Raw genomic sequence first — 57671 nt, forward strand, 5'->3', positions numbered from 1 at the left:
AGAAGGGATGAGGGATTGCCGTTTAAAAAGGCATTATTTGCAACAGCGCATAAACTGATAAGGACCATATTTGCTATGCTGACGAAAAGAACACATTATGTGAGCGGGGAGATGATAACTGGTTGACTACAAACAAACAGCTTCATAAACGTTGAAGAACAATTATTACCACTTAAAAGCGTCGATGCCTGCGATAGTATTATCGCTGCAATTTTTTCTCTCCATCGCCGTAATCATGTTCCTCACTCTAACTTGAACCCCTTCTCGCTGAACAGCTTCAAGCATACCTCGACCACCTTCTCATCATAGAGAATACCTTTGTTCTTCTCTATCTCCTCCAGGGCCACCTCTATACCGAGGGCAGGCCTGTAAGGACGGAATGAAGCCATTGCCTCTACTACATCAGCAACAGAAATGATTTGTGCCTCAAGGAGGATGTCATTGCCTTTGAGACCATTGGGATAGCCTGAGCCATCCAATCTCTCGTGGTGTTGAAGGACTATTTCTGCTATGGGATACGGTAACCCCACATCCTTTAGTATGTCATAGCCTGTCTGAGAGTGGACCTTGATGAGGCTCATTTCTATGTCGGTTATTTTGCCGGGTTTACTTAGTATCTCGGTAGGGACTGAGATTTTTCCGATATCATGGATAATGCCCGCCATGCGGATAGTATCAACTGTATCGCTTGAGAGTCCCATCTCCTGTGCAATGGTGCGGGCAAGGTTTGATACCTTCCTTTGGTGACCTGCGGTATAGGGGTCTCGGGTCTCTACAGTCATTGACACTACCTGGATAGTGCCGGCTAAGGATTTTCTCAGTTTCTCCATAGTTTGTTGGAGTGATTGTTCGGCAAGTTTACGTTTAGCGATATCTTCAAACGTCCCTTCGTAGTACATGAGGACACCATGTTCATCACGCACACAACGGGCATTAATCGACACCCAGATGGTAGAGCCATCTTTACGGTAATACTCTACCTCATAGCCTTCAACGATGCCATGCTCTTCAATGAGTCCCATGAATTGTGTGCAATCCTCAGGATTGACATAGAGTTGGTGGCCCAAATCTGTAATGCATTCGATCAATTCTTCCGGTGATGAGTATCCGGTCAATCTTGCAAATGATTGGTTTATACTGAGGAACCGCCCTTTTGGTGTTGTCTGGAAGATACCTTCCACGGAATTTTCGAAGATACTGCGGAATTTTTCCTCACTCTTGGTTAACGCCGCCTCCGCCCGCTTGCGATCGATGATTTCCTGCTGCAGGTTCTCCAAGGCATGCTTCAATTCCTCGGTCCTCCTGGTTACCTCGGACTCCAGTTCTTTCCGGTAATTACTCATCAATTCGTTGTAGGCCTTGACCTTGAGCAGGGACCCGACCCTGGCTAAAAGCTCCATCTTATCAACAGGATATGAAATAAATTCATCACAACCTGCTTCAATTCCCTTGACCCGATCTTCCGTTTCCCGCAATATGGTAACCAAAATTATCGGAAGTAGTCGATGTTTATCATCTTGCCTGACCCTGCGGGTAACTTCAAAACCATCCATGCCGGGCATCATTACGTCCAGCAGAATCAGATCGATTTGATTCCCGGAAAGTTTCCCCAGCGCTTCTTCACCGTTTGCCGCCTTGACAATTTCATAACCCTGCGGAACAAGATATGCTTCGAGAAGTTCAATGTTTTGGGGCTGGTCATCGACAACTAAGATTACCGGTTTGTCTTTCATCTTCTACCTCTTTTGAATTCCTTATCAATCATATTGGAAAACTTACTTTATAAATTGACTAATTTCTTTCGCAAAGGTGCGCGTATTGATCGGCTTACCGATAAATCCGGCGTTCGTTATGTCTTTTATCTCTTCTCTGCCTTCTGCCAGTACAGAAGCAGTCACAAAAACAATGGGAATATCGCATGTCTCTTTGTCTTGACGTAATATCCTGGCGGCTTCGGTACCACGCATATCTGGAAGCCGCACATCCATAATTATGATATCCGGTTTTTCTCTCCTGGCAATGACAATTCCGCTGGAAGCATCTTCAGCTTCAAATACTTCGAAGCCGGCGACCTCCAAAAGGTCTTTTTCCAGCATCAGATTGTTTCCATTATCATCGACAACCAATGCTTTCTTCCTCATCTCACACCACCCTCCCGGATATAATAGGCAAAGTAAACCAAACCGAGGTGCCTTTATTTAGCCCCTCTGATTCTACAGAAAGCTTCCCGCCGTGCAGCTCAACCATCTTTCTAGAGAGCGGTAAACCGAGTCCGGTCCCCTCAGTTACCCGAGAATATGGGGTATCGACACGGAAAAACCCTTCAAATATTTTCCCCATGTTTTCAGGCGCGATACCAATCCCCGTATCCCAGACCACTATTTCTATCTCGGAATCCGCTTTCTTCGCCCTCATGCCAATTTTACCGCCCTCGGGGGTAAATTTAACTGCGTTTGAAAGCAGGTTGTAAATGATCTCTTTTACCTTGAGCTCATCCGCCTCAATATTCGGCAGATCTTCGGCTATTTCAAGCAACATTTGAAGCTTCTTTTTACTGACCATATCCGCTACCAGCAGTGAAATCTCACTTAATAGGCTTTTCATGGGTAAGCTGGATAAAGCCAGCTTCATCTTTCCGGCTTCAACTTTTGCCATATCAAGTATCTGATTTATCAGTAAGAGAAGGTGCTTTCCGCTGGTTAAAACATTATTAACGTATTTCTTCTGCTTCTCATTCAGCGGTCCGAAAGTCTCGTCGGATAATACCTCAGAGAAACCGTTAATGGAGTTAAGCGGGGTCCTGAGTTCATGCGACATGTTAGCCAGGAATTCAGATTTTACCCGAGCGGTACGTTTTAACTCGGTGGCCAACTCCTTTAACTCTTCATGGGCTTTTTCCAACCCATTTTCTATCTCCCTGCGCTCGGTGATGTCCTCAATGGCCAGGAGAATGATCCGTTCTTTGCCCAACACTCTTTGAATCTGCCGGGCATTCAAAAGCATGATGCGCCTGCCAATGGTAGCAAAATCGTGTTCAACTTCATAGTTATCAAAGGTTGCCTTTTGGGGAAGGATGGTTTCCAGCAGTTCCCGCAGCTTGGGGATATTCCACTGTTTATTGCCCAGGTCATAAATAAGCTGCCCTACAGTCTCTTCAGGTTTTACCTTGAAGACTTCATAGAAGGAACGGCTGACCGTGACCACCCTGAGATCTTGATCCAAAGAAATTAAGGGTTCACGCACGGTGTTGATGATGCTCTCAGCGAATTCACTGGCTTCATCTGCGGTTTTTTTAATAACTTCCAGTTCTTTTCGGGTCTTTTCCAGGCCGGCTTCTATCTCCCTGCGCTCGGTGATGTCCTCAATGGCCAGGAGAATGATCCGTTCTTTGCCCAACACTCTTTGAATCTGCCGGGCATTCAGAAGCATTATGCGCCTGCCAATGGTAGCAAAATTGTGTTCAACCTCATAGTCATCAAAGGTTGTTTTTTGGGGAAGGATGGTTTCCAGCAGTTCCCGCAGCTTGGGGATATTCCATTGTTTATTGCCCAGGTCATAAATAAGCTGCCCTACAGTCTCTTCAGGTTTTACCTTAAAGACGTCATAGAAGGAACGGCTGGCGGTGACTACCCGTAAATCCTGGTTTAGAACGATTAAGGGTTCACGTATGGTGTTGATCATGCTCTCAGCAAATTCACTGGCTTCATCTGCGGATTTTTTAATAACTTCCAGTTCTTTTCGGGTCTTTTCCCAGCCCATTTTCTATCCCCTTACGCTCGGACTAAACAATGGAAGACCTTTATATATGTCACTGTCTATTTGCAGTATCTATAAGGATTATTAATCGTTTTTTTTCTTTTTGCAAGTCAAATACGTATTGCGGACGAATAATGTTTTCTGTATATCCATATTGGAGATTGCTGGATGAAATCTTGTACCCTTGGCTAACATTGGTTGTTATTTGTTACAGGAAGTTTCCCAGCATCCTTGTGAATCTTCTATTTCCTCAATAAAAAGTGAATATTTCAGCTATACATGATATAAGTGAAAATAGTTGAAGTTAATATTTCTATGTCTTGATATAACCACAGGGGGTGACTCGTGAGGTTCTATTTCCTCAATAAAAAGTGAATATTTCAGCTATACATGATATAAGTGAAAATAGTTGAAGTTAATATTTCTATGTCTTGATATAACCACAGGGGGTGACTCGTGAGGTTTATGGAATCGAAGCATATTGCATCTCATCAAACAGTTTCCTTGCTCTGCTTCACCATTATTATAGGTATGTGCATATTTTTCCCCTCCCCTGCGTCAGGAGAGATGAAAACCGTTACACACACAGTCAAACAGCCATTTGGGGGTAGCCAATCCCCTGACGATGCAAGGATAGCAGCAGTAGCACGAGCAAAAAGGGAAGCTCTGGAAATGGCAGGGGTCTACGTGGAAGGTCTCACCGTTGTCAAAAACTCACAGGTCGATAAAAATGAAACCCTTGCCCTGACAGCAGGGGTACTCAAGGCAGAGGTAGTTTCTCAGGAGAATTATGCTACAAAAGATGCCTTCGGCGTTGCGGTAGTGGTCAGAATAAATGTAGATACCTCTGTCCTTGAAGGCCGGGCAAAGAAGCTCCTTGCAGATAGGACACATCTTGAACAACTCAATCAGGCAAGGAAGAAGGAAAAGGATTTGCTCGATACAGTTGCAAAACTGCAGGAGGAAAACAAGCGTCTCACGAAAAGTAAGCAAAGCACGGAACAGTTAAAAAGCCAGTTTCAAGAAGCCTCACAGGGTCTCATGGCAGTGGACTGGTTTGATAAAGCAACAGCGCTCTGGCAAGACGGCAAATACTCTGACCCCAAAAAAGCCATTGATTATCTGAATAAAACTATTCGTCTTAAACCTGATTATGCCGATGCATACTATAACCGGGGGGTAGCATACACGAAGCTCGGTCAGTACCAACAGGCAATTAAGGATTACGATGAGGCTATCCGTCTTAAACCTGATTATGCCGATGCATACTACAACCGGGGGATAGAATACGACGATCTCGGCCAGCACCAGCAGACTATTAAGGATTATAATGAGGCTATCCACCTAAAACCTGATTATACAGATGCGTACTTAAGACGGGGGGCAGCATATTTACTTATGGGTGATAAAACACATGGGTGCAGTGATGCTCAGAAGGCGTGTAGTTTGGGGAATTGCAAGGCATACGAATTGGCAAAAAGGAAAGGTGATTGCCGTTAAGCGACAACCGACTTATTCCTGTATCCTTTTCGGTCTTAATCGGGTTTTAAGTTTTTGTAACATCTCAGATTATTACCAGATGAAATATTGTATGTTGAGGGTAAGCGCTAAATGCTTGATAACAGGAAGGCAGTGTGTATCTCAGGCAAAAACCGTGCAGCCTCTGTTTCGGTAAGAAGCATAAAGCCTTGTTTTAGGCTCATATTAGGACAAAACATAACACTTGTCAGTGCCTGACCTCTACGATTCCTTCGTGTCAGTATTCACCCTCACTTGGCTTCCAAATGCGACGATCGGCTGTTCGTTTGGGCGGACACTTTGGTTCTCGTTCCATTTTCAATTTGTAACAGAGTGCTTTTATATCATCAGCTCGTTCTGCAATAAGATTTTGGGCTGCTTGTTTCAGCTTTTGTATATTGTCATGACTTACATCATCCAAATCTCCCTTAAAACCTTTCAATTCCGGCTGAAAACGATAGTATTTATATTCGGGCTCAGGCATTATGCGATATAAGTCATTTTCTACACCAGGGTCTGAAAAAACGATGTTTACAAGAGGTTTGGCCCAGCCCAAAAGCCCCCAATTGTATGCATCTTCAAATGGTATTTTGATAGGAACAACCCCGGTGCCCAGTGAAACCAGGAGTATGTCGTTCGAGGGGGGTTCTGCCCGGGCGTGCGGAGCAGACAGTAGTGCATAGAGGGCTGGATTGTTAGCAAAAACACCTCCATCAATCAGAGTGATGTAACCCTCGTCATTAATATTTTTTGGAACCGGAAGCCTTACCGGAGGAAAGTAGGTTGGAGCAGCTGAAGCTGCGCGTGCAACATCACGCATAAAGAACACATCGTTCGGGTATCTGCTGCTATCAAAGAAATAATGCTTCTGCTCCGGTTCAATCTCGTAAGCTGTAATCTGCACATTAGTCAAAGCACTATCCAGGGGGGTATCTCCGAAGAAATCTTTCAAAACAGTCTCTATGCCTTCAGTTGCATATTTTGGTCGAAAAAACGGTCCGGTATTTTTTAGGATGCTGAAGCGAGAGGAGAAAATAATTTCACCCTTGGTCTCATAAAAATCAGCCAACTGCTGAGCTGTATACTGAGGCTTGTATTGATCCTGGAATTCTGGCTTGGAAAGCCCTAAAGCTATGATTCCGCCAGTTGAAGTACCAACCATCAGATCAAAAAGTTCGGCAATAGGTTGTTTAGTTTGATTTTCTATTTCGGCCAATAAAAGCGCAGGAATAATACCGCGGATGCCTCCACCATCGATTGAAAGAACTCTTACACAGTGCCCAGGTCTTGGCCCGGGAATCGACGAAACCGCAAATTCAGTGGCCCCTCCTGGAGTAAATTGTTTAGGGAGTGTTGGTTTCGGGGGCACAGTAGAGGCACACGTCGCCATTATAACAGTTATAGAAGCGGTTAATACTATCCTTACAGCGATATGAGCTAAAATAGCCATTAGTAGGAAATAGGATCAAGCCTTGAATTATCAGTTTTCTTTCTCAATCACACCCCTTTATTCATTCTCCTGCTATTTCAATTATTTTGCAAGCAAAAATTTATATGTGGCATTGGTGAATATCATTTGAAATCGAGCATATGAAACGCCAGGGGTAAAAACTCTCTTTCAGGAAGAAGCGCGCGGCTAACCCCTCTACGCTCTACGCTCCTTTCACTGCCTTCATCACCGATACGCCGATACACCGTCTCGCCGGTTCGGTTCTTCTCGCCTGCTCACACCTGTGGTGGCTTTTTCTTCTCCGGAGCAGGTTCCGGGGCAATCGGTATCCGCAGTTCCACTAAAGCGCAGAAAACATGCAGCTCATCAAGAAGCGTTACAAGGTCTGGCTTTGTATATTTTGCGATGCCCGTCTCAATGCTTGACTCTACGGATCGCAAGTTGGCAATCTGTTTTGTCATAGGTATGAGCTTTGTGACAACTGGGTCCGGTTTGACCTTCTTATATGCTGTGAGCAATTTCTCAAGTGCGCGATAGGTTGTGGGCGTTTTCATAATGGCCTCAAAAATCTTGTCGCGATCTGGACAATCGAGGTTCGAGGCAAAGAGATACCCCTGGGAAACGGGGAGATTTCCTGATCGGATTTCTGCCTGAATCTCAGGAGGAAGCTTTAAAAGTGAAATCGTGCGAAGCATTGTCCGTGTTGACTTTCCGGAGATTTCAGCAGTTGTTGACAATGTGTCAACAATTTCCTTGATCAGACTTTCAGGTCTCATCTCGTATTTCACCAGATCGCTCATCACCCCGTCCACATCATACCCCTTATCAGGATGCCTTGCCTGAATATATGCCAATATCCCCTTTGCCTGATCCATGGGGTTTAAGTCTTCCCGTTGGAGGTTCTCGGTGAGTTGAAGTGCTATCGTCTCACCTGATTCCTTGCCTGCTTCTATGACCCTCACCGGTACTAATTCATGTCCGAGTTGCCGGGCTGCCTCCAGACGTCTCTCCCCGCAGATGAGGCTGTATAAGTCGCCGTCTCCTTTTGTCACAAGGAGAGGCTCTAAGATACCCTTGTCTTTGATTGATTGCACAAGCGACTTAAATGAGTCTGTTTCTGTACTAATAGTAGATCGTACCTGTTCCAGCACTACGATATTACCTACTGGAACGTACAAGAACTCAGGATTTACACTTGTCTTCTTCGTCGCCATATTATTTCCTCCCCTTTTTAAATTCAGGTTTTATCAAAACCTTTATTTTGCCGCCCGCTTACGCTCGACAAATACGGACAGGAGCAGACAAGAGATTCTGTTTTTTTTGCCCCGCCGACAATGGCGGGCCAAAACTTTCAGCCCTAACGGGCGAATATATTAAATTTTACTCTGCCCGAAGGGCATGGAGTATATCGGGCGCCAGGTCGGCAGCCGATATAAAATATCGTCCAGCTTTTGTCTGCGTCCGTCTGTGGCTAAATAAAAAGGTTTTTCACGTCTTTCTTGACATTATTGTTTTGTTGAAATTCTAACCCTGCAACACGGAAAATTCAAATATTTTCTTATGTTCTGGCATTTTAAAGATAAAAGTGGACTCCGCAAAGGAACTAAAGATCGGATTGCGGTCTTTTCCACTATTCACTATTCACTCACGGTGGATTATAAAATCAGGAAAGAAGCGTAAGCTGCGGGTGATTAACGCTTGCCCGCATTCCTTGTGATTTTACAGGTCAAATCTGTCAGCTCACAGTCATACGAGCATGGTTCGATGTGGATTACAACGTCGATAGTGTCAATGTTGTTCTCCAATTCATGTTCAATTTCACTTGCCAGTTTATGAGACTCATCGATGTTTGCCTTTCTGCAGATGAGTAAATGAAAATCCACGTATTTTTTATTGCCAGCAAACCTGCTTCTGAACTTATGGTATCCGGCGTAAGGATATGGGGTTTTTTCAATAATGCTTTCAATTTCTTTTTCAACAGGTTCAGGAATCCTCGTATCCATAAGTCCGAGGAAACCTGTCTTTAATATCTTAATTGCAGAGAAAATGATGATGAAACCGGTGATAACGGCAAAAAGATAATCGAAATAGGTCATACCGGTATAATAGGTAATTATAATCGCTGCTATAGCGGCTGAGTTTGAATAAAGGTCGCTTGTATAATGGAGGGCGTCTGCCTTCAGTGGGTTTGACCCTGTCTTGTTGCCGATCCTTCTCAAGACCGTTGAGATGACTGCACTAAAGGCAAGTGAAAGTATCATTACCCCGAGATCGAAAACTGAATAGGCAATGACTTCTTTGCGGAGAAATTTCTCTACTACGCCATGAAATATTGTGATTCCTGAAAAAATTATAACAAAGGACTGGATGACTGCGGCGATATCGGCAGCCTTTCCATGACCGTACTGGTGATCGATATCAGCAGGTTTTGCAGCCTTTTTTATGGCAAAAAAATTTATGCCGGACATAAAGACGTCAAGGAGGCTATCGAGACCGGAAGCCGCAACCGCCATGGAACCGGATATTAATCCCACTGCAAATTTACTCAATGCAAGGATAGAGGCTGATATAATTGCAAATAACGAGGCTTTTTGTTGTATATCCATGTATTGGCCGTTTAGATTACTAATATAAATCTATTTTGAAAGGCAACACAAGCTTTTCTTGATCGTAACCGACTTGATGCTTATACAGGCCTTGACTATAGCTTTAAATGTGGTATAAATATCCGATGTGTATTATCTGTCCGGCGTTGAATTCCAATGCATTATTATTATATTAGGTATGGTTTTTCAGATAGAATGATAACGAACAACCAAAGTTATTATGCAAAACTCGCCTTATGGCATTAAGGAGACAATGATGAAAAAAAATACAATTATATCTATGATTGTGATATGTTATGCATTATTTTTTGAAGTCGGATACGTCCATAGCCTTGGTTTTTCCATGGAAGATTTTAAATCGGTTGTAAGGGCAAGGATAGAGGCGACCGGCGGCAGGGACACATGGCATTATCGTGTGTTCAACAAAGACCCGGTAACGGGCAAGTACGGTTCCTGTGTCGATGCGTCTCGCGATCGCGGGAAAGACATTGCTACCGCTATCAAAAGTATGCAGTATTATGGCAGGTTTGGTTTATTGGGCGCAAGAGTCGGTACAATGAGCGGATACAATGCACTTTCCATTGTTCCGGAAGCGATAAGGAAGGAATATATAGGCACCATAGGTGCAGGGAGCATGCACACATACAATGTGGTTGAAATCTATGACGCCAATGGAAAGTCATATTACATGGTTGAAGTGGACAATTACCTGAAGCCCATATTTATATCTGCCCACGAAAACAGATCGGTCAACTGGGATGCAGACAACACCTGGCTCATTGAAGACATTCCTCCAATTATAAAATCTGTTCAGGTAAGCAATCGGCCATCTGCAACGATATGTGATATGGTTGAGTTTCGGGTTTACGCCGATGCTGCGCCATGGGTAAAGAAAAACTTGAAATATAAATGGATGTACGTCGGAGGAACAAAGATATTAGGAACAGGAGATACTTTAAGATTCCGCGCTGACTACCCGTACACCTACAATCTTAAGGCAATTATTTACCAGGATACTACCGGTGAAGAAGTGGACTTTGCCGAAGCAATCGGAACGATGACAGTCCAGCAGACATCTCCCCCTCGCAGCAGTTGCGATACCGGACGGGCATATACCGGAAGGAAGTATACCTCACCACATGCTCAATCCTCAAGACCGTCTGTTTCGTCGCCACAGCAACCCGCTGATAAAGTAAAAGATGCCCTTGATGTGTTCAAAAAAGCCGGGGGGTTTTTTGGTAAATAATAATAATGAACTGAAGAATGAACTCGAAAAATATTTAATATTGCGGTCATGTTTACTATAGATTTTATTGACTTTTATCGGGAACAATATCAGAATAGCATTAATATATTAAACATAAATCAAGGAGGTTAGCATGAAAAAGTATTGCGTCGTTTTTATGGTGCTGTTTCTTATCTGTTTCCTGGGCAACAGCGTTTCTGCCCAGACACCAAAAGGCGCCAAAGCCCTTTTTGACAGTGGGGAAGGTACTACCGTAAAGATGTCTTCGGGTCCGCGCGCGTCTGCCCCGGCCGCCACTCAGGCAGCCGCCCCTGCAAAATACGTGGGAATTTCATACAAACTTGTCCTGCTGCGTCCTGACGGGAGGTTTGACATTGTGCCCAAGTCACGTGTTTTCAGGTCAGGGGAACGTCTTAAACTCCTCGTGAGAACGAACAAACCGGGTTATCTCACAATTTTGAATATAGGAACGTCAGGCAATACAAATGTCTTATTTAACGATTATATTGAAGGACTAAGTATGCTCGAAATCCCGAAAGCAGGCAATTTCCGTTTTTCGGGTGACCCGGGTTCTGAAAAGCTGTTAATCATGCTTTCCGGCAGTCCGAACCCGCTTGGATCTCCCCGGACAACAACCGTTGCACAGGCTTCGGGGGCAATGTCGCCTCTACCGCCTCCTCCTGGGCCTACAGCAGATGCGGGTAACCTTCCGCCTCCTCCTCCACCCCCTCCTCCCGGCGCCACAGCAGATGCAAGCAGTCTTCCGCCTCCTCCTCCCGCAATGTTAGCAAACCTTCAGGGCTCAAAGGATATCGTGATGGATGATAACCAGAAAACATCTTATGCCGTCATATCACCGAAAAACGGCTGGAAACCTGAACCCAAGGGCAAAAAGGATATCGTTCTCGAATCGAGTGGCGGTGAAAATTATGGTGTCATTCCGGCATCATATATAGATGATGGGAAGATACTTACCCTCGAAATCAACTTAAGACATAAATAGGAGACTCTGATGAAAATGAGATATATGAAACTTTTTGCTGTGTTGTCAATTTTTGTTTTTGTGCTCTCATCATGTGCATCAATGCTCCCATCTCCCGACCAGATTACGTCGGAAGAGGATTTGATTGCGGCGAGGAATAAATGTTTTGCCATGTATACCATCGGCGGTGCCGGCCTTGGTGCGATTGCCGGCGGACTCATAAAAGGTGACTGGGCAGGCGCCGGCGTAGGGGCAGCAGTAGGAGGCGCTATCGGATTTGCCTATGCCTGGGGCAAGTGCCTCTCCCTATATTCCACACTCAAAAGCCAGCCTGCTGCAGGCTATGCCGAAACTGCTCAGAAAGCTAATTACAACTCATCACAGGGTAATGTTGTTAAGATTGAAGACTTTAACATAAATCCTACTAAAGTGCTCCAGGGCGGCTCAGTCGGTCTGAGCGGATCGTATTATGTGATGGCGCCTGAGGGAACAAAAGAAATGAAGGTCACCGAGACAAGGACAGTCAAATATTTTGACCCGAAAAAGAGTGAATTTGTTGAACTCGGCAGCGTTGACCAGGAAATTACTGCAGCGCCTGGTTCGAGAAAGGCAGACGGTAAATTTGACATACCGAAGGATGTGCCTGAAGGCCGCTATATAATCGCCTTTAAAGTTTCAGCAGCGGGCAAAGAAGACACAGTTGCAAAAGAAATGCTCGTCCAGAAGGCAGCAGCTTCAAACGCAACAGCAAACACAGAGGTAGCCTGTTTGACCGCAACCATGTGGTAAAGAGGTGGTATCATGAAAAGATTTTTTCATTACATATTGACAGGATGTATTGCATGTTTGTTTATAACCGCGGCATGTCTCCTGCATGCCGCAGAGTCGCCTGTCACGGAGTCTCACATTAACGGAATAAATGATCTCTTTAAAAACAATAGCATTGCAAAGGGATTTGTCGAATTTGATCAGTACAAAAGGGTGATGCTGAAGGGCGAATACTCCGACGAAAAAGAGGTGGACCTGGCATTCTCGCTCGCCCAGACCGTTGTCGGTATAAAGTGGGTATCTCCCGTCACCCCGGAAAACATCAAGGTTAAAGAGTGGGAGAGGAGGCTCGGCAGCCTCTTCAGCAGGGCAGCCGTTCTCAAACCACGCGTGTCTGGCGGGGCGCCGGGGCCGGTAAGGAATAAGTATGGCCTTGTTGTAGGTGTCGGTAAATTCAAGAGTAATATTAACCCTTTGCAGTATTCTGTCAGGGATGCAGGAAGTTTTTATAATTTTCTTGTTGATCCAAATAAAGCAGCCTTTTCAAAGAGCAACGTCTACTTTCTCACTGATCAAAATGCAACAAGGGATAATATAGCGCGGTATCTGGATGGGATAAAAAAGGCTGCCGGTCCCGACGACCTTGTGGTTATTTATATGAGCAGTCACGGAACGCCGCCGGACAAGTTCGGCGGAGTCAATGTAGTGACCTATGATACTGAGGTTAAGCCCCGCGAGAGGGTCTGGCAAACTGCTGTTACGGAAACTATGCTGAAAGATTTCATCGAGAATTTGCAGGCAAAACGGCTTGTCATGATACTCGATACCTGCTACAGCAACGGTGCCTACAGGGCTGTACCAGGCTTCCTCCCCGCCGGAGGAAAGTCACTCGGTGCGGCTGAGGATGAAGAGGGTTATGGCCTCTCAAAAGATTACGGCAAAAGACTCTTAGGATCAAAGGATATAGTCCTTGAAGACGAGCCCAGGCCAAAGGCGGGCTCCGCAAAAAGCGTTGATTTACAGGATGGCTACGGAAAAGTGCTGATAAGCGCAAGCAGTGCAGGGGAAAAATCTTGGGAATCCGATACGTTACGCAATAGCGTATTCACTTACTATTTTGTAGACGGGCTTGGGCGATATCGGGGATCGGTTAAGGATGCCTTTACCTATGCAAAACCCCTCGTATCACAGAAGGTAAAACAGGAAAAGGGGGCCGACATAGAGCAGACCCCGCAGGCCATGGCAACCAATACGGATTGGAATATGCGATTTATTCAAAGATAGTACCGTTAAATACAAGGAGGGTTACAGCATGAAAAAAGGTTTTTTAATCGTTTTCCTGACATTATGCGTTCTTTTAACAGGAGCTGTCGGGTGTCAGCAGAAGCCGGAGGCGCCGGTCGTTGCAAAACAGGAGACATCACTGCCCCCGCCACCTCCACCACCCCCACCGCCGGGAACCCAGCAATCATTACCTCCACCACCCGGAGCACAACAGGCAACGGCAGCCGGTGAACCGAGCCTTGAGGTAAGGACCCACATTAAACAGGGCCTGTCGTACGTGAGCGTTGCAAAGAATGCAAATTCATCTGGCATATTCAACGAAAACATCGAGAATGCTATCAATGAATTTTCCAATGCCACAAAGAAAGACCCCAATTATGCTGAGGCATATTCAAACAGGGGAGTGGCCTACATGATGCAGAAAAAGTACAACAAAGCGCTCGATGACCTGAAAAAGGCAAAAGATCTGAAACCGGACAGTGCAAACATACGTTATAACCTTGCATCCTGCTATTCTCTCATGGGCAGCGTCGATTATGGCCTCGATGAGCTCGATGCCGCTCTGGCAAGAGGTTTTAACAGCTATGATTCTCTGAGAAAGGACCCTGATATTGCAAATTTAAGAAAGCATAAGGAATTCAGGAAGATCCTGGAGAAGCACAAAGTCTTTATTACATAGTAAAATAGAACCATAAGATCAATATAGACCCTGCCGGATGATTGGAATCCGGCAGGGTTTTGCTAAGATATTTTAATGAGGTGGGGTAATGAAAATATTTTTTACAGTTTTAAAGGTACAGGATGCCCTCGATACTTTCAAGAAGGCCGGGGACTTCTTTAAACGTTAACATATATTGAAAACAAACGAAATTACGGGCTTAGCCATAGGTGAAGCCCGTAATGCCAATAAATCAAATCTTTTCCTGTTTTTTCAATCTGCAATAGATATTGTTGTTATCTTTCTCCCCACCCTCCTCATCTATCTTAACGCCTTCCGGGGTAGTTTTCAGTTTGATGATTACAACGTGATTGTCTTTAGCCCCGTTATTCATTCCTGGGCAGCATGGTGGGCAGATGCAAGCCGAGGCATCAGACCGTTTCTTAAATTTACCTATACCATGAACTGGACTTCAGGTATGGGACTTTTCGGTTTCCATCTGTTTAATATCATTATTCATGCTGTAAATGCTGTTCTCATATATGCCCTTACACGGAAGTTCCTTGAAAACCAGTCACAGTTTGCATTACATGTGCAGCGCAGCATCGCCATTCTCGCTGCCCTGCTGTTCGGTCTTCACCCTATTCAGACAGAGGCCGTAACATACATCAGCGGCAGATCTGTTTCTCTCATGAGCGCATTCTATCTGGGGAGCCTCCTTGTATATGTCTACGGAAGAATCGGAAACCGCAAGCTTTTTCTGTATGTTCTCTCTCCCCTTTTCTTTATCTTGAGCGTTGCAACAAAAGAAGTGGCTGTCACATTGCCTCTTGCACTTCTTCTCTGGGAGATAACAGACAGGCTGCAGCCCTTCTCTTTTCGCTCCATCATTAAGAGGCAGGGTGTGCACTGGCTGCTGTTCCTTCTTCTGTTACTTATCCTTATTACCCATGCCCGTTATGGAAAGCTCCTCGCGTTCAGCTTTGAACTGCGGGGGTTTTATGCTAATCTTCTAAGCCAGATTCATGGGGTTACGTATCTTTTATCCCGGCTGTTTTTACTTACAGGACTCAATATAGACCCTGATTTGCCCGTAATTGCAACATGGTCATTACCGGTAATCCTTGAAGCTGCCTTCCTGGCGCTTTTTTTGTTTGTCGGAATTATTACATTACGCAGAACACCATGGTTATCCTTCGGTATTCTCTGGTTTTTCCTTCATGTAATGTTTGTCAATATTTTTGTGCCACGTAATGATATTATTAACGAAAGACACTTCTATTCAGGGGGATTCGGAGCTTTTCTCGTTATAAGCGCGGCATTTGGTGTCCTTTTTAATGTATATATTAGAAACAAAAAGATATTTTTTGTATTTACCTTCTGCATATTGTTGCTGCTTGGGTGTTTTACCATTGCACGCAATAATGTGTATCGAAGTGAGATTGTGCTATGGGAGGATACGGCCCGCAAGTCTCCTCAGAAGGCACGAGTCTTCAATAACCTCGGATATGCGTATTGCCTTGCCGGGCAATACGATAAGGCAAAAGAGGCTTACAATAAAGCTTTGCAGATTGACCCCGATTTTGAAATAGTTCGCAACAACCTTTCATGGATCGAAAAAGGACAATAAGCATAACCTGTGATTATTAAAGTGTCTGCCTTGCCCTTCGCCTTTTTATCAGAGTTACGACAAATATTACAGCAGCAAGTACTATTGACCCCCCGAGGATGGCAATACATGTAAGGATTGTCGTCATTAGCCGTGTTCCGAAGCCTTTTCCAATGGCAAGGACTATTTCAGGCCCTAGATTTTCCTCAGGATACCAGGCGGAGATTTCGTAAGGACCGGTCTGTCCGGCCGTGAATTCCAGCACCCCGATCCCGGACCTCCCGGTTGAATAGGAATAGCTTGCAGACGGGCTTGAAAGTGGAACCGGTTGCCCGGTCATCTTCGATAGTATATTGCACCTCATATTCGGCGTTTTCTGACCCGTGTTATAGATCTTGCCACCAACAACACTCTGGTATTCGTAAAATATGATGTAATTTCCGGGCTCTTTCAGGTTTATATCGTATTTACCGGGGACAACTATCCGTGCAAGGGAATTTTCCATACTTTTCAGGCCGCTCAGAAGCACAAGCACAAAAGATGCAACGCCCACCACCAGAATGAGCGCAGAGAGTGCGTAAAGCCAGCGGCCTGGTCCATGCTGCTGTCCGGTCCCTCCATAGGATGGCGCACCGGAACTTACCTGCTCATGCGTCTCATAAGCTGCAGAGCTTTCCTGTAAGGTACCTTCCTGTATAGCGCCTTCCAGAGACTGCCCGCAATGTGTACAGAATTTGAGGCCCGGTTTTATATCCGCCTTACAATAGAGACATGTCATGTTTATACCTCTCTTAGTATTTAAGGTTGTTTAATACATTGCTTTACTTTTCATCAAAACAGTTTTGAACTTCCAGCCGCTGTTCATTACCGCCTGCTCAATAACTGAACGGGTTTTTCCGTAGTCCCAAACATAGTCAATGACCTTACCATCAGGACCATACTGAACCTCTTTAACCTTGCCAAAAAGGGTTTTGCCGCTTTTAAAGGTTTCAGTTTTAAACCCCCCGCCGAAATCAATCCCTGAACCAGTTTCTTTAATCATCTCCCAGAATATGACTGTCCGCTCCTCATCTTTTACCAGCAAACAGGCTGAATATTCAACCTTCTTTTTGCCCACACCCCAGTTTGCATCGGCAAGCACGCTTTTGATTTCCAGATCGGTTTTGTCGCTCCTGCTTACAGACAAACCAGGATATTTTGACAGCTCCTGCTCGATTGCCTTCAGAATAGGCTCTTTATCGCTTGAAGCGGCAGGCGCAGGGCTGGCAGCAGGCGTGGGTTCGGCTGCATCCCCCCTGACATCCAGCCTTGCTCCGCACTGTCCGCAAAAAAGGTTTGATGGGTTAACCCTCTTCCCGCACTGCCAGCAAAAATGACCTGCCGGTTGTTGCATGTCCCCATCTTTTTCAACAAAACGTTCGGCAAAATCACCCACTACAGGGAGCTTGAGCCACTCCCCCTTCAATGTTTTAAACATCAGGATAACCCAGAGCAGCAAACCGACAATCCATAAGAGCAAAGATAAGAGCCACCCGAAGTATGGGATTACTCCAAAAATCATAGATGCCGCAGTAATGGTCAAAAAAGTTATTAGGGATTGCATTGCATGAAACCGGACAAATTTATTGCTCCTCTCCAGTATCAAAAATGCAATGCCGCTGACCCACCCCAGTAAATAACAGAGTGAGCCCGCGATATTTTCATCAATTCCCAGTGATGTTTTAGACTTGTAATTACCTTCCATAGCACACCCCCTTTACTCCAAGCGTAGTAAAACATATTTTAGTTGTCAATAGAAATATAGTAAGCTTTATTGTGGAATCAAAAACGGTGAAACGATTTATCATCACTTTATTGGCATGTTTTATCTTCCTATTCCCTGTGTTAACTGCGCATGCAGAGGAAATAGATGAGGAAGAAGAACTTATTAATAGTTTTACATCAAAAAGGGAGGAGTTTATATGGAAGGGCTGGGCATTTACACTGGGAAATAATGTTCAGGAGATTATTGCCAATCTTGGAAAACCGAACAAAATTAAGACAAAGAACGTAAAGAACCGCCACAACCCGAAGCAGACAGATAAAATATCCCATCTCTATTACGACTGGCTTGAAGTTGCAACGTATCGGGTTGGTGACAACGAAAAAGAGTTCATTATATTGTTGTCTATTAACAACAGCAGATATGAAGCAAAATTCGGTATTGGTATCGGCAGCAAAAAGGATGATATTATGAATGTGCTTGGAAAGCCGTCGAAACAGAAGAAAAATCTGCTCAAGTACGAACATGAAAGTAGTTATGCTGAGGTAAATTTCTATTTCAGAAACAATGTGGTTAGTAAAGTTGAATGGCTCGTTTTCCCTGATTGATGCATGGATCTTTTCAAAAAAAAGGAGCGAAAACATGCATAAACAAATAATAATCATACTGGTTTTTTTGTTGTTTTTGTTCTTCAATCTGCAAGCTATTATGGGCAGCGATATCGAATCGCCAGGCATATGCCATGCCCAGGCTACAGGTACAACCGCAGGCGCTTATGATCAAAAGAACAATATGGAGATTGCAAAAAAGTTCCGTACAGAAGGGGAGGTCTTGCAGAAGAAGGGGCAGCTTGCCGCTGCTATCGATAAATACGAGCTAAGTCAGAGGTATTATCCTGACACAAAACTTGCTGACCATGTTAAGGTGCTCCGCAATGCCCTTGCAAAACAGTATATGGAGGTAGCCAAAAAGCTTCGGGCAGAAGGCGCTGTGCTTCAACAACAGGGCAAGATAGAGGCTGCAATAGTAAAATACGAACAAAGCCTGAAATACTACCCTGATCCCGAACTTGATGCGCATCTTGCAAAATTGCAGGACGCCCTGTACGTTTCCAAAAAGCCGAAGATTGAGCTGGAGGGCGTGCCTGAAGGGTTCCGCAACGAATTGGCCGTTATAGAAAACATAAAAAAAGACCCAAGCAGGGCCAATATCGAAGCACTTGCAGCAACAAGGTATCAATATGCTCTGAGCTTGACTAAGATGGCAACTAAGAAAAATGATGAAGACGCGCAAATGCTTGCCCTTGTTTATGCAAAATCCGCAACCGAGCTTGCGCCTAACAATCCGGACTACTGGTCCCTGCTCGGGCAGACATACGACAGGATTGGCGCCGACGGTGAGATGGCCGGTATTATGGCTGAAGACGCGCTGCAAAAGGCCGTTGAATTAAGCCCCGAAAACAATATACTTCGGTTGCTTCTCGGTCAGTCCTGCTACAGGCATGGAAATTTTTCTTCCGCTCTTGTCCAATTCGAGGCCGCGTTAAAGAGAGATTCAAAAAAGATTTCGCCTCCGACAGTTGCAACGATGTGTTCAGCCTATATTCTGGATTCACAATATGACAGGGGGGTCGCTTTTTTCAGAAGTATACTTGAAAAGCAACCCGATGCGGACAGTGCGCGGATAGCCCTTGCAATACTCGTCCACAGGCAAAGCAACAACGTACAGGCCATGGAGGAACTGGACTGGATAATAAAGAAAAAGGGAGCTTCTGATGAAAACCGTGCATATGCGCTTACCTTGTTTGAGGAATGGAAGTCTCAGGGGGCGAAGCCATGAAACATAGATTTTTGATATTTTTTTGTCTGGCCGCATATGTTTTTTTCACGGCGCATCCTTCTTCCTGCAACACAGAAGACCTTGAAACGCGCAGGATGCAGTATCAAAACGATGTTGCGGCAGTCACTGAACGTTTTGAAGGAATGATTCCTCCTGAAGCGTGCGATGCGGACGGTTTACCGATGAAAGAACACCCGGCATACAAAAAAGTAAAGGCGCAATATGATGCCGCAATAATTGATGTTCAAAAAAGCTATGAAAAGTACAATCTGGAGCGTATTCAGCAGCATAACGAAGTAATTAAGGAAATCCCTCCTGAACTTGCAAAAAAGATAAAATCAACCGGACGGGACCCGGCAAGCATCAACAGCGACATTGACCTTAGCGCTGATTTTGACGCAGCGAATGCATATTCAAAAGCAATGGGAAAAAAGCCAGGCAATAATGTAATCCCGAAAGGCGACAGATTTGTGATTACAGGCAAACAGGATACGACCGTATGGATAAATAAACGTCCGGGTTCCGATCCTGTGGGCAGTTCCTCCTTGGAGGCTGAAATTGCCCACAAGGCGGCAGTTGACAGCGATGCCTATTTGTCGATAGGTGATAATACCTCAAAGAAAGTGGAGTTGCTCGACCACACCAGAAAGTTTGTTGACGCCAAATCAACGGGAGATATACGCGTTCAGGCAAAAGCGGTCAATAAGATAATCAAGTCTTCCGGGGTCGCCCCTTCGGACGCCGGCATTGCCGGGCAGTCGGAAAAGATTTACAATGGCGCTACCGCAGAGCAGGCCGGTATTGTTGATTTCGGAGACCCCCCTGAGGTAAAGAAGCAAAAGATAAATAACTTCACAAAAAGAGGGGAAAAGACGATTGTAGACATCAATAAAAACGTAGATGGCAAAAGCGTGCAGGAATACAACGATCTGGACAAACAGATAAACGATGCCGTTAAGGCAGGAGACAAAAACAAGGCTGTAAAGCTTAAAGAAACTAAAATTATAAACAAGCTGAAAGAAAACGGTTCTTTGAAAGCGATAGCCGAAAGCGACCCGGAATTTGGAGGGAAGCTTACCGGAAACGAGGTTACAAAAGTCACAAACACCGATGGAAGCGTTGTTTATAAGGACAGCGCCGGTAAAACGATATCCAAAAGCGAACTTGTAAACAGGGTCGGGAACAACGTATATAAAGACCTCAAATCCACGTTTAAATCCATGGTCAACCCCGCAGAACCTGTAATCAGCTATGTAAAAACACCGACGAGCGTTAAGGCAGGCGCAGGCGCTGTCCTGGCCTTATTGGTGTTTGACAAAATATACAGAGATTTAAAAAAAGAAGAAAAACCATGGGAAAGCTCCATAGAAACCGCAGGCAAGGCGCTTGTCTATGCAACGGGCATACCCGGGGCCATAGGCATTGGAGAAGCGGCAGCGCAGAAGGCGGTCAAAGAGTATCAGGATTGCATCAACCAGGGCAGAAAAGACTGTTCCAAGGCAATGACAGTGTTGAAGGCAAACCTTTACGCGGTCAATGACGCCAATACCGCGTTCTGGACAGGCATTGCAGACATACCCAATCTGGTTATCAATACCCCGCTTCGCTGGGAGACCGACAGCGCCGAGGAAACAGCAAAGGAAATGGAAAAACGCGTTGAGGAATACCGTCCTATAGGGGCTTTAAGAAAGCTTGCATTGGAACTTTCAAGGCTGGCGGGTGAGGCGGATACCCAATTGAGATCCTTTGTTCCTCTCGATGAGCAGGCATGGAACCTGCAAAAGCAGGTGAGCTCTATAAGCAGCAGTCAACTGCAACTGGACGGGTCTATTAAAAAGCTTAAAAACCTTTGTACATCAGCAAAAGAGATAAACAAAAAATCCGCAGCCGTGAAAAATCTTGCTGAAATATATGCCAACATTACAAAGCGGCTTACTGCTGTAAAACAATACGCCCAGCAAACATGCAGCGCTTCAAACCAAACCATAAAAGCCTTTAGCGAAGGGAAAATTGATGAAAAAGGCCTCGAATCATACAAGGCCAATATAAAATCGACATACCTCGATCAAGCCGAGACGCAGTACGCCTATGCGCAACAGGAAATGACGTCGCTGAAAGGCACTGCCGGCGAAAAGACCGATCTTGCAACTCAGGCCGTGAACGCGCAGAAGGAATTTACGAAATATATGAATTTTATACAGGCTGTTTCTAAAGGCGCCGCCAAACTCACGGATGACTACGTGAAAAAGATCGTTCAGCTTAACGCCACGGTCACAGAGTTCAATAATGCACTTGCCAGGTTTCGTACAGGCGTGAAATATTTTTATAATGAGAAAGACGTCAAGGAACAGCAGGAAATTTTAGAGATTGCCCGTCAGGTTGATGCGCTGAAAATAGATATCAAAAGCGCCGTGGAACACGAGGGCAAGATCAAAGACTTTTACCGGTTTACTGTTGATGTGACAAAGCTCGCACAATTAAAACCCGAACCATGTCCGGAGATGGATCTGCTTATTTCACGGTCCGGGGGTGATGACCGGTCGGTTCCGGCCTTTGAGGAGGCGGGAAAAATGATCGCTGAAGGGCGTAATTGTTACGCCAATTTGAAAAGTGCTTCACAGGTTAAGGCCGAGGTTTCAATCAGGGTATCGCCTGCAAGCGCCGAGGTATTCGTTGGCGATACGCTGACTTTTGTTGCATCGCTTACTCCCGAAACAAAAGGCGCGCAGAATTATTTCAGATGGACGGTGAACAACCAGGAATCGGGCAACAAAAGCAGTTCGCAACCCTTAAAGATCGGGTGTAAAGGCAGCCACACAGTCAGGGTGGAGGCGTTCAGGGCTGTAAGCGGGGCAGCTCAGAAAATAGGTGAGGCAACATATTCGCTTATTGCAAAAGAAAAAGAACAGGTAAAGGCAAAGGCATCTATCTATATCTCCGGGCCAGGTAAAATAAAGATGGGCCAATCAGGCACATATACCGGGATGATCTCAGAGACAAATGTTTCCGAGTCTGTTTTGTATTTCAAATGGTTAATAGATGAGAAGGAAACCGGAAGTGGGAAAACTATCTCGTTCAATGGAAGCACTCCCGGTGTTCATGCCGTTGGGGCGGAACTCTGGATGAGGGGAAATCCCGACACGAGGCTTGCACAGATAGGTTACGCCGTGGTGGTTGAGGGACAGCCTGCGCCTCAGAAAGATAAAGAGATAAAGAAAAATCAGTACGAAGAGTGTATAAGCAGTGAAAAGAAGTATTACGAAAACGCGGTAAATTGGTTTCCCAAGATCAGGAACAAGGATTCTTATCCACACTATAGCTGTCAGCCCATGGGTTCGACTCAGGAATATCCCCCCAAGCAGTGTTGTGATACATACTATGCAACCCGAAATCAACCCGGAAGGAGCGATGCGTGGTATGTTCTCCAGGAATGCGGATGGAAAGTGGAGACAAAAAAGAGAAAAGAGACCTTTGATAAAAAAGCGGAGGCATGTCGTAAAAAATATCCTGATGCAAAACCGTAGTGACCATGAAAAACTGGAATATGGTTTATACATATGTGTGAAGGCAAGTAAAAGGTTTACTAAAAACAACGAGAGGTAATTAAAACGATAAAGCCCAAACTTTACAGCTTATATATAACCCTGTGTTTTATGCTTTTATCCGACATGTCCGCAGTTCTTTACGCTCAGACGAGCCCTGTCAAAGCAACAAAGGATGACCTGGTCCGTTATTAAGTAATTTTGTAATAGTATTTTCCTTGCAAATTAATTAAAATTGCAGGAGAATTAAAAAAAGCATGGGGATCAAAAATAAATGTGTCATTGCAAGACTTGGTTCCTTTTGCTTTCTTTGAAATAATCATGCAATTTCATGTTCCAACTGGAGGTAAATCATGAAAAATACGTTATACATCTGTTTTTCTTCTGTTCTTATATGTTGTCTGCTCTCCTTTTCATCCATCTGTGCTCAGGAACTTACAGGAAGAGAGCCACCCACAAAGCTATTTCAGGAACAAGGAGCCGGCTATGTCATAGAATATCCCTATGGCTGGACCTATGTGAAATCCGGTATCACCGTTGTATTCAGTGGACTATCCGGTACAAAGGCATATTTTTCCACCGTGAGTATTCAAAATTTGCTTTCCACGAAGGCAAAAGCAGGAAAGTACCAAGATGTGGATGCCGTAATAGGTGACTTTTTAAACCAATTAAAAACAGCAAAAGAATTCAAAAGATCCAACATAGAGCCTTTCCCTTATTCAAAAGGCAGTGTGCATCTCATGGGGAAGCAATTTGTTGGGGAATACTGGAGGGATGGAGAGAGGTTCAGACAGTGGATCATTGTGCTTCCAAGACCAAAGGGAGAGGCATTCCATGCATGGTTTTACACCTCTCCAATAACACAATATGACGAATTTTTAGGCACTGCAAAGATAATGCTGAATTCATGGATTATCGTAGAATAACATAACCCTTACTTTCGGTAGTCCCGCGATCATAAATCAATACCTACAGGATGTGAGGGTATCGCAGGCCGTGGGGTCAATTACAGCCAAAACCACATTCAGGATAGGACCAAGCCCTAACGAACTCCAGGGGACACTCTACCCCTGGCATGTGCAATGGAACGATGATGGGAAAACGGTCATTATAAAAGAAAGGTGGCAGGGAGGCAATACTCATCCGGGAAACCCGCCACGCCCATTTGCTCTGAAGAGATAGAAAGGGGGACATGGGGATATGGTTCCGTTGCTTGATTGCCCTGCGGGCGTCTTAAATTCCGTAATTCGTGACGGGAAAAAGGGGTTCAAGGATTCGCAGTTCCACTGTTACTTCCCTATGCAAAACCGCTCAAAGATGTCGTGGAGAATGTCATCAGGGCATGTTTCTCCTGTGATTTCTCCGAGGTGAAAAAGTGACTGGTGGAGTTCGAAGGCGGTGATTTCCAGCGGCCCATTCGTTTTTATGACACTGATCGCTTCTTCCAGTCCCTCTGATGACTTTTTCAGGGCATTTCTGTGTCGTTCGTTCGTAATGAATACGCCGCTGCCTTTCATCCCTTTTTCCATTAATTTTTCATACATTACATGTTTTACCTGTTCAAGCCCTATGTCTTTTAATGCCGAAATCTCAAGCCATTTCAAACCCTTTGATTGTAACGCACCGGTATCAATAATCCCTGGCAGGTCAATTTTGTTCAGTACGACAACTTTCCGTTTTGTGGCAATACTTTTGTATACTTCTTCGTCCTCACCGGTATATTGTCCGGAACTGTCCAGCACCCAGATAATAAGGTCTGCACTGGGGATTTTCTGTTTTACCTTCTCTACTCCTGCTTCCTCTACCACATCCAGCGGTGTCCGCAAGCCTGCCGTATCAACGACCTTTACCTTTACTCCCTTGATATGTATTGTATCTTCGATGAGGTCGCGTGTTGTTCCGGGTATAGGGGTAACAATTGCCCTCTCTTTGAGCAGGAGGGCGTTTAAAAGACTCGATTTGCCCACATTCGGCTTGCCGAGAATGAGCACCTCAAAACCCTGCTTGATGGCCTTACCTTCATAGTATGAATTGAGCAGTTTTTTGATATCCAGTCTTGTTTGCTTCAGCGTCGAGAATATCTCTTCTTCATCAACACCTATCTCTTCTTCGGGGAAATCAATGAGGGCTTCTATCTCTGTGAGGACCCTTTTTATATTTTCTTTAATACCGGCAATCTTTCCTGATAGCGACCCGCTCAGGTGCTCCATGGCATTATGTAATTCTTCGTCGGTCTCGCTCTGGATAATATCGAGTACGGATTCTGCCTGGAGAAGGTCGATCCTTCCATTCAGGAAGGCTCTTTTTGTAAATTCACCAGGGTCGGCAAGCCTTGAGCCATGCTCCATCATCAAAGTGAGGATATTCTTCTGTGTGGCATATCCACCATGGGAATAGACCTCCGCCACATCCTCTTTTGTATAGGTATCTGGCGCCTTCATAAAGACGGCAAAGACCTCATCAATGATTTTATTATTCTCAGTGTTTATGATATGACCGAGATAGAGCGTGCGGGGAAGGAATTCCTCTTGTTTCTTTTTTGGGACAAATATTGTTTTTAATATTGAATGGGCTCCATGCCCACTCATCCTTATTATGCCAATGCCCCCTTCACCGGGGGGAGTTGATATGGCACATATGGTATCAGCGATTTCCATTCACAAATTTGCGATTTCCATCCGCAATCTTGTTTGGTGAAATAACCACTTTCTTTGTATGCCCTTCGCCTTCACTCTTCGTGTTTATGTTTTTATTGTGTTTGAAGAGCGTGTGAACAACTCTTCTCTCATAAGGATTTAGAGAATCAGTCTTTAAAGCCCTTCCGGTCCTTTTCACCTTGTCGGCCAGCCTTTTTGCCATAACCGTAAGGACCTGTTTTCTTTTTTCCCTGTAACCATTGATGTCGATGAGCAGCTTGAGCCCCTGTTTGTATCTTTTTGTAATGGCAAGCCTCAGGACATGCTGGAGTGCCTCCAGAGCTTCCCCATCCTTTCCGATAAGGATGTCACCATGATCGGACTGTACAAGGAACATGAGTCTGTCATTTGCCCTTGTGACTCTCACACTGAAAGATAAACCGACAAACTTCGAGAGTTCTTCCAGAAATTTTTTTCCGTATTCTTCGGGCTCCTGTGGTTCTTCAGGCTCTTCGGGTATATTGATTACCCTTAAACGAGCCGTAATTCTTACCTTTTTGCTGCCGAGCAGACCGAGAATCCCCTTTGTGTCAACCTCTTTCACGTCTATATCGAGATCTTTTTCTTCTGCATTCAGTTCAAGTGTGGCCTTTCTTATTGCCTCTTCATACGTTTTGCCTTCAACTTCTATATAATCCATGGTGCCCCCTCAAGAGACTTTTTTGTTAATGTAAAATTGCTGTCCTATGGAAATGACGTTGTTTACGAGCCAGTAAAGCACAAGGCCTGCCGGAAAACCCCAGAAGAGAAAGGTAAAGAAAATGGGCATGAATAACATCATCTTTTCCTGCATGGGGTCTGCGCTGGTTGGTGTCATCTTCTGCTGAATCATCTGGGTAATGCCCATTACTAAGGGCAGGATCCTTATTGGTACCGTATATCCCATTACAGCAAAGGAGAACAGATCTTCAGGCGCCGAAAGGTCGTTAATCCAAAACATGAACGGTGCATGCCTCAACTCGATTGCCCCTGAAAGCGCTTTATAGAGTGCGAAGAAAACAGGTATTTGTATAACCATCGGCAAACATCCACCCATAGGATTGACGCCTTTTTGTTTATACATTGCCATCATTTCCTGGTTTACTTTTTGTTTATCGTCTTTATATTTTTCCCTGAGTTTTGCGATCTGCGGCTGCAGTTTCTGCATCTCCTTCATTGATTTGTAGCTTTTTACACTAAGAGGATAGAAGATAATCTTTATGAGAATTGTAAGGAGAATGATATCGATGCCATAGTTGTGAGTGACTTTGTTGGAGAGATTAAGTCCCATAATAAGAGGTTTTGCGATAATGTCGAACCATCCGAAGTCGACAATCTTTTCTGCTTTCACGTTCAGGCTTGCCAGGATACTTGATTTTTTTGGTCCGAAATAGAGTTTTGCCGAAAGGGTAGGCTTATCCATAAATATCCTGAGGACGGGTATACTGTGTTCCGCCTTAGGGTCCGTCTTGAAGATGGTAAGGGGAAATGCTGAATCTTCCTGTGGAATGTAGATGAAGGCAAAGAAGCCGTCATCAAGCCCTGCATATTTAAAACTGTTGATTTCGATATTTTTTTCTATCTTTTCGACTTGCTCGAATTTTTTACCATTAAAGTAGAAAGGACCTTTAAACGTATAGGTCGATTCATTTTTGCCGGTTACTACTGCAAAATCTAACGATGTTTTGTCCTTTTCCGACGATTCTACCTCAACCTTCATATCGATTGTGTACGTATCGGGGTGGAATGTGTATATCTTTTTGATCTTTGTGCCGTTCGTTAATGTTCCGGTAAGGGTAATGGTCCCCTCTTTGTCGGTGACGGTGAGACTTCCCTTATCGGGTTTGAATGTGGTACTGTCATCTACAATTTCGTTATTAATTGTTTTAAACACTTTAGGGAGAAAGATGTAGGGTTTTACATCCTCAATCATCTCTTTGTCTTTATTGTCTTTCACTGTTTCTTTGTATTGTTTGAGCTTTACGCTTTTGATGCCACCCCCGAAGTCGAGAAGTGTAACCGTCAGGAGGGGGGTCTCTACTACCACGTTTTTCACTTCTTTTGATGGTTTTGCTTCAGGCTTTGCGATTACATCGCCTTTTTTTTGTTTAACGGCGGTATCTTTCTTTTCTTCCTTCGTTTGAGGCTGAACCTTTGCCTGGGTTTGATCTTTTGTCTGAGACTGCTCTGTCGTTTGCTTCGGTTCTTCCGATTGCTGTGGCTTCGGTGCAAAATACATCTGGAAGACAAATAATATGGCAACTGTTAAAGCCAGGGCTATAATTGTGCGCTTTTCCATTCGGATCCTCCGCTATATTACCGGGTCGTATCCGCCCGGATGCAAGGGGTTACATTTTAAAAGCCTTTTCAGGCCGTGTAGTGTACCCTTAAAAACACCTTTTTTCTCAATGGATTCCTTCATGTAGCATGAACAGGTGGGGTAAAACCTGCATTCAGTGGGAACGAATGGAGATATGCATATCCTGTACAGGTCTATCAAAAAGATAACAGTTTTTTTCATTAATGGATGTTTCCGTTCAGCAGGTTTTGCAATTCTGTCTTTGTGCCTTCCCATGTAAGCTTTGGCGGTAGCGTTTTTATTCTTATAAGATGGTTGTGGCTGTCTTTGAACAGATGTTTGTTTAATCTGAAAAACTCTTTTGCAAGACGTCTCATCTTATTCCTGACAACCGCCCCCCCTGCTGCTTTCCGTATGCTCACCCCGATTCTTTTTGTACCGATTTCATTCTCATGTAACAGGAGGATAAAATGGCCTGTTTCTCTGTGCTTTGTCCATTTTATACCCCGAAAGTCCTTTTTATTCAATCTTTCTTTTTTAGGGAGAGTAAATTCCATGTAGTCCAGTTATCAGTGACCAGTTAACAGTGATTCATAAACTAAATTTTATATTTGTATGGTTTATTTGAATAGAAATCACTTATTGCGGACTAAACAGACAGTTGTTTTCTTCCTTTAGCCCTTCTTCTCCTGATTACGTCTCTTCCGGATGCGGTTCTCATTCTCACAAGAAAGCCATGTGTTCTTTTCCTGCTCTTATTGTGAGGCTGGTAAGTCCTTTTCATTCTTTCACCTCAAAGTTATTTCGAAGTTATTACTTAAACATAAAAGACTGCAAGTGTCAATAGCAACTGCCTGGGCTCACGTCGCCCCCTCCACGGGCATAAGCCCGTGGAGCCACCCCCTCTCGCTCGCGGTGCGAGCTGGTTAAATGCATATACAGGGGTTCAAACAGCTCAAACCACTGAACGTTTACCGGCTACCCTTTTAAATTCTTGATTTTTGAAATAAACCCATGTAAAATTCACAGTATTTTAATTGATTCTTATATCCTCGAAAGGAGTTTACATGAAAAAGTATGAGCCCGATGCTATTAGAAATGTTGGTATATTTTCGCATGGAAGAGAAGGCAAGACATCTATTGTTGAGGCTATGCTTTTTCTTTCAGGAGAGAACACCAGACTCGGAAGGGTCGATGATGGTACCTCCTTGATGGACTATGAGCCTGAGGAGGTCGAAAGAAAGATAACTATCTCCTCATCGCTTGCATGTTTTGAGTGGGGTAAAAACAGGATCAATTTTATTGATACCCCCGGTGATGACAATTTTATATCAGACGCCAAATTATGTATGCGTGTTGTTGATGGTGCAGTAATAGTAATAAGCGCTATTTCCGGTGTGAAGGTGGGAACCGAAAAGGTATGGCAGTATGCAAATGAACTTTCAATACCTGCCTGTGTTTTTATTAATAAGCTTGACAGGGAGAGGGCTGATTTTGAAAGGACGGTTGAGGATGTCCAGAAGAATTTTACGGATGCAAATCTTTTGGTTGTACAGTTGCCAATGGGCAAGGAAGAAGCCTTCAAAGGAGTGATAGACCTCCTATCAATGAAGGCATATATATATAAGGATGATGTCTCAGGTAGCTTTGAACGTGTTGATATACCGGCAGAATTTGAAGGTGAAGCGAATAAATACAGGGAAAAACTTGTTGAAATTGCAGTTGAAATGGATGACGAGGTGATGGAGCGTTATCTTAACGGCGATGAAGTGAAAGATGAAGAGATTGAAAAATGTCTGAAAGACGGCATATGGACAAGGCGTATCGTTCCAATCATGTGCGGGTCGGCAGCAAAAAATATTGGCATTAATACATTGCTGGACAACATCGTTAAACATTTCCCGCCATCAACGTATAAAGATGAAGTTGAAGGGATAGACCCTAAGACGGGAAATGAGATAAAGAGAAAAATGAAATCTGATGCACCCTTCAGCGCATTTATATTCAAAACAATTACAGACCCCTTTGCAGGGAAATTGACACTCTTCAAGGTGTATTCCGGCGAGATCCATCCTGATATGACAGTCTTGAATGTCACGAAAGATGAGAAAGAGAGGATAGGACAGATATTTTGTCTTGTCGGCAAAAAGCAAAAACAAGCAGGCTTTGCTTCGGCTGGAGACATTGCAGTTTTAGCAAAATTAAAAGAGGCGGGAACGGGTGATACGTTGTGCGATGAGAAAGCCCCCATTAAATACAAAGATGTATCCATGTCACCTCCTGTTATCTCTTTTTCTCTGCAGCCCAAGGCAAAAGGCGATGAAGACAAGCTTAATACGTCTCTTGCGCGGCTTATGGAGGAAGATCAAACGATAAAATATACGAGGGATGAACAGACAAAGGAATTCATCCTGTCCGGAATGGGCCAGGTCCACATTGAAGTTGTGGTGGAGAGGATGAAAAGGAAATTTGGCGTGGAAGTGGAATTGAAAGAGCCCAGGGTTCCCTACAAGGAAACGATCAAGGGAACTACGAAGGTACAGGGAAAATACAAAAAGCAATCCGGCGGCAAGGGACAATACGGTGATACATGGCTCGAACTGAGCCCTCTGCCGAGAGGTTCAGGGTTTGAGTTTGTTGATAAGGTTGTTGGAGGGGCCATTCCGAGGCAGTACATACCGGCAGTTGAGAAGGGTATCGTGGAAGCAATGCCGCAGGGTATCCTTGCCGGTTATCCCGCGACTGACTTCAGGGTTACCCTCTATGATGGTTCCTATCATGATGTTGACTCTTCGGAAATGGCTTTCAAGATTGCCGGATCAATGGGCTTCAAGAAGGGTATGGAGCTGTGCAACCCAACGCTCCTCGAACCCATCATGAAGATTGAAGTCATTGTACCTGATGAGTTTATGGGCGATATCATGGGCGATATGAATTCCCGAAGAGGCAAAATTATAGGCGTTGAAGCAAGAGGGAATAATCAGGCCGTTAAAGCAGCCGTTCCCATGGCAGAGATTTTAAAATATGCCCCTGACCTTCGGTCCATGACAGGTGGAAGAGGGATATTTACCGTTGAATTTTCCCACTATGAAGAGGTTCCGGCACATATTGCACCAAAGATCGTAGAACTGGCGAAAAAAGAGAAGGAACAGGAGAAGTAATTAAAATCTGAGGGGTCGAGGGGCATAGGGTTCGAGGGTAATAAACAACCGACCCTTGGGCCCCTTTTTTACAATGAAAGCCGTAATCCAGAGAGTCAAAAGTGCATCTGTAGAGGTTGAGGGCAGGATTGTCGGTGATATAGGCCGCGGCCTCATGGTGCTTCTTGGGATCGGCAGGGGTGACACCATCCAGGACGTACAGTGGATTGTGGATAAAATCATACATCTCAGGATATTTGAAAAAGAAAACGGAAAGCTCGACGAATCTCTTCTGGATATAAAGGGGGAACTTCTTCTTGTGTCACAGTTTACCCTCTATGGTGATTGCACAAGGGGGCGGAGGCCGTCATTTACTGATGCCATGGGCGCAAAAGAGGCAAGAAAACTTTTTGAAATATTCGTCGCGAAGGCAAAAGAGAAAATAGAAAAGGTAGAAACCGGTATTTTTCAGGCCACCATGAATGTGTCCCTTATTAACGAAGGTCCGGTGACATTAATCGTTGATTCGAAAGCATAAAAAATTAATCAAGAAAAAAGCTTGACCGATTGTATACACTGTAGTATTAAAATACCAGACCAATTAAAGACTTATCATAAAGAGCACACAATGCCAGATTCTAAGAAGAAAAAACCCCCGAACATTGATATTTTTAAGGCATGGTGTAAGGCATGCGGGATATGTGCAGCATTTTGCCCCACAGGCGTCCTTGCCCGTGATGAAGGCGGTTACCCGTATGTGAAAGAGCCCGATAAATGCATCAGTTGTGGATGGTGTGAGATACGGTGCCCGGATTTTGCAATAACCGTTAAGAAAAAAGATAAAAAAGACAGAGCCGAAAGGGACACAGGAGATATTTAGCTCGCATAAGCGAGCGAGAAGGGGAGGCTCCGGTGGCTTGGCTGCCGGAGGGGGCGACGTGAGCCCCAGAAATTGTGCAGGAGAAAAAATTGAAGAAGAAGCCAAAGAAGGAACTGCTGCTTCAGGGCAATGAGGCTATCGTAGAAGGTGCGCTACGGGCCGGTTGCCGTTTTTTTGCAGGTTATCCAATAACTCCGGCAACAGAAATATCAGAACTGTTATCAGTAAAACTTCCTCAGGTTGACGGTACCTTTATCCAGATGGAAGATGAGATTGCAAGCATGGGTGCCATTATCGGGGCCTCCCTTGCAGGCGTGAAGTCCATGACAGCAACAAGCGGTCCAGGCTTTTCCCTCATGCAGGAAAATCTGGGTTATGCAATCATTGCAGAAGTTCCGTGTGTTATTGTGGATGCCATGCGTGCTGGACCAAGCACGGGATTACCCACATCGCCCTCGCAGAGCGATGTCATGCAGGCCCGGTGGGGTACGCACGGCGACCATCCGATCATTGTTTTGTGCCCGTCCACAGTAAGAGAATGTTACGACATTACCATCACGGCCTTTAATATGGCAGAGAAATTCAGAACGCCTGTTATTATTCTCGTTGATGAGGTGGTGGCGCACATGAGAGAAAAAATATCCCTCTCTGACGATGAAGAAATTGAGATATTTAACAGGGTAAAGCCGACAGTCCCACCTGAATGGTATATCCCATACGAGGATACCCCGAGGGGTGTGCCTGCAATGGCGAACTTCGGTGAAGGCTACCGGTATCATGTTACGGGATTGACCCATGATGTAAGGGGTTTCCCAACATCGAGACCCGATGAAATAGACCCATTTATAAGGCGTTTATTCAGAAAGATCAGCCAGCACTTTGCTGAGATGCAGATTGGTGAGTTTTTTGAGACAGATGATGCCGAAATCACCATTATTGCCTATGGGTGTGTAGCACGATCTGCAAAAAAGGCTGCCAGAGATGCAAGGGCCAGAGGACTCAAGGTCGGCGCTTTAAAGATGAATACCATATGGCCTTTTATGAGAACTGCCGTTGAAAAGGTGCTCCAGACCTCAAAGACAATCATTGTGCCGGAGATGAACATGGGACAGATGTCAAGAGAGGTAAAACGGGTAAATAAGACCGATGCAAAGGTTTTTACGATCAGCAAAGTAGACGGCACAATCATTACCCCTGAAGAGATTTTAAGTAAGATCAAGGAGGTACACTAATGACTGAAGTGACCAAATTGATCCATAAATATCTACGGCATGATAAGAAATTTCCCCATGTCTGGTGTCCGGGGTGCGGTATCGGAATTATGCTCGGTTCTCTCATCAGGGCTATTGACGAATGTGGTTACAATAAAGATGAGATTGTACTTGTTTCGGGTATCGGGTGTACGGGCAGGCTGCCTGTATATGTGGACTTCAATACACTCCATACGACCCATGGACGTGCCCTTACTTTTGCAACGGGTGTGAAGCTTGCGAAACCCGGGCTGAAGGTGATTGTAGTTATGGGGGATGGTGATGCCGTTGCAATAGGCGGAAACCACTTCATACATGCTGCCAGGAGAAACGTTGATATTTCGACGGTTATCCTTAATAACAGCGTATACGGCATGACCGGAGGCCAGTATTCACCGACAACACCCTACGGAATGAAAACCACAACATCGCCATATACAAATGTTGAGCAGTCTTTTAAAATATCGGAGCTTGCTGTTACAGCAGGGGCAACTTTTGTAGCCAGGGGCACGGTATATCATGCTAAGATGCTGGATAGCCTCATGGAAAAGGCCTTTCAGAAAAAAGGTTTTTCTGTGGTGGAGGTTATTAGCCATTGTCATACCCAGTATGGGAGACTGAATCGTATGGGTTCCGCTGTTGAGATGATGGCATGGCAGAGAGATCATGCAGTGACGATTGAAAAGGCTGCCCAGATGAAAGAGGAAGAGATGAAGGATAAGTTCAAGATCGGAGTGCTGATCGATAAAGAACTTCCCGTTTTTCATGAGGAATACGAAAAGATAAGAAAATGGGCAAAAGGAACGAAATAATATAGTTACATAGTGAATAGTAAAAAAACAAGAAGACAAAAAATGGGAGATAAGATAAAGAATTTCAAGGATTTGAAGATATGGCAAAAGAGTCCTGTCCCCGAACGGGGGAATGACAATGGCTTGATAAAATGTCTTTCACTATTCACTATTCACTATTCACTGCCTTCATTTCGTATTGCAGAGGGACTATAATATGAGTTTTAGATACGATATCCGTTTAAGTGGTTCAGGCGGGCAGGGATTGATTCTTATGGGGATTATCCTTGCTGAGGCAATTGGTGTTTATGATGGAAAATATGTTGCCCAGACACAAAGTTATGGCCCGGAGGCGAGAGGTGGCTCAAGCAAAGCCGAAGTAGTGGTAAGTGATGAAGAGATCGATTACCCGAAGGCCATGCAGCTCGATTTACTCCTTGCCATGAACCAGAAATCATGTGATGACTATTACATGGACCTTAAGTCGGATGGCATACTTATTGTAGATTCCACTTTTGTCAATCAGGTGCCTCTCCCGAAGGCATACAGAATTCCTTTCACAAGGATTGCCCGTGAAAATCTGAAAAGGGAGATGGTGGCTAACATCGTTGCTCTTGGAGCGATTGCAAAATTAACAACTATTGTTACGCCAAGGGCAGTGGAAACGGCTGTCCTTGCACGGGTACCGAAAGGCACAGAACAATTAAACCGCGATGCCCTGAAGGCAGGCATGGCTGCTGCAATGAAAGCCCGCAAGGCTGTAATGCCCCATATGCTGAGTGAGCGGGTAGATGAAGATACATGAGTTTCAGGCAAAACAGCTCTTTAATGCTTACAATATCCCTACCCCGAAAGGCCAAATAGTCACATCCACAGAAGAAATACCCCAGGCAGTTGAACATGCAGGGGATTTCCCTCTTGTTCTTAAGGCACAGGTCCATGCAGGAGGCAGGGGCAAGGGCGGCGGGATAAAGATAGTCAATACCGTTGAAGAAGCAATAATGGTTTCATCCGGACTTCTCGGGAAAACACTGGTTACCCCGCAGACCGGCGAAGAAGGAAAACCCATAAACCACCTCCTGATCGAAGAAGTACTCCATGTTGCGAAAGAGTTATATCTGGGCATTACGGTAGACAGGATAAAGACCTGTGTCACGGTGCTGGCGAGCGCTGAAGGCGGTATGGAGATCGAAAAGATAGCAGCCGGGACCCCTGAAAAACTCTTTACCGAAAATATTGATCCCGGTATCGGATTAAGACCTTTTCAGGCGAACAGAATATTCTTTTCGTTAGGGTTAGACCCGGCACTCTCACGGAAGATGAGCGGGATTATTTTAAACCTATATCGCCTCTTCATTGATAAAGACTGCTCGCTCGCCGAGATAAATCCTCTCATTGTAACAAAAGGCGGCGACATTATTGCCCTTGATGCAAAGATTAATGTTGACGACAATGCGTTGTACCGGCATCCCGATATTGCATCCTTGAGGGATCTCGGCCAGGAGAACCCCCTGGAAGTGGAGGCGTCAAGGTATAATCTGAATTATATTAAGCTGAAAGGGAATGTGGGTTGCATGGTAAATGGAGCCGGGCTTGCCATGGCAACCATGGACCTGATAAAGCATGTTGGTGCAGCGCCGGCGAATTTTCTCGATGTCGGTGGAGGCGCTACCTCTCAGATGGTCACCGAAGGCTTGAAAATATTGCTTTCCGACACCGATGTCAAGGTGATTTTTATAAACATTTTCGGCGGTATACTCCGCTGTGATACCCTCGCTAAGGGGGTCGTTGAGGCAGCTCGCCAATTGGAGATAAAACTGCCCATGGTTATAAGGCTTGAAGGAACAAACGTAGAACCGGGCCGTCAGATATTTGCCGAATCGGGTCTCTCGTTTACTGTAGCGAATGGGATGGGGGATGCGGCGGAAAAAGTTGCGGAAGCGATTAATAGCGTGAATAGTGAATAGTGAATAGTAAAACCTTCCATCTGTTATTCTGGGCTTGATCCGGTTCCTTCACTTGCGAAGCAACATCCAGACTATGCACTGTTCACTAACGACTGTTCACTGAACGAGGTTGAGAAATGAGCATTATAGTTGATAAACATACACGATTGGTTGTTCAGGGTATAACCGGCAACGAGGGTGCATTCCATACACGGCAGATGGTGGAGTATGGAACGGATGTCGTTGGAGGGGTTACTCCTGGCAAGGGTTCGCAAAAGTTCGAAGGTATTCCCGTTTTTAATACAGTAAAGGCAGCGGTTGATGCTACTGGCGCCAATGCATCGGCAATTTTTGTGCCGCCCCCGTTTGCCGCTGATGCCATTCTGGAAGCAGTTGAAGCAGGCATAGAGGTTGTTGTCTGTCTCACAGAAGGCATTCCAACCATCGATATGATTACTGTAAGGCATTACATGAAGGACAGGAAGGCTGTCCTCATAGGCCCCAATACACCGGGCATCATCTCTCCCGGTAAGTGCAAAATTGGTGTTATGGCAGGGTACATTCATAAAGAGGGCAGTATAGGGATTATTTCCCGAAGCGGCACCTTAACCTATGAAGTGGTAGACCAGCTTACGAAACGCGGGATAGGACAATCAACCTGTGTAGGCATAGGAGGAGATCCTGTTATTGGTCTCAAATATGTTGACCTTCTCGAGATGTTTGAAAATGATAAAGATACCGATGCTATTGTGATTATCGGTGAAATTGGCGGCCAGGCTGAAGAATACGCTGCCGAATATTTCAAAAAATACATGAAAAAACCGGTTGTGGCATTTATTGCAGGGGTAACCGCACCGCCGGGAAGACGTATGGGCCATGCAGGGGCAATTATATCCGGTGGGGTAGGGGACGCTGCCACAAAGATAAGGACACTCGAAACGGCGGGCATCACAGTTGTAAAAAGCCCTGCCGAGATAGGGCAGACGGTGGCAAGCGTAATTCGCCGATGCAAGTGAATAAGTCAATATGACCCCGGTTGTTCGAATCTTGCTTTCAGTATGGATTCGGTTGATATGATGGACTATTTTTTTCATTACGATTGTCTATTACTGGGGCTTGCGCCTGTCCCCGTAAGGGGGTCGCCCCCTCTACACGACCCGCAAGCGGGTGCCCCGGCCTGCGGGGCCACCCCCTCTCGCTCGCTTTGCGAGCTGGATAGATCCTCCCGGGCTTGCCTGTGGGAATCTATTTATATCATGGGCAGGTATGTCGTTTTATGTCTCAGGAGAAAGAATTTTCTCAAGCTCAGCAAGAAGCTGGGGCATATTTATAGTGATAGCATCCCACAATATGTCATAATCAACAAAATCATAACCATGGATTAGCCTGTTCCGCATGCTGATTATTTTTGGCCATGGAATTTGTGGATATTCGTTCTGCCTTTCTTTCGGATATTTGCTTGCTGCTTCTCCGATAAGCTCGATGAGCCGGGTCATTGCAAGGCAGAATATCTCATCTTCTTCCAGATCGGTTTTTTCTTTTCCAGCAGCTAAAGATATGGTCTTTCGCGCATATGAAAGAGCCTTATTTTTGGATCATTGTCTGGCATACTGTACCTCTGCTGTTGCTTAAACTTTATCCCGAAAATACTTACTCAGGCATTTAGGGGTATTCAGGTCCACTTTTCTACCGCCAAGAATATTCGACAATGCCTGTTCCATGTCGTAAAGCTCAAAAAACCCCACTCTGGCCTCCGGTTCAAATTCTACCAGGACATCCACATCGCTTTTTGGACCAAAGTCGCCTCTCAATACTGACCCAAAAAGGGCAAGCTTCCGTATGCGGTTCCGTTGGCAAAATTCTTCTATTTTCTGCTTCGAAATATTTATTTTGCTTGCCATTTTTCTAACCATCTAAAATCACTGATGCTGATTTTAGATGGTTAGTATTATTATGTGGGAGTTCCACTATTCACTGCCTTCATAAGGTCGGGGCAATCCAGGTTAGCAGCGAAGAGATATTCTTGTAAAACAGGCAGATTTTCCTCTTATAATTTTTTCAATAATGGTCTACTATTGAAAATTGGCAAATACACTTACTATGAATTTAAGAAACCGGGTACTTATCATTTGACAGAAGAAATGGACATTGGGTATATTTGACAAATGAATAAGGGGCCGAGACAAGTTGACCCCACTTGTTCCTTGTTCTGTGTAAAAGAAAAGCATAGTTGCGAGAGAGAAGAGTCATGATAAAACAACTTCAGACAAAGGCCCGTATCCGCAACATTATTATTCTTACAATTGTAGTTTTTTGCGTTTCCTTTCTATTATATTCTGCGAATGCGCTTCACCTCTTTGAGCTGAAGGTTTTTGACCTTTATTCGCGTCTGCTCAATCCTCTTCGCTCATCCGGTGATACTGTTATTATTGAAGTGGATCAAAAAAGTATTGATGCATTGAGCAGAGAAGGAATCAACTGGCCCTGGCCAAGGCAGATGTACTCTCCCATTATAGAGTATCTGTCTGAGGCGGATGCCGTTCTTGTTGATGTCCTTTACACCGAACCATCATCCTACGGACAGGAAGACGATGTAATATTTGCAGATGCAATCAGGAAGGCATCAAATGTGTATCTCCCGTTTTTCCTCTCCAAAAACCCGAAGGACACGTCGCTTGAAGACATGATGTTCGTGAAGACACACTCCATAGGTGAAGCAACTGGTACGTCTTCACCATACCGCTCAGTTATTGTTCCACTGGACGTCTTGAGGGCACATATAAAAGGAACCGGGAATATCGCGATCAGTCCCGATGAAGATGGTGTCTACCGGAAAATACCCCTTTTTTTTCAGTTTCAGAACAGGATAGTGCCGAATCATATCTTCTCTTGTTTAGTCAAGCAGGGAAAGTTGCAGGTATTGCACAACAAAGCGTGTTTGCGCAACACGCCTGTTCCGCTTGTTGATGGAAAGGTGCTGCTGCGTTATTACAGGGATCGCAGGCCATTTCAAGTCTTTTCAGCGGTTGATATTCTGAATGCTGCAGTTGGCAAGGACCCAACGAAGTCTATGCCTATTAGCAAAGAGTATTTCAAGGGCAGAACTGTGTTCGTCGGGTTTACCGCCGCAGGACTCTATGATTTGAAGCCTACATCCGTATCCCCGGTATCAACAGGTGTGTATATTAATGCTACCCTCTTTGACAACCTCCGGGATGGGAGTTTCATGAGGCCCGTAAATCCTGTTTTTGTTGTTCTGAGCATGTTTTCTATTGTCTTGTTACTCTCAGTTTTTGTCTTGTATAATCATTCTTTTATCAAAAATCTTGCCATGTTTCTTGGAATATTTGCATTAGTATTTGGAATAACCGCCCTGTTATTTTTGAATACCCATTATTTTCCTGTTGTTTATCCGGTAGCTGCCCTCATCATAGGTTTCATCTCTGCCGTAACCTTCAGTTACGCCTCTGAGGGAAAAGAACGTCTTTTCATAAGAAAGACTTTCTCGCAGTATATGGATAAGACGCTTGTTGACTATGTTTTGCAAAACCCTGACATAATCAAGCCAGGTGGGAAAAAATTACGGGTGACTGTCTTTTTTGCAGATATCGCCGGCTTCACGACCATCTCCGAAAATAACTCCCCTGAAAATACTGCCATGATGCTTCATACTGTCCTTGACGCATTGACAGAGGTGGTAATCAGTGAAAAAGGGGTTATTGATAAATATATCGGGGACTGTATCATGGCGTTTTGGGGCGCCCCTCTTCATACTGAAAATGATGAAATCAATGCATGTCAGGCTGGCCTCAACTGTTTTGCGGCGCTCAGGAGAATAAATGCAAAGTTTGAAGAGCAAGGTATTCCCCCTATCTTCATCAGAATAGGGATACATTCCGGCGATGCCATTGCGGGCAACCTTGGAAGTACAAGGCTATTTGACTATACGGTAGTTGGAGATACCGTAAACCTTGCATCGAGACTTGAGTCGGTCAACAAGGTTTTTCGCACAAATATCATTGTCAGTGAAAAAACGATGGATAGGACTAACAACTCTTTTGTTTTCAGGGAACTTGGTCTCATTGCCGTCAAAGGGAAGAGCGAGCCGATTCGTATTTATGAACTTATATCGGAAAAAGGTAATGCAGGACCGGAAGTTAAAGAAAAAATTGACCTGTTTCGCGAGGCTTTGGCTTACCACGAGAATGGCAAATTTAACAATGCCATCAGGCTGTTGGATTTGTTGTTGGAGCGTTATCCGGATGATGGTCCGGCATTGTTCTATAAGGAGAGGTGTGAGGGTCTTCTGAAAAATATTCCTTTGACAAAACCTTGGAATGTTCTTAAAATGACTGAAAAATGAAAACCTTATTTTTTACAATTACTTTTCTGTTCTTTATTCTTGCACCTGTACTTGTCTTTGCTGACCAGGCTTCTGTTGTCACCAAAGAGAATGCGATCAGGGAATACTGCAAGTTTTTTGCACCCATAAAATCGCCCGTTCGATACAACGACGTACTCGACATTCTTTCTCCCCAGGGAGACTGGTTTAAGGTCAAGTACAGGAGCGTGGAAGGTTGCATTCACAAGACGGCCGTGCAACAAAGGACCGTTTCGTTCACCGGAGCCAAGGTGTCAGGAAAAGGGGCTGGTTCTGTTTCGGAGGGAGAGACATCCCTCGCAGGCAAGGGATTCAACCCACAAGTGGAGGCATCATACAAGACAAAGCACCCTGAAATGAAATACTATCTCGTTGACGGTATTGAAAAATACGAAGTTCCGGACAAAGATATAGCCCAATTTGTGACAGGTGGAGGACTCAATCAGCCATGATTCTAAAAGGCATCATACCCGCACTTTTGTATGTCTTCCTTTGCGCATCGGCAGGCTATGCCATTGATTTGGGAGGTATTACAAAATATTTTAATAGTGCAAAAACAGCGGCAGGGTCAATAACAAAGGCAGCACGACCCATTTCCGACGAGGAGGAGTATTATGTCGGAAGGGCAGTTGCAGCCAAAATCCTCGGAACATACCAGCTTCTTGGGAACATAGAGCTTACATGGTATGTGAATCTTGTTGGTAAAACCATAACTTTGTCGTCAGATAAGCCGTTCACATACGGTGGTTATCATTTTGGAGTACTTGATACAGATGAGGTCAATGCCTTTGCATGTCCAGGCGGCACAATACTGATTACGAAAGGCATGATAAAGACGATGAGATCAGAAGATGAGCTTGCGGCAGTCCTTGCTCATGAGGTTGCACACATCAGTAAACGCGACGGTATCGGGGCAATTTCCAGTTCACGCTGGACCGAGGCGCTCACCGTTATAGGCAGCGAAGCCGCCAAGACATACGGTCCGTCGGATGTTTCGAAGCTTGTCGGCATCTTCGAAGGAAGCATCGACGATGTCTTTAAAACCCTCGTTGTGAATGGCTACGGCAAGTCACAGGAGCTTGCTGCCGACGCATCTGCCCTGCAGTATCTCGAAAAGAGCGGATATAATCCTGCAGCCTTGGATGATTTCCTTAAACACCTTTCTGAAATCGGCCAGACATCAGGCGGAGGAATCACGAAAACTCATCCCGGAACCCCTGACAGGATCAAGAATATTTCCGGGAAGTTGCCATCTGTTACAATTGATCCCCAGGCTCTCCAGAAACGGACCGTACGATTTTCTACAGTTCTTAAATAAAAATAGCATTTGAATTTTCTACAGTCTGTTACATTAATCCTGCTTCTTTGATGTTATCTGCAATTGTGTGCATCCGATGCGCCGTTGTCTCCTCCAGCATGGCGCGGACAGAAGGCGCCTTTTCAAACATGTCCAGAAACTGCTCTCTCCGCAATGTAAGAAATATACATGGGCTGAGCGTCCGGACGGTCGCTGTGCGAGGTACTTTATTGAGCAGGGCTACCCCAAAATAATCGTCATCTTCAAGTATCGCGATCTGATGGTCCTGACCTGAAGGCGTGCTTTTAAATACAAGTGAAAAACAACATTACAGGAAGGGAATGAGCGGGATGAGGGACTCAATATTTCAGTATCTTTCTACCGTCTGAGAATCATTTTGTGATTTAGGATTGCCCTTTGGCCCGAGCATCCGGTGAATACTCTTGCTGGACTTGTTAAGTTTCTAAGCAAGAGCGTGGAATGTAATCGTCGACGGTGTGGGGGGTTTCCTAAAAATTACCTGCCGGATTCAGCGGAGATCCCTTTTTATTTGGTGTTGTTGACCATGAGCCGTTGTATTGCAACGAAGCACCCGGACTGCCTCCCTGTGCGGCATTCCAGTAGTTTTTATTCGCATACACATTTGCTGATACAGTACCAGTATTGACAAGAACACCAGTATTGACCTGAACCTTGTCTGCGCTGATGAGGACAGCAGGAGATGTGAGGTTTACCGTGCCGCTGCCTCCGAATATAACCGCCCCACCGGAAAGCTGCCCGCCAAATAATTTTATCTGAGTGTTTGCATCCATCTTGCTTCCGGCATAGATATTGAGCACCCCTTCAGTGCCAAGGGCGCCTATTTTCAGGATGTCCGCCTGAAGCCCCGCGCCGGCCAGGATATCGATAATCCCTTTTATGCCATTATTGACTATATTGAGGTCGCCATAGTCAGCGACGATATTTTTCCCGTAATTTTCCCCGGCAATCGTGAGGCCGTCAATCTGTATTTTCCCGCCTGCCGAGGTGAGCTCAACCTTCGACCGGCCGGCATCGGATTTTGTATATGAAGCCGAATTAATCAGTGCAAGGATCTGCCCGGTGCTCGTAATATCGATAGCGATTGAGTTCGGGTCTGCATTCATGCTGTTCAAGGTTATTCCCCCTGCTTTTTGCCACTGGTTAAAATAATTCTGGGGGGTAGCGCTTGCCTGAACCCTGCCGGAAATCTCTATCTTGTTCTGCGCAGAAAGGTCAATGGTGCCGCCGCCTGTCAGGCGGTTATCGGTAAATACCTCGATCAATCCTCCATCGGCAACCTTTATATTGTTTGATCCGATACCGTAAAAATTTTCTGCACCAGCAATCTCTCCATTAATATTGATATTCCCTTCCGCCGCCATCGTGACCCTGCCGAACCCGCTTACGCTCTGGTTGGCAGCAATATTCAGGTCGCTCCCTGCGCCGCGTGCATATGCAAAGAATTCCTGATAGGACCTCGTTGTGGTGCTGCCTGCCGTGCCATCGCCGGTTGACGGGTTCCGGTTGGTGGTCATGTCCTGCACTGCTTTTGCCTCATCAATGAGCTGCTGCGCTTCAGCCTGTTTTTCAGGTGACTTCTTTGCCATTTCCGTTTGCCAGACTTCCTTTACCTTGTTTTCGAGTTCGGAGTTTGAAATATACGTTGTGGCGTAATCCGAAAAGGGTTTTATTTCAGCGTCGCGACTGCTGCTGGGATCATTGGCATCATAAGTGATAATCTTGAGATATCCGAGGCGCACAAGGTCGGAGCGGTTGAAGAGTGCCCGGTATTGGTCTGTGGGTTGACCGCTTGTAAGCCCCGAGCCGAATTGTGGATTATTTTCAACTGCAGAGTAAGCTATCGGCAGAGGGCGGGTAACTTCATAACGGGCAACATATTTACTGTATTGAAATGGTGTTAACGGAGGATTGTTTGTCATATTTCTGTATGGTCCCACCTGGACGGCATAATTGTATGTCCTCGCATTTACCACGCCACCGGTCTTGGCTGCGTCTCTCGTTGCGTCGGGTGCAAGATATTCAGACGCTGCCGACGTGAGGGTGCCGTATGCATAATCTGTAGTATTGACTACCACTGTTCCGGCCGGTAACGGATTACGTGCCTGCCAGTTATCCACGCCAACATACTGTCCCTTTGACTGGCTTTCCATTGCGAGTTCAGCCGATGATTTCGGGGCAATGGAGGCAGTAATTGATTTATTGATATTTATTGAACCATTCGATGCAATAAGACTCAGATTGTTCAATAAAGAAGATATCTGGACAGGTTGCGAAATGGCGATGCCTTTTCGGGAAGCAAGTGTGAGCGTATCGGGCATGCCGGCAGGTCTTAAAACGCTGAAGGCCCCCTGAACTGCAAGGTCGCTGAAGAGAAATGTGCTGATGGGGGATCTGGATGAGAACCGGTTGTTAAAGCCGATGGTATCCCTTTCGAAGGCATTCTCCTGGCTCCCGAACACATAGTTGGCAAACCCTCCCTGGTCTGTATCTCCCTGATAGTTCTGATAGATTGCGCCTGTGCCCGCAAGGGCGCCGTTTTTTGTTATTGTGCCGGCTGTATTGATGGTATTGGTGGAATCAAGGGTAAATGGCGAACCCTGATTTACTGTAAGCGGGTCGGATGTGCGTGTTTCAAACCAGCGTTCATATGTTCTGTTTTCGAGTGTTTGCAGCAGGGTATCCGAAGCGATGAGCAGTTGGCTTCCGGAGAGCATAACAAGGTTGGTTTTTATCAGATCGCCCGATAGTAAGGTTTTTTGCTGATCAGAGGCTGCGTCATTAATGCTGCTTATATTAAGCGGAGAGACATCCGGACCCTTCCGGTAGTCTCCACGCAGATTCACAAGGGTTGATGTCTGTACGAGTTGTTGCAGGTTTACATCCACCGGTTCGGGCAGGTTTCGTGACCCTGGAGGCAACAGAAGCATCTTGCCGCCTCCCATCACCAGCCACTCGCCAAACCTGTTGTTTATGGATGTCTTTGCCTCTCCTTCGAGAACGATGAATTTTGTATAGTTGGAGGGGGTAAAATCCACCATGATTGTTGCACCGGACATCTCAAACGAGACGTTCCCGGTTGTTATCTTTGTGGCGACAGCGCCCTGCGGCACCTGCAACAGGAATGACCCTTGTTCAAGCTTGATATCCTTGCTATTCCGGCCGAGGGTAAGTCGTGTATCAGGGGCAAGCCGTATGACTGCTTTATCCGGGAGAACAATTTCCGCGTTGGAGTCTTTTCCGGTAATGACGGGTTCGTCAGCGGGTGATGAACCTTGTACTGTATTTACGTCCCCGCTCGTGAATGTCACCGTCGCTTCGGTCGGGGAATCTGCCTCAAGGAAAAGGGGTAATCCTCCCAAAAAGACCGAAAGTAAGGTGAATAGCAAGGCGGTACGGAGAACAGACTTCCTGCTAAGAAAAGAAAACATCCGGCACCTCCTTAAAATTTGAACTTAAGCCCGATATTGGGGGCTATGTTTACAACATTATACTCAAATACGGATTGATTGGACTGGTTAAAGGCTGCAAGAACAGAAAAGTTTATGCTTATCCATGGCTTCAGCCTGCAGGTAATCCCGAGCGTAATGGACTCATTGTAATCCTCGCGACCGTTTTCGGCGTAGGGTACATAGGAAAGACGCACGCCTGCTTCAAAAGACCATTTTGATGTAATGTCAAGATAATATCCCCCGACAAGCGAATGATAGTCTCGCTGGTAGACTTTTGGATCTGAAAACCCGAACTGGCTTGAATAACCCCCATAGAGATAGTGGGCGCGGGCCAGGGGAAATGTCTTGAACAGACCGAGCGTGATACTGTTATTACGATAATACTCGCCCTGTGCATCCGTATTGGTGAGACGGTTATAGTTGTAGCGTGCGGTTACTGCCAGTTGATCTAATTGGGGAATTACATAAGTGAGGCCTGCACCGATATTGAAGCTGTCAAAGTTCATGTCGGTAAATCTGTCGTAACGGAACCACTGGTACGCGGCTGTTATTTCGCCGAGCAGATCAGGGCGGATTATCGGCTGATAGGACACCCCTGTTGTTGTGAGAAAATAATTATCATCCTGAGGATTATTCTTCGTGAGCGCCACATTGCTTATCCAGTTCCACCCGACATTCCCGAATACCGAAAAAGGTTGATATTCAGTTTTTCGTTTGAGTATGTACTGCTGTCCAAGGGCATCATCGCCGGGAGAAGGCGGTGCGGTTGTATCATATGTTTCCTGCCCGAGTACATCGATTGCACGGCGTCCCGACCTTGAAAGTTCATCAAGTTCTATTTGTCTTTCCAGGTCGATCTGCGGCGTTGAGGTGGTCTGGGCAAAGGCGGGGGAAGCCGAGAGCAATAAACATATATAAACGGAAATCCAGAAAATTGTTCCCATTTCTCTTCCTTTGGAAAAGACAGACGTGATTGTCTGTAATATATATCATAAATGACGCTGAGAGAAAAATTGTTTCCGCAATCACCCTTGAGCCCCCTGCATTCAGAGTGATTAAAACGAAGAGCGCAGAAGGCTTTTCAGGGTTCCGCCTCAATTTTAAGCGGATCATGCTCGCTGCTATACCACTTTATCACCCTTTCGTTTTCGAAATCGACATAGGAGAACCCATAGTTCCATCTGTTTCCCGATATTCGGGTCGGGGTTCCCTGAACAGCCAGCACCTCGTCTTTTGTTGAGCCTACGGTAAAAAACTCTTTTGGTTTTGCCTGCATACTCTTCTTAAAGATTCTTGTTGTTTCGGCATGGGGTTTCTTCCGGATGGAAGATTTTTCTGACAACGGAGCGGTATCATCAGGGACAGAAACCTTCGGCTGGTCCGGTATCGAAATGGCGGGTGGAACAGGCCGGCCGGCCTTCTCTTTCCGGAAAGCCATGTAGAATGCTGCAATGATAATGATAATTAACAGGACAAGGAATAATGCTATCTTCCACACCCACAATCTGTTTTCTCTGGAAGCAGGCGATTCACACCCCGCAGGAAAAGGAGGTGGCTTGACAACGGTTTCCGTGGCCGACCTCGAAACATCACCATAAATGTCTTCAGGGACGTTTTTTTGTTCATAGAAAGATAGAAGCTCTTCATAGGCAACGTTTATCTCTTTGAGCTTCTCCGTTGCTTTATTCTTCAAGCGGTCGTTGTCGGGAAACCGGTCCGGATGCCATACATTGACGAGGTCTCTGTAAGCCTGTTTAACTTCTTCAAGCTGAGCGCGTTGAGAAACGCCAAGAATTTGAAAATATTTTTTAATTGAAGAACTCAAGAATTCCCCTGTAAATAACTTTATCCTGGTCGTCAGTGGGACCGGTCGCCTTAAACGTTTGGCTCAGTATAGTTTACCTTTTCTTCTTTGAGAAATTTAGCATTAAAACAAAAATAATTCTACGCAGAATAATGCCTTCATTCGGGGTTTGGCAGTTTGGAACATTTCTTTGACCTTGGTGTTTCCGGTTTTTAAAGAATCTATCTCTGGGCGAGCCTCTTTTTGTCTGTTTTCATATTCTTAAGTTCTTCGAGGGTATTTTTAATCTGCACCAGTTCACTTTTTAATATTTGTTTTTCTTTCTCAGATTCTTCAAGCTTATCTTCTATTACTGCGATCTTAATCTTCTGTTCGCTTTCGGCAATCTGTGCTTTCGGGTTCCTGAAATCAGCGACTTCCGTTTTGAGCGTCATTACTTCGGTCTTGAGCATAATTACCATTACGCCAAGCGCCGCGACGAGAAGAACAAAAAAAATCATACCGGCAGGTAAATTTTTTGACACAGCTTTCAGGTTATTGACAGTTTTATTTTCCTTCGCTTCCCTCTTGCTATGGATATTGGACAGCAGTTCTTCTATACTTACTGCCCGCTCTTCTGATATCGCCATAACGGATCCTCCTGTATATATCGTTTTATAACATGTTGTAGTGCAATTTTCACGCCAAACATAAAACCAGATTTTCGTCTTGACTGTTTACAGATTTCCGCGGGCAGCGTGAACCGTTCAAACTGATTGAATAGTTTAGAGAGGAGGAGGCTACGTAAGCAACAGCCCGCAAAGATGTTTTTGGTGAGCTGTCTCTCGTAATCATGATCATATTGTTTCGTGTACACTGCCAGATAAGCAGCTTGTCGAAGGGGTCCTTGCGGCCGATAGCGCCCATAAAAATATGTGTGTGTCGAGCAGGTATGTTACGACCGGAGTAGTTCGTCATCAGACATCTGGAAAGTGCTATGAATTTTTATGGTTGCCTTTTTCTGCAGGAGGCCCACGGGAACCTGCGACTCATAAAATACTGTATACTTTTTTATAACAATTTGTGCTAATATCGATAACAAATATGGTGGGTTACATAAGCTGTGAAAGACGAAAGTAAAACAAAACGTCAACTTATCGATGAAGCAAGAGAATTACGCCGGAAGAATGCCGAGTTAGAAAAATCTGAAATTGAGCACAAAAGATTGGCTGGTCTTGTCATTCGTGCCAAAAAGGAATGGGAATATACATTTGATTCCATTCCGGATCTTATTGCACTCATTGACAGGCAGCACCGTATCATCCGGATCAACAAGGCAATGGCGAACAGACTTGGCCTTTCACCAAAGGAAGTCATTGGTAAAACGTGCTATGAATCAGTGCATAATGCTAAAGTCCCTCCCGGTTTTTGTCCCCATGCCTTGTTGCTGAAGGATGGAAATGTGCATACGGCAGAAGTTCACGAGGAGACTCCCCGAAGGGTTTTTCCTGGTCTCTATCTCTCCATTGTATGATGAAGAAGGCAATGTCGTCGGTTCGGTTCATATTGCCCGCGATATAACAGGGCTTAAGGTAGTTGAAAAGGCGCTTAAAGAAAGCGAAGAAAAGTACCGTAATATCTTTGAAAATGCGGTGGAGGGTATTTTCCAGACAACACCCGATGGCTCTCTCGTAAGTGTTAATCCTGCACTTGCAGGAATGTACGGGTACGATTCGCCCGAAGAACTGATGAGCAGCATCACCAATATTGGCGAACAGCAATACGTCAATCCTGAAGACCGGACAAGGTTTAAAAGATTCCTTGAAGAGAAAGGCCATGTTGAAGGGTTCGAAACGAGGCTTTACAAAAAAGACGGGAGCACAATCTGGGTATCAATGAATGCAAGGACTGTGAGGGAACCGGGCGGTGCAATACTCTATTATGAAGGTATTGCAGAGGATATTTCAAAAAGGAAAGAAACAGAAGAAAGGCTTCAGGAGCAACTTTACTTTTTACAGGTTTTGATAGATTCAATTCCTGTTCCTGTTTTTTACAAGGATGCGCAAGGGGTATACATAGGCTGCAACAAGGTCTTTGAGACTTATCTCGGTAAATCAAAAGAACAGATTATTGGAAAAACGGTATATGAGGTAAACATTAAAGAGGCAGCCGACGTATACCACGATATGGACCTGGCGCTTTACCAAAAACCTGGCATTCAGACATATGAGACTGTGGTTACTTATCCGGACGGTTCAAGGCATAATGTCATTTTCAACAAAGCGACCTATCTCGATATGAATGGGGATGTTACCGGGCTGGTAGGGGTAATCCTTGATATTACAGACCTTAAAAACACGGAAACTGCCCTCAGGAAGGCGAAGGAGGGTGCGGAGGTTGCAAACCGTGCTAAGAGTGAATTTTTAGCCAGTATGAGTCATGAAATCAGGACGCCCATGAATGCAATCATCGGTATGGCGGAGCTTTTGCTGGAGACGCCCCTATCTTCTGAACAACAAAAATATGTTCAGGTTTTTCGGGATGCAGGGGAAAATCTTCTGGGGTTGATTAACGATATCCTTGACCTTTCCAAGGTGGAGGCTGGCCAGGTACACTTAGAGGTAATGGATTTTGATCTTGTGGACATCATTGAGAGAACTTGTGATGTTATGGCATTACGCACGCACGAAAAGAATCTGGAACTGGTTTATCGGGTCTTTCCGGATGTTCCGACTCATTTAACAGGGGATCCGACACGCCTGCGCCAGGTTTTGGTCAATTTCATCGGGAATGCCATAAAATTCACTGAAAAAGGTGAAATAGTTCTCGAAGTCAAAAATCAGGGGAAGGAAGAAGACAGGGTTCGAGGGTTCGAGGGTTCAAGGGTTCAAGGGGAAGAGGGGAAGGAAGAAGACAGGGTTCGAGGGTTCGAGGGTTCAAGGGTTCAAGTGGAAGAGGATTCAGAATCGCCGATACGCCGATACGCCGATACGCCGATACATCTTCAATTTTCCATCCGTGATACCGGTATCGGTATCTCCAGCGATAAGATTGATATGATTTTCAAGAAGTTTACCCAGGTAGACGCTTCAACGACGCGTAAATATGGCGGAACTGGCCTTGGTCTTGCTATTTCCAGGCGATTCGTTGAGTTGATGGGAGGCAGAATATGGGTTGAAAGCGAAGTTGGTGTGGGCACTACAATGTCATTTACGGCCTGTTTCAATATTCAGAAAGATTGGAAACAGGCGGATGCGAGACCTGACACTGTAAAACTGAAAGATATGAAGGTGCTTGTTATTGATGATAATGCTACAAACCGGATGATTTTAAGGGAGATGCTCATCAACTTCGGCGCCTTGGTTACAGAGGAGGAAGACGGCAGGAGTGGTCTCGAAATATTGGAACGCAGTTTTACCACAAAAGCGCCGTTTAAGCTCTTATTGCTTGACTATTTTATGCCATCCATGGATGGTTTCGAAGTGATGTCTCAAATTCAGAAATACAATTGGCTCAAGGACCTTTCCGTGATTATCCTTACCTCGGGACATGTTAAGGGTGATAGGGAAAAGGCACGACAGCTTGGCGTGTCGGGTTTGCTCCGAAAACCAGTCAAAAAGGCTGAACTCGTTGAGGCAATAAATATGGCGATGAATCAATCCCATCCGGCGGTGGATGCCGTTTCTACAACTGCAACTGAGGTCTTATTATCTTCCAATGACGAAAGACGGCCCTTAAATGTCCTTGTAGCTGAAGATAACGAAGACAATCGTCTGCTCGTGTGGTCCTATTTCAGAAATACCCCCCATAAGATTCATTTAGTTGAAAACGGTCAGATAGCTGTTGAAAAGATCAAAGAAGTGAAGGGCAGGTATGACCTGATTTTTATGGATATGCAAATGCCGGTGATGGATGGTTATACTGCTACTTCACTCATCAGGGTATGGGAGCGTGAAAACGGACTCGAACGGACCCCGATCGTTGCCCTCACGGCATTTGCCCTTCAGGGAGATGAACAGAAAAGCCTTGATGCCGGCTGTGATGGATATGTGACGAAACCAATCAAAAAGGCAAAACTATTTGAAACTATTGCCACATATGCAAGGAAAGCGGAAAGGGAATAGTCGTTAGTGAATAGTGAATAGTGAAAAAGGCAGTGAATAGTGGATAGTGAATAGTGAAAAAGGCAGTGAATAGTGAATAGTGAATGGTGAATGGTAAAGGCATAGGATGGAGAGGCGGTTTACAGTTTACGGTAAAGGCAGGTAGCCGCAGGCTTTACCTGTTTTTATTCTTATTTCTCTAACTTTCTTATTTCTCCGATTTTTAGATGTTCCTTCAGCAAAAGGGAAAACCCTATTAAATTATAGGGGATATACCATAGTGCATGGAATAGAACGGAAACCGTAAAACCTTCGTGTTTCGGAACACCAAAAATGGACAAAATGTATACAAGCAGAAATTGATATACGCCAATGTAACCTGGAGAGGAGGGGATAGCGAGCCCCATGTTGAGAAGGGCGCACACAAATGGTACATAAATAAAACTGATTTTAACGCCGAGGGTAAGCGTAACAAAATAGAGCGCCGTACTCATCGAAAGCCACTGAAGAAACGCTATAGCAATAAAGAGGATGATGTTCAATGGTGATTGTATCCTTTTCAGATTTCCCTGGATCTCTATGATACGTTTTGCAAATTTTGCAAAGACAGGTTTTTTTATTTTGTGAAGTTTTTCTGAAACAACGTTTGCGAACTTTTCTCTGCTGAATACGATTATAAGGATTATGCACAGCGCAAGAAGACTGACGAGAATGTATATGGCCTGTGAGACCCTTACAGGGAGACTGTGTTTCGGGAAGAACAGGAGGATAATGAACAGCAGACCCACAAGATCAAAAATTCTGTCGATAAAGACAGTTGAAAGGGCATAAGTAAAGGAGACCCCCCTTCTTTTTGAGAGGACATATCCCTTTACGATCTCTCCAATCCTTGCAGGGAGAACGTTGTTGACGAAAAGGCCGATCATGAGAGAAACAAATGTGTCGGAGAATTTTACGTTACCGCCTGATATTCTCTGCCACTTAAAGGAGCTCAGCATTATACTGACAGCAATAAATAATAACGGAATAAAGACCAGCCGGTAGTCTGTCTTCTTTAACGTTTCGAGTATTGCACTTGCATTAATATCCTTCAGAGAAAAATAGAGCAATATTATGCTGATAATGAATCCCGAAATTGTGACGATGTTTTTTCTTTTCATAATGGAAGCAACACAATATAAGCCTTACCGGAGAGGTTATTGTCAACAAATATCATCATGGCAAAGATATGTTGACAAAAGCGACGGTTAGGATAAAATTAAAAAGAAAAGGAGATAACATGAAAAAACATATCATAGCCCTTTTTCTTGTATGTATGCTTTCAGTTGTTGTTGTTGGTTGTGCAACTAATCCTGTTACCGGTCAGAGTCAGTTAATGCTTGTTTCTGAGCAGCAGGAAATTGCCATGGGCAAAGAAGTTTACCCGAATGCCATGTGGGGCGGCGAAGGCGGCGGGGGTGAGTTTAAAGACGAAAGAGCGAAGGCATATCTTAAAAACGTTGTGATGAACATCCACAAGGTATCCCACAGACCCAACCTACCGGTAGATTTTGCGATCCAGAACAGTTCTGTTCCTAATGCATGGGCAATACCAGGATATGTTGTTATTACAAGGGGACTGCTTGCAGGACTGGACAATGAAGCCGAGTTTGCCTTTGTGATGGGCCATGAGATGGGACATGTATCTGCACGCCATTCTGCAAGCCAGATGTCCCTGGGGATGCTGCACCAAGCAATACTTGCCGGGGCAAGTATTGCCCTTGCCGGAAGCGATTATTCCGATGCTGCGCTCTCGTTTGGCGCATTGGGAAGCGGCTTGTTGTTGCTCAAATACAGCAGGGACGATGAGCTTGATGCTGACGGGCTTGGCGTTCAGTATATGACAAGGCTTGGCTATAACCCGAGAAATGCGATAAGCGCCCACATGAACCTCGAGAAGGTATCGAATGAATATATGAAATCCCTCGGGAAGAGCACACAGGAAAGGGGATTTTTTGAAGATATGCTTTCCACCCACCCCAGAACATCCGTGAGGATTGACGAGATTCAGAATATTATCAACCATACTCCTTCGGTTGCGCTCAAAGGGGACGGCGTAAACAGGCAGCAGTTTCAATCTATGGTTGCCAGTGTAAAAAATGTGAACAATACTTACATTGCCCACTACGACAAGGCTGTAAGGGCGTTAAATAATAAAAATCTCGATGAAGCTGTGGCCCAGATAACAAAGGCTATCAATATAGATCAAACACAGGCGCCTTTTTACGGTTTAAGCGGTTTTATCATGCTCAGAAAGAAAAACCCTGAGAACGCCGAGAAATATTTCAATTACGCGCTTCGTCTTGACAATAATTACCAGCCTGCATTGAGGGGGATGGGCTCAATCCTCTATATGAAAGGGAATTATGCCGAGAGTATCCAGTATTTAAAAAAGAGTGTCGCCATTTTTCCCGGGGATATGCCTTCCCATTATTTCCTGGGCATGAGCTATTTTAAGACAGGGACTTACAGGACAGCCGTAAACCACCTCAAGCCTTTCGCCGATGCACAGCCCAAACATCCTACCATTCATGGGGTGCTTGGCATCTGTTACGAGTATGTAGGAGACACCAATTCAGCCTATAATCAATACGCGATGCAGGTCAAAGTTGCCCCGAACAATGACATGGGAAAGCAAGCCTCAGGACGGATCAATACGTTGAAGAGCGGGATGAAGTAAAGAGGGAAAGGCTGAAGGCAAGGAATGCTGAAGGTTGAAGGGGGAAGGAGCGGAGAGCGAAATCCGAAATCTGCAATTCAAGAAAGTTTCTTGCCGATCTTTTTCTCCACTGACTCTATTTTCTGAGTGATTCTGCCGCCGCTGCCTTTTCTGATATCGAGTTTTATTGTTGAGTAAACCCTGTTGCAGTCATGCTCAAGCTCTCCATAAGCCATATTGACAATGTTCAGCGCCTCCGCAAGTGTTTCAACCTCAACGATTGTGCCCATCGGGGTCAGTTTGTAGGAGGCATAACCGGCATCAATCATCTTTATAATCCTGCTTACGTAAGCGCTTACGCTATCACCTTTATCCGTGGGAAACATTGCAAATTCAATTAAAACTGACATATTCTTACCCCCTTTTAGCGACCGGGAATGGGCTTTGGTTTCTGCTGTTGCGGCTTGTCGGCCGGTTTTTTCTTGGCCACTGGTTGCTGCTTTTGGATTACCGCTTCTGCTTTTTCTATTTTAGCTTTTATGGTATGTACTTCATTGTTGAGCTGTGAGACATCTGCCCTGAATTTCTCATCCTCTTTTTTCATATTTTCCAGTCTTGATTCAACTGTTGCCAATTGTGATTTAAGACCTGCCGTATCGATGCTGTTCATTTTTGCCCGAAGATCCGTTATCTCTGCGCTGAGAGCGGACATATTTATCCATGACAGAACCGCAATGATTCCAACAACAATAACCAACAGGCTGGTAACAATATGAAGGAGTGGCAACAAATCCTTCAGTTTCGAGAGTAAACCCCTCTTTTCCTCGAAAGTATCTTGAATATTTAAATGGTCTTCCGGAATCCTGAAGAGCTCATCATCGTTTTTTACTTGTTTTTCTTCCTCATCTAATTTAATCATAATAACACTCCTGATAAGAATATTTTAATGAATATTCATACTACCAGAAACGAGTTTAAAGTAAAAGTGTATTGTGGTAAAGAAAGATAAGACAGAAAAGCCAAAACGAGATAAAAGCGATTTGCTTCGTTTTATTTTAGGGATATCTACAAATTTCATAATCATTTCCCCTGATGAAATTGACAAGGGCATCAATGATGTTTTGAAAGCAATCGGTATCTTTGCTGATGTTGATCGAAGTTATATTTTTCAGTTTTATGATAATGGAAAGAAAATGTCTAATACCCATGAATGGTGTGCAGAGGGGGTAGAACCGCAAATAGCAGAACTTCAGGAAATGTCCGTGGATGACCTTCCATGGTTTGACAAGAAGATAAAAGGTTTTGAAGTTGTCCATATTTCCGATGTGGATGAGCTTCCATTTGAAGCAGAAAAAGAAAAGAAAGAATTCATAAAAGAAGGCATTCAATCTCTTATTGTCGTTCCAATTATCTCAGAACGTTCCATCATTGGTTTCCTCGGTTTTGACAGTACGCGCAATAAAAAAACCTGGCAGGATGATATTATTTCCCTCCTCATGATTGTTGGAGAAATCTTTGCCAATGCCATAACAAAAAAGAAGATAACGACTGCACTAAGCGAAAGTGAATCGAGGTATAAAGCCCTTTTTGAGTATGCGAATGATGCGATTTTTCTTATAAAAGATGGTGTTTTCGTGGACTGTAATACCAAAACTCTCAACATGTTCGCGTGCGCCAGGGATAACATTATAGGCCATACACCTGACCGATTTTCGCCTTTCTTTCAACCTGACGGGAGTGTTTCGGCTGAGGAAGCCCGAAAAAATATACAAGCTGCATTGCATGGAAGGCCACAATTTTTCGAATGGGAGCATCTTCGTTACGATGGAGCGCTATTCGATGCAGAAGTAAGTCTTAACAGAGTCGAGATCAACAACGGAAAATTTATTCATGCCATTGTTCGTGACATTACCGAGCGGAAGCGCATAGAAGGGCTTTTATACAAGGAAAGGGAAACATTTTATTCTATCCTCCAGAAGGCGCCCTACGGGGTAGTGCTGTCCGACAAAGATGGAAAATATACATACATTAACCCGGAATTTACCGTTATTACCGGGTACACCTTAGAGGATGTTCCTACCGGAAGAGATTGGTTTTACAAAGCCTTTCCGGGAAAAGAGTTACGTGAGGAGATTAAAAGAATTTGGATGGGTGATATCCCTAAAAGGGGTGTGGAAAGAGCCTTTTGCGTAGCATGTAAAGATGGACAAACCAAGGAGATAAATTTTAGACCGACTATGCTGGATGACGGCAGAACAATTACCATGTTATCGGATATTACAGAGCGGAAGCAGGCGGAAGAACTGTTCAAAACCCTTGCGCATAATTCACCGGTTGGAGTTTATATTGTCCAGACCGGAAGGTTTAAATTTGTTAATCCCTATTTTGAGCGAATAACCGGCTATGCAGAGAGTGAGTTGTTAGATAAGGACGCTATGATTCTGGTTATACCTGATGACAGAAATCTTACGAGAGAACATGTATTGGAGATGTTAAAAGGCGAAAAAATGTCGGCGCATGAAGTCAAGGTATTGAGGAAGACCGGTGAGACAAGGTGGATTCTTCAGTCAATAACTTCGATTCAATTCAAAGGGAAACCGGCAGTTCTCGGGAGTTTTGTGGATATTACTGAAAAGAAACAAATGGAAGAGAAGCTTCGTACTATGTCAATCATTGATGAATTAACACAGCTCTACAATAGAAGGGGATTTTTTACCCTTGCCACCCAGCAGATGAAAATTTTGAGTCGTAATAAAAAGGAGATGCTATTGTTTTTCATCGATCTCGATGGCTTGAAATGGATTAACGATACATTGGGGCATCAGGAAGGTGATCTTGCGCTGATCGGCACTGCAAATATCTTGAGAGAAACCTTCAGGGACGCAGACGTAATGGGTCGCATTGGCGGTGATGAGTTCGCTATCCTTGCGGTAGGCACAAGCGAAATGACCGGAGCACTGCTTGAAAAACGTCTGCAGGAACATATTGATTTGCATAATAACGAAATTGGTATAGTTCACAAGTTATCTATGAGCGTCGGGGTAGCGATTTATAACCCGGAATGCCCAAGTACAATCGATGAACTGATGTCGAAGGCAGATACTTCGATGTATGAAGAAAAGAAAAGAAAACGTTCAAGACAGGAATTTACCCGCTAAAAGGACTGGTGTTTTCGTCAATGTTTAAGAAAATCCGTGAAGATATTGAATCTGTTTTTGAGCGTGACCCCGCAGCAAGGAATATACTTGAAGTTATATTCTGCTATCCCGGTTTTCATGCGGTCTTATTCTATAGGATGAGTCACTGGTTCTGGATGAAAAAATTGTATTTATTAGCAAGGGTTATATCTCATATTGGAAGGTTTTTAACAGGTATCGAGATACATCCTGGTGCAATTATTGGAAGAAAATTTTTTATAGACCATGGGATGGGTGTTGTTATAGGCGAAACATCAGAGATTGGCTATAATGTGACCATATATCATGGGGTTACATTGGGCGGTACCACCTGGAAAAAAATCAAGAGACACCCGACAATCGGGAATAATGTAGTCATAGGGGTAGGTGCGAAGGTGCTTGGGCCGGTCAAGATAGGTGATAATTCAAAGATCGGGGCGAATTCGGTTGTGGTGAACGAGATACCGCCAAACTCTATTGTTGTAGGTATCCCCGGCAAGGTTGTTTTCAGGGTTGAGGGGGATAAAAGGATTCAGATGGATAGCTCTTTCATGCCGGACCCTCAATCGAGGGCAATCGAGAACCTGTTAGACAGGGTGAAGAAGCTTGAGGAGAAAGTGAAAGGTGAAAAGTGAAAGGTGAAAAGTGAAAGGAGGGTAGAGTGGAATACGGATTTGTTTTCACTTGAACCCTTGAACCCTTTTACTGGTTAATATATGTACGAAGAACGATTTTACAGAG

The 57671-nt window shown here is 44.7% G+C and carries 50 protein-coding genes and 2 pseudogenes (1 of these 52 running past the window's edge); 29 read left to right on the top strand and 23 right to left on the bottom strand.

The genetic code is table 11. From position 1 onward, the window contains the following. Positions 1-242: 242 nt before the first annotated feature. The 3 genes from NTX75_06605 to NTX75_06615 are packed head-to-tail and all read right to left on the bottom strand — an operon-like array spanning position 243 to position 3759. Positions 243-1733 (bottom strand): response regulator, encoded by a 1491-nt coding sequence (locus NTX75_06605; GenBank protein MCX5815902.1) that lies wholly within the window; start codon positions 1731-1733, stop codon positions 243-245. A 42-nt stretch (positions 1734-1775) separates the two neighbouring features. Next, positions 1776-2141, bottom strand: a complete 366-nt coding sequence (locus NTX75_06610; GenBank protein ID MCX5815903.1) for a response regulator — start codon at positions 2139-2141, stop codon at positions 1776-1778. 1 nt (position 2142) lies between these two features. Next, a complete protein-coding gene (locus tag NTX75_06615) occupies positions 2143-3759 on the bottom strand; it encodes a PAS domain-containing sensor histidine kinase (protein ID MCX5815904.1) in 1617 nt (538 codons plus the stop codon). A gap of 462 nt (positions 3760-4221) precedes the next feature. Here NTX75_06615 and NTX75_06620 point away from each other — a divergent pair, with 462 nt between their 5' ends. Then, on the top strand, positions 4222-5256 hold the full coding sequence (locus NTX75_06620) for a tetratricopeptide repeat protein (protein ID MCX5815905.1): 1035 nt from the start codon (positions 4222-4224) through the stop codon (positions 5254-5256). 256 nt (positions 5257-5512) lie between these two features. Here NTX75_06620 and NTX75_06625 read toward each other — a convergent pair whose 3' ends face one another. From NTX75_06625 to NTX75_06635, 3 genes are all read right to left on the bottom strand, one after another. Then, positions 5513-6724 carry a patatin-like phospholipase family protein gene (locus NTX75_06625; GenBank protein MCX5815906.1) on the bottom strand — a complete coding sequence of 404 codons (1212 nt, stop codon included), beginning with the start codon at positions 6722-6724 and terminating at the stop codon, positions 5513-5515. Between the two features lie 275 nt (positions 6725-6999). Next, a complete protein-coding gene (locus NTX75_06630) occupies positions 7000-7938 on the bottom strand; it encodes a ParB/RepB/Spo0J family partition protein (GenBank protein ID MCX5815907.1) in 939 nt (312 codons plus the stop codon). 477 nt (positions 7939-8415) lie between these two features. After that, a complete protein-coding gene (locus NTX75_06635) occupies positions 8416-9330 on the bottom strand; it encodes a cation diffusion facilitator family transporter (protein MCX5815908.1) in 915 nt (304 codons plus the stop codon). Positions 9331-9586: 256 nt separating this feature from the next. Here NTX75_06635 and NTX75_06640 point away from each other — a divergent pair, with 256 nt between their 5' ends. The 6 genes from NTX75_06640 (at position 9587) to NTX75_06665 (ending at position 15898) form a co-directional block, all read left to right on the top strand. Then, on the top strand, positions 9587-10576 hold the full coding sequence (locus NTX75_06640) for a hypothetical protein (GenBank protein ID MCX5815909.1): 990 nt from the start codon (positions 9587-9589) through the stop codon (positions 10574-10576). A 133-nt stretch (positions 10577-10709) separates the two neighbouring features. Next, entirely contained in the window at positions 10710-11579 is an 870-nt protein-coding gene (locus NTX75_06645; protein ID MCX5815910.1) for a DUF4384 domain-containing protein, read from the top strand. Positions 11580-11588: 9 nt separating this feature from the next. Beyond that, the gene (locus NTX75_06650) at positions 11589-12347 is read left to right on the top strand and encodes a hypothetical protein (protein MCX5815911.1); all 759 of its coding nucleotides are present in this window, start codon (positions 11589-11591) and stop codon (positions 12345-12347) included. A 12-nt stretch (positions 12348-12359) separates the two neighbouring features. Next, positions 12360-13610, top strand: a complete 1251-nt coding sequence (locus NTX75_06655) for a caspase family protein (protein MCX5815912.1) — start codon at positions 12360-12362, stop codon at positions 13608-13610. A 28-nt stretch (positions 13611-13638) separates the two neighbouring features. After that, the gene (locus tag NTX75_06660) at positions 13639-14289 is read left to right on the top strand and encodes a tetratricopeptide repeat protein (protein MCX5815913.1); all 651 of its coding nucleotides are present in this window, start codon (positions 13639-13641) and stop codon (positions 14287-14289) included. Positions 14290-14464: 175 nt separating this feature from the next. Then, positions 14465-15898: a tetratricopeptide repeat protein gene (locus NTX75_06665; protein MCX5815914.1), complete on the top strand. Its 1434-nt coding sequence runs from the start codon at positions 14465-14467 to the stop codon at positions 15896-15898. Positions 15899-15914: 16 nt separating this feature from the next. Here NTX75_06665 and NTX75_06670 read toward each other — a convergent pair whose 3' ends face one another. Together NTX75_06670 and NTX75_06675 are read right to left on the bottom strand one after the other, a co-directional pair. Further along, entirely contained in the window at positions 15915-16655 is a 741-nt protein-coding gene (locus NTX75_06670; GenBank protein ID MCX5815915.1) for a hypothetical protein, read from the bottom strand. A gap of 627 nt (positions 16656-17282) precedes the next feature. Further along, positions 17283-17621: pseudogene (locus NTX75_06675) on the bottom strand (DUF4870 domain-containing protein). A gap of 71 nt (positions 17622-17692) precedes the next feature. On the opposite strand from NTX75_06675, the gene NTX75_06680 reads away from it, so the two are divergent. From NTX75_06680 to NTX75_06700, 5 genes are all read left to right on the top strand, one after another. Beyond that, complete coding sequence (locus NTX75_06680; protein ID MCX5815916.1) at positions 17693-18247, top strand: hypothetical protein; 555 nt, start codon at positions 17693-17695, stop codon at positions 18245-18247. A gap of 34 nt (positions 18248-18281) precedes the next feature. Further along, the gene (locus tag NTX75_06685; protein MCX5815917.1) at positions 18282-19478 is read left to right on the top strand and encodes a tetratricopeptide repeat protein; all 1197 of its coding nucleotides are present in this window, start codon (positions 18282-18284) and stop codon (positions 19476-19478) included. Beyond that, on the top strand, positions 19475-23002 hold the full coding sequence (locus tag NTX75_06690; GenBank protein ID MCX5815918.1) for a hypothetical protein: 3528 nt from the start codon (positions 19475-19477) through the stop codon (positions 23000-23002). Before NTX75_06685 ends, NTX75_06690 begins: the two co-directional genes overlap by 4 nt. A gap of 371 nt (positions 23003-23373) precedes the next feature. Continuing rightward, complete coding sequence (locus NTX75_06695) at positions 23374-23946, top strand: hypothetical protein (GenBank protein MCX5815919.1); 573 nt, start codon at positions 23374-23376, stop codon at positions 23944-23946. A gap of 70 nt (positions 23947-24016) precedes the next feature. Next, on the top strand, positions 24017-24202 hold the full coding sequence (locus tag NTX75_06700; protein ID MCX5815920.1) for a hypothetical protein: 186 nt from the start codon (positions 24017-24019) through the stop codon (positions 24200-24202). Between the two features lie 107 nt (positions 24203-24309). On the opposite strand, the gene mnmE is transcribed toward NTX75_06700, so the two are convergent. The 6 genes from mnmE to rpmH form a co-directional block, all read right to left on the bottom strand. Next, positions 24310-25677 (bottom strand): tRNA uridine-5-carboxymethylaminomethyl(34) synthesis GTPase MnmE, encoded by a 1368-nt coding sequence (gene mnmE, locus NTX75_06705; GenBank protein ID MCX5815921.1) that lies wholly within the window; start codon positions 25675-25677, stop codon positions 24310-24312. Further along, positions 25664-26356: a Jag N-terminal domain-containing protein gene (locus NTX75_06710; protein ID MCX5815922.1), complete on the bottom strand. Its 693-nt coding sequence runs from the start codon at positions 26354-26356 to the stop codon at positions 25664-25666. Before NTX75_06710 ends, mnmE begins: the two co-directional genes overlap by 14 nt. Before the next feature lie 9 nt (positions 26357-26365). Next, a complete protein-coding gene (gene yidC / locus NTX75_06715; protein MCX5815923.1) occupies positions 26366-27994 on the bottom strand; it encodes a membrane protein insertase YidC in 1629 nt (542 codons plus the stop codon). A gap of 12 nt (positions 27995-28006) precedes the next feature. After that, positions 28007-28216, bottom strand: a complete 210-nt coding sequence (gene yidD, locus NTX75_06720) for a membrane protein insertion efficiency factor YidD (protein ID MCX5815924.1) — start codon at positions 28214-28216, stop codon at positions 28007-28009. Next, positions 28216-28551 carry a ribonuclease P protein component gene (gene rnpA / locus NTX75_06725; GenBank protein ID MCX5815925.1) on the bottom strand — a complete coding sequence of 112 codons (336 nt, stop codon included), beginning with the start codon at positions 28549-28551 and terminating at the stop codon, positions 28216-28218. The genes yidD and rnpA overlap by 1 nt, the downstream gene beginning before the upstream one ends. Before the next feature lie 92 nt (positions 28552-28643). Continuing rightward, on the bottom strand, positions 28644-28778 hold the full coding sequence (gene rpmH, locus NTX75_06730; protein MCX5815926.1) for a 50S ribosomal protein L34: 135 nt from the start codon (positions 28776-28778) through the stop codon (positions 28644-28646). 283 nt (positions 28779-29061) lie between these two features. On the opposite strand from rpmH, the gene fusA reads away from it, so the two are divergent. The 8 genes from fusA to sucD all read left to right on the top strand — a co-directional run bounded on the left by fusA (position 29062) and on the right by sucD (position 37017). Beyond that, positions 29062-31155 carry an elongation factor G gene (gene fusA / locus NTX75_06735; protein ID MCX5815927.1) on the top strand — a complete coding sequence of 698 codons (2094 nt, stop codon included), beginning with the start codon at positions 29062-29064 and terminating at the stop codon, positions 31153-31155. Positions 31156-31228: 73 nt separating this feature from the next. Beyond that, positions 31229-31672 (top strand): D-aminoacyl-tRNA deacylase, encoded by a 444-nt coding sequence (gene dtd / locus NTX75_06740; GenBank protein MCX5815928.1) that lies wholly within the window; start codon positions 31229-31231, stop codon positions 31670-31672. Between the two features lie 90 nt (positions 31673-31762). After that, complete coding sequence (locus tag NTX75_06745) at positions 31763-32014, top strand: 4Fe-4S binding protein (GenBank protein MCX5815929.1); 252 nt, start codon at positions 31763-31765, stop codon at positions 32012-32014. An 89-nt stretch (positions 32015-32103) separates the two neighbouring features. After that, complete coding sequence (locus NTX75_06750) at positions 32104-33246, top strand: 2-oxoacid:acceptor oxidoreductase subunit alpha (GenBank protein ID MCX5815930.1); 1143 nt, start codon at positions 32104-32106, stop codon at positions 33244-33246. Further along, positions 33246-34076 carry a 2-oxoacid:ferredoxin oxidoreductase subunit beta gene (locus NTX75_06755; GenBank protein ID MCX5815931.1) on the top strand — a complete coding sequence of 277 codons (831 nt, stop codon included), beginning with the start codon at positions 33246-33248 and terminating at the stop codon, positions 34074-34076. Before NTX75_06750 ends, NTX75_06755 begins: the two co-directional genes overlap by 1 nt. A gap of 196 nt (positions 34077-34272) precedes the next feature. Beyond that, the gene (locus NTX75_06760) at positions 34273-34860 is read left to right on the top strand and encodes a 2-oxoacid:acceptor oxidoreductase family protein (GenBank protein MCX5815932.1); all 588 of its coding nucleotides are present in this window, start codon (positions 34273-34275) and stop codon (positions 34858-34860) included. Next, positions 34847-36022, top strand: coding sequence for an ADP-forming succinate--CoA ligase subunit beta (gene sucC / locus NTX75_06765; protein MCX5815933.1), 1176 nt, complete (start codon positions 34847-34849; stop codon positions 36020-36022). Before NTX75_06760 ends, sucC begins: the two co-directional genes overlap by 14 nt. A gap of 116 nt (positions 36023-36138) precedes the next feature. After that, positions 36139-37017 (top strand): succinate--CoA ligase subunit alpha, encoded by an 879-nt coding sequence (gene sucD / locus NTX75_06770; GenBank protein MCX5815934.1) that lies wholly within the window; start codon positions 36139-36141, stop codon positions 37015-37017. Positions 37018-37275: 258 nt separating this feature from the next. Here sucD and NTX75_06775 read toward each other — a convergent pair. Together NTX75_06775 and NTX75_06780 are read right to left on the bottom strand one after the other, a co-directional pair. Further along, a pseudogene (locus NTX75_06775) lies at positions 37276-37563 on the bottom strand (DUF86 domain-containing protein). Positions 37564-37629: 66 nt separating this feature from the next. After that, positions 37630-37902, bottom strand: coding sequence for a nucleotidyltransferase family protein (locus NTX75_06780; GenBank protein MCX5815935.1), 273 nt, complete (start codon positions 37900-37902; stop codon positions 37630-37632). Between the two features lie 347 nt (positions 37903-38249). Here NTX75_06780 and NTX75_06785 point away from each other — a divergent pair, with 347 nt between their 5' ends. Genes NTX75_06785 through NTX75_06795 form a run of 3 tightly spaced genes read left to right on the top strand, consistent with a single transcriptional unit; the run spans position 38250 to position 41700 of the window. After that, positions 38250-40364, top strand: a complete 2115-nt coding sequence (locus NTX75_06785) for a CHASE2 domain-containing protein (GenBank protein MCX5815936.1) — start codon at positions 38250-38252, stop codon at positions 40362-40364. Further along, on the top strand, positions 40361-40834 hold the full coding sequence (locus NTX75_06790) for a hypothetical protein (protein MCX5815937.1): 474 nt from the start codon (positions 40361-40363) through the stop codon (positions 40832-40834). Before NTX75_06785 ends, NTX75_06790 begins: the two co-directional genes overlap by 4 nt. Beyond that, entirely contained in the window at positions 40831-41700 is an 870-nt protein-coding gene (locus tag NTX75_06795) for a M48 family metalloprotease (protein ID MCX5815938.1), read from the top strand. Before NTX75_06790 ends, NTX75_06795 begins: the two co-directional genes overlap by 4 nt. A gap of 488 nt (positions 41701-42188) precedes the next feature. On the opposite strand, the gene NTX75_06800 is transcribed toward NTX75_06795, so the two are convergent. The 4 genes from NTX75_06800 to NTX75_06815 all read right to left on the bottom strand — a co-directional run bounded on the left by NTX75_06800 (position 42189) and on the right by NTX75_06815 (position 47603). Beyond that, complete coding sequence (locus NTX75_06800) at positions 42189-45149, bottom strand: FecR family protein (GenBank protein MCX5815939.1); 2961 nt, start codon at positions 45147-45149, stop codon at positions 42189-42191. A gap of 11 nt (positions 45150-45160) precedes the next feature. Further along, positions 45161-46114: a hypothetical protein gene (locus NTX75_06805; protein MCX5815940.1), complete on the bottom strand. Its 954-nt coding sequence runs from the start codon at positions 46112-46114 to the stop codon at positions 45161-45163. A 137-nt stretch (positions 46115-46251) separates the two neighbouring features. Beyond that, on the bottom strand, positions 46252-46995 hold the full coding sequence (locus NTX75_06810) for a DnaJ domain-containing protein (GenBank protein ID MCX5815941.1): 744 nt from the start codon (positions 46993-46995) through the stop codon (positions 46252-46254). A 200-nt stretch (positions 46996-47195) separates the two neighbouring features. Beyond that, positions 47196-47603, bottom strand: coding sequence for a hypothetical protein (locus tag NTX75_06815; protein ID MCX5815942.1), 408 nt, complete (start codon positions 47601-47603; stop codon positions 47196-47198). A 473-nt stretch (positions 47604-48076) separates the two neighbouring features. Between NTX75_06815 and NTX75_06820 the strand changes: the two genes are divergently transcribed. Both NTX75_06820 and NTX75_06825 read left to right on the top strand, forming a co-directional pair. Next, positions 48077-48487: a PAS domain-containing protein gene (locus tag NTX75_06820; protein ID MCX5815943.1), complete on the top strand. Its 411-nt coding sequence runs from the start codon at positions 48077-48079 to the stop codon at positions 48485-48487. Then, on the top strand, positions 48414-51077 hold the full coding sequence (locus NTX75_06825; GenBank protein MCX5815944.1) for a PAS domain S-box protein: 2664 nt from the start codon (positions 48414-48416) through the stop codon (positions 51075-51077). The genes NTX75_06820 and NTX75_06825 overlap by 74 nt, the downstream gene beginning before the upstream one ends. 170 nt (positions 51078-51247) lie before the next feature. Here the strand turns inward: NTX75_06825 and NTX75_06830 are convergent, their stop codons facing one another. Further along, the gene (locus NTX75_06830; protein MCX5815945.1) at positions 51248-52216 is read right to left on the bottom strand and encodes a lysylphosphatidylglycerol synthase transmembrane domain-containing protein; all 969 of its coding nucleotides are present in this window, start codon (positions 52214-52216) and stop codon (positions 51248-51250) included. Positions 52217-52335: 119 nt separating this feature from the next. Between NTX75_06830 and NTX75_06835 the strand changes: the two genes are divergently transcribed. After that, positions 52336-53775, top strand: coding sequence for a M48 family metalloprotease (locus tag NTX75_06835; protein ID MCX5815946.1), 1440 nt, complete (start codon positions 52336-52338; stop codon positions 53773-53775). Between the two features lie 77 nt (positions 53776-53852). Here NTX75_06835 and NTX75_06840 read toward each other — a convergent pair whose 3' ends face one another. Next, on the bottom strand, positions 53853-54164 hold the full coding sequence (locus NTX75_06840) for an MTH1187 family thiamine-binding protein (protein MCX5815947.1): 312 nt from the start codon (positions 54162-54164) through the stop codon (positions 53853-53855). A 14-nt stretch (positions 54165-54178) separates the two neighbouring features. Beyond that, positions 54179-54673, bottom strand: a complete 495-nt coding sequence (locus tag NTX75_06845) for a hypothetical protein (GenBank protein MCX5815948.1) — start codon at positions 54671-54673, stop codon at positions 54179-54181. Between the two features lie 73 nt (positions 54674-54746). On the opposite strand from NTX75_06845, the gene NTX75_06850 reads away from it, so the two are divergent. The 3 genes from NTX75_06850 to NTX75_06860 all read left to right on the top strand — a co-directional run. Then, on the top strand, positions 54747-56912 hold the full coding sequence (locus tag NTX75_06850) for a PAS domain S-box protein (GenBank protein ID MCX5815949.1): 2166 nt from the start codon (positions 54747-54749) through the stop codon (positions 56910-56912). A gap of 20 nt (positions 56913-56932) precedes the next feature. Continuing rightward, positions 56933-57565, top strand: coding sequence for a serine O-acetyltransferase (gene cysE / locus NTX75_06855; protein MCX5815950.1), 633 nt, complete (start codon positions 56933-56935; stop codon positions 57563-57565). Positions 57566-57646: 81 nt separating this feature from the next. Then, a protein-coding gene (locus NTX75_06860) for a UPF0280 family protein (GenBank protein MCX5815951.1) crosses the window boundary here: on the top strand, positions 57647-57671 show its 5' end (the start). Its footprint extends 698 nt past the window's final position; only the first 25 of its 723 coding nucleotides appear in the window; the start codon lies at positions 57647-57649; its stop codon lies off the right edge, out of view.

The sequence above is a fragment of the Pseudomonadota bacterium genome, from assembly GCA_026388315.1.
Taxonomy (GTDB): Bacteria; Desulfobacterota; Syntrophorhabdia; order Syntrophorhabdales; family Syntrophorhabdaceae; genus MWEV01.

What these genes read in the sequence shown, in the direction of transcription:
- NTX75_06605 (MCX5815902.1), bottom strand. Translation starts at nt 1,733, where the DNA reads ATGAAAGACAAACCGGTAATCTTAGTTGTCGATGACCAGCCCCAAAAC.
- NTX75_06610 (MCX5815903.1), bottom strand. Translation starts at nt 2,141, where the DNA reads ATGAGGAAGAAAGCATTGGTTGTCGATGATAATGGAAACAATCTGATG.
- NTX75_06615 (MCX5815904.1), bottom strand. Translation starts at nt 3,759, where the DNA reads ATGGGCTGGGAAAAGACCCGAAAAGAACTGGAAGTTATTAAAAAATCC.
- NTX75_06620 (MCX5815905.1), top strand. Translation starts at nt 4,222, where the DNA reads ATGGAATCGAAGCATATTGCATCTCATCAAACAGTTTCCTTGCTCTGC.
- NTX75_06625 (MCX5815906.1), bottom strand. Translation starts at nt 6,724, where the DNA reads ATGGCTATTTTAGCTCATATCGCTGTAAGGATAGTATTAACCGCTTCT.
- NTX75_06630 (MCX5815907.1), bottom strand. Translation starts at nt 7,938, where the DNA reads ATGGCGACGAAGAAGACAAGTGTAAATCCTGAGTTCTTGTACGTTCCA.
- NTX75_06635 (MCX5815908.1), bottom strand. Translation starts at nt 9,330, where the DNA reads ATGGATATACAACAAAAAGCCTCGTTATTTGCAATTATATCAGCCTCT.
- NTX75_06640 (MCX5815909.1), top strand. Translation starts at nt 9,587, where the DNA reads ATGAAAAAAAATACAATTATATCTATGATTGTGATATGTTATGCATTA.
- NTX75_06645 (MCX5815910.1), top strand. Translation starts at nt 10,710, where the DNA reads ATGAAAAAGTATTGCGTCGTTTTTATGGTGCTGTTTCTTATCTGTTTC.
- NTX75_06650 (MCX5815911.1), top strand. Translation starts at nt 11,589, where the DNA reads ATGAAAATGAGATATATGAAACTTTTTGCTGTGTTGTCAATTTTTGTT.
- NTX75_06655 (MCX5815912.1), top strand. Translation starts at nt 12,360, where the DNA reads ATGAAAAGATTTTTTCATTACATATTGACAGGATGTATTGCATGTTTG.
- NTX75_06660 (MCX5815913.1), top strand. Translation starts at nt 13,639, where the DNA reads ATGAAAAAAGGTTTTTTAATCGTTTTCCTGACATTATGCGTTCTTTTA.
- NTX75_06670 (MCX5815915.1), bottom strand. Translation starts at nt 16,655, where the DNA reads ATGACATGTCTCTATTGTAAGGCGGATATAAAACCGGGCCTCAAATTC.
- NTX75_06685 (MCX5815917.1), top strand. Translation starts at nt 18,282, where the DNA reads ATGCATAAACAAATAATAATCATACTGGTTTTTTTGTTGTTTTTGTTC.
- NTX75_06690 (MCX5815918.1), top strand. Translation starts at nt 19,475, where the DNA reads ATGAAACATAGATTTTTGATATTTTTTTGTCTGGCCGCATATGTTTTT.
- NTX75_06695 (MCX5815919.1), top strand. Translation starts at nt 23,374, where the DNA reads ATGAAAAATACGTTATACATCTGTTTTTCTTCTGTTCTTATATGTTGT.
- mnmE (MCX5815921.1), bottom strand. Translation starts at nt 25,677, where the DNA reads ATGGAAATCGCTGATACCATATGTGCCATATCAACTCCCCCCGGTGAA.
- NTX75_06710 (MCX5815922.1), bottom strand. Translation starts at nt 26,356, where the DNA reads ATGGATTATATAGAAGTTGAAGGCAAAACGTATGAAGAGGCAATAAGA.
- yidC (MCX5815923.1), bottom strand. Translation starts at nt 27,994, where the DNA reads ATGGAAAAGCGCACAATTATAGCCCTGGCTTTAACAGTTGCCATATTA.
- yidD (MCX5815924.1), bottom strand. Translation starts at nt 28,216, where the DNA reads ATGAAAAAAACTGTTATCTTTTTGATAGACCTGTACAGGATATGCATA.
- rnpA (MCX5815925.1), bottom strand. Translation starts at nt 28,551, where the DNA reads ATGGAATTTACTCTCCCTAAAAAAGAAAGATTGAATAAAAAGGACTTT.
- rpmH (MCX5815926.1), bottom strand. Translation starts at nt 28,778, where the DNA reads ATGAAAAGGACTTACCAGCCTCACAATAAGAGCAGGAAAAGAACACAT.
- fusA (MCX5815927.1), top strand. Translation starts at nt 29,062, where the DNA reads ATGAAAAAGTATGAGCCCGATGCTATTAGAAATGTTGGTATATTTTCG.
- dtd (MCX5815928.1), top strand. Translation starts at nt 31,229, where the DNA reads ATGAAAGCCGTAATCCAGAGAGTCAAAAGTGCATCTGTAGAGGTTGAG.
- NTX75_06745 (MCX5815929.1), top strand. Translation starts at nt 31,763, where the DNA reads ATGCCAGATTCTAAGAAGAAAAAACCCCCGAACATTGATATTTTTAAG.
- NTX75_06755 (MCX5815931.1), top strand. Translation starts at nt 33,246, where the DNA reads ATGACTGAAGTGACCAAATTGATCCATAAATATCTACGGCATGATAAG.
- NTX75_06760 (MCX5815932.1), top strand. Translation starts at nt 34,273, where the DNA reads ATGAGTTTTAGATACGATATCCGTTTAAGTGGTTCAGGCGGGCAGGGA.
- sucC (MCX5815933.1), top strand. Translation starts at nt 34,847, where the DNA reads ATGAAGATACATGAGTTTCAGGCAAAACAGCTCTTTAATGCTTACAAT.
- sucD (MCX5815934.1), top strand. Translation starts at nt 36,139, where the DNA reads ATGAGCATTATAGTTGATAAACATACACGATTGGTTGTTCAGGGTATA.
- NTX75_06780 (MCX5815935.1), bottom strand. Translation starts at nt 37,902, where the DNA reads ATGGCAAGCAAAATAAATATTTCGAAGCAGAAAATAGAAGAATTTTGC.
- NTX75_06785 (MCX5815936.1), top strand. Translation starts at nt 38,250, where the DNA reads ATGATAAAACAACTTCAGACAAAGGCCCGTATCCGCAACATTATTATT.
- NTX75_06790 (MCX5815937.1), top strand. Translation starts at nt 40,361, where the DNA reads ATGAAAACCTTATTTTTTACAATTACTTTTCTGTTCTTTATTCTTGCA.
- NTX75_06795 (MCX5815938.1), top strand. Translation starts at nt 40,831, where the DNA reads ATGATTCTAAAAGGCATCATACCCGCACTTTTGTATGTCTTCCTTTGC.
- NTX75_06800 (MCX5815939.1), bottom strand. Translation starts at nt 45,149, where the DNA reads ATGTTTTCTTTTCTTAGCAGGAAGTCTGTTCTCCGTACCGCCTTGCTA.
- NTX75_06805 (MCX5815940.1), bottom strand. Translation starts at nt 46,114, where the DNA reads ATGGGAACAATTTTCTGGATTTCCGTTTATATATGTTTATTGCTCTCG.
- NTX75_06815 (MCX5815942.1), bottom strand. Translation starts at nt 47,603, where the DNA reads ATGGCGATATCAGAAGAGCGGGCAGTAAGTATAGAAGAACTGCTGTCC.
- NTX75_06825 (MCX5815944.1), top strand. Translation starts at nt 48,414, where the DNA reads ATGTGCATACGGCAGAAGTTCACGAGGAGACTCCCCGAAGGGTTTTTC.
- NTX75_06830 (MCX5815945.1), bottom strand. Translation starts at nt 52,216, where the DNA reads ATGAAAAGAAAAAACATCGTCACAATTTCGGGATTCATTATCAGCATA.
- NTX75_06835 (MCX5815946.1), top strand. Translation starts at nt 52,336, where the DNA reads ATGAAAAAACATATCATAGCCCTTTTTCTTGTATGTATGCTTTCAGTT.
- NTX75_06840 (MCX5815947.1), bottom strand. Translation starts at nt 54,164, where the DNA reads ATGTCAGTTTTAATTGAATTTGCAATGTTTCCCACGGATAAAGGTGAT.
- NTX75_06845 (MCX5815948.1), bottom strand. Translation starts at nt 54,673, where the DNA reads ATGATTAAATTAGATGAGGAAGAAAAACAAGTAAAAAACGATGATGAG.
- cysE (MCX5815950.1), top strand. Translation starts at nt 56,933, where the DNA reads ATGTTTAAGAAAATCCGTGAAGATATTGAATCTGTTTTTGAGCGTGAC.